Raw genomic sequence first — 57,671 nt, 5'->3', positions numbered from 1 at the left:
GGTGCGCAGCCGGCGAAGACCGGCGGGCTCTTCGGCCGGAGCAAGCCGGCTGCCGCACCGCCGCCGCCGGCGGCGCCGAAGGTTGCCGGTCCGAAGCCGGGTGCCAAGCCGGCCAACCCGAAGAAGGGTCGCCCCGCCAAGCGGCAGGGCTGAATCGTCCGGGCCGCCGCCGGGGAACCGGCGGCGGCCCGTTGCGCGCCGTGCAGCCGCCGCGAGGCCGGCGCCGGAGCGCGAAGCGCCACACGTGCGGTGGCGGACGGGCGAGACTGCCCTACAGACGTGCCCGTGGGCACCGGCGACGTCCGGCCGGCCGCGGGAAACCAGCGGACCCGAGGTCCAGCCGAGCGAGTACGGAGATGACACCGTGACCGACACCAGCATCCCCCGCGCCGAACAGCCCCTGGACGACGAGGAGCCGACCGCGGCGGCTCCGGCCGTGGACGAGCCGGAGGAGACCGACGCCGCAGCGGCACCGAGCAAGGCCGCCGCCGAGGGCGACCTGTTCCGGCAGAGCGAGATCGCGGCCGACTACGTGGAAGGGCTGCTCGACATCCTCGACTACGACGGCGACATCGACGAGTTGGTGTCGGGCGGCCGGCCGGTCGTCGAGGTCGTCGGCGGGCGCCTGCAGAACCTCGTCGGTCAGCGTGGTGCCACCCTCGAAGCCCTCCAGGAACTCGCCCGGCTCGCGGTGTTCCGGCAGACCGGTGCGCCGAGTCGTCTCCTGCTCGACGTCGGCGGATACCGCGCCAACCGGCGCAAGGAACTGGCGGCGGTCGCCCGCAACGCCGTTGAGAAGGTCAAGGAGCACGGCGAGTCGGTTCGGCTGGAGCCGATGTCCGCCTTCGAGCGCAAGTGCGTCCACGACGTCGTCAACGCGATCGACGGGGTGGAGAGCGAGTCCGAGGGTGTCGAGCCCAGCCGGCGCATCGTCGTTCGCCCCGTGGGCTGACGGGTGACTCAAGACGACGCCAGAGGCGTTGCCGCGTCCGGCCCGGGTGGTACGCCGCCCGGGCCGCCGCCTGTCGCGCCTCAGCCCACCGTGGCGGTGCTGGCGCCAGAACTGGCCGAAGCGGCTCGCCGACTCTTCGGTGAACGCCTCGACGTCGCGGCTGCCTACGCCGAGCTGCTCGCCACCGACGGCGTGGTACGCGGGCTGATCGGTCCCCGCGAGGCACCCCGGATCTGGGATCGCCATCTGCTGAACTGCGCGGCGGTGGCGGAGCTGATTCCGCCGGGTGCTTCTGTCCTAGACGTGGGTTCCGGTGCCGGGCTTCCCGGTGTGGTGCTCGCCATCGCCCGGTCCGACCTGGCGGTGACGCTGATCGAGCCGTTGGCTCGCCGCACCGCGTTCCTGGAGGAGGCGGTGGAGGAACTCGGGCTGACCGACTCCGTCCGGGTGTTCCGCGGTAGAGCCGAGGAGGCGGCCGTGGGATCGGATGCGGTGCCCGGTGACGTGGTCACCGCCCGGGCGGTGGCACCGCTGGACCGGCTGGTCGGCTGGTGCCTACCCCTGACCGGGGCCGGTGGCCGGCTACTCGCCCTGAAGGGTGCCTCGGCTGCGGAGGAGATCACCGAGCATGGCGAGGCGGTGCACCGCCTCGGTGGTGGCCAACCGGTACTGCACCGGTGTGGTGAAGGAGTCGTGGACCCGCCGACCACCGTGGTCGAAATCGTGCGGGAGCGGATCGTCGGTCCGTCACCCCGTAAGCCGCCGAAGAAATCGCGGTCGCGTCGGCGGTGAGCCCGGGCGGACGCCGGCTGTCGGGGTGCTCTGTTCGCGCGGTTGGTCTGTGCGGGTACATCCGCATTGGCCCGGCGCGCCGTACGGGATCGAACGGTGCTCCGCACCCGCCGCGATCGGCGGGTTACGAACCCGACGTGGACCCGCCGCGCCCGTGCGCCGTAGGCTGGCCGCGCGTCGATAGTGTGGAGCGGGCGGCGATGGATCTCCCTCCGGGGCCTGACCGCTCCCGCCGGGCGGTACCTCTGCGGAGAGCGCGCGAGTGGCCCGGTTGACGGGTGCGGGCCGACCATCCGAAGCGGGCAGGGATGACAGGTGCATGACGACGGTAGGTACGACGATCCGCGCGTGACCGGGTCAGCTGGTGACCCTGTTTCACGTGAAACCGAATATCCGAACTGGCGGCCCTCCGAGGTGCCGCAGAGCCCACCGGAGCCCGGTCGGAACGCGCCGACGTCGGGTGTCCCGTGGCCGGCGACCGGAGAGGGGCGTGACGGTACGGATGCGAGTTCCCGTCCGGCCAACGCGTCACCCGACGCGCGGGTGATTCCGATTCGCCGCAACCCGTCTGCCTCCGCTCGGTTCGAAGCTGCGGCAGCACACCCCCCGGCTTCCGGGATGGTGCCGGATCCTCGGCCGGCTCCCGACACGCCCGCACTCGCGGCCGAGTCCTACCCGTCAGCAGCAACCGAGGCCGCGTACGTTTCACGTGAAACCCCGACGCGCGATGAGGATGACCCACCGTTGGCTATGGAGGCGATGCGCGCCGTGCAGATCCTGAATCCCAGTGGCGAGGTGACCATGCCTCGGCCCGACCGGACCCGGGTCATGTGCGTCGCGAACCAGAAGGGCGGCGTGGGTAAGACCACGACCACGGTCAACCTGGCGGTGGCACTGGCCCTGCACGGCAACAGGGTGCTGGTGGTCGATCTCGACCCACAGGGCAACGCCTCGACCGGATTGAACGTGCCCCACCACACCGGCGTGCCGGATGTCTATGACTGCCTGATCAACAGCGTGCCGCTGGAGGAGGTGGCCCAGGCGGTCGAGGGCATCCCGAACCTCTGGTGTGTGCCAGCCACCATCGACCTGGCTGGTGCCGAGATCGAGCTGGTGTCGGTGGTGGCCCGCGAGTCGCGGCTGGACCGGGCCATCACCGCCTACCCGGGGCACTTCGACTACGTCTTCATCGACTGCCCACCCTCGCTCGGTCTGTTGACCGTCAACGCGCTGGTGGCCGCGCAGGAGGTGCTGATTCCCATTCAGTGCGAGTACTACGCGCTCGAAGGGCTCAACCAGCTCATCAACAACATCAATCTGGTGCGTCAGCACCTCAACCCGCGGCTTGAGGTCTCCACGATCCTGCTCACCATGTACGACCGTCGTACCCGACTCGCCGACGCGGTCGAGCAGGATGTCCGGAACCACTTCGGAGACAAGGTGCTCCAGGCGGTGATCCCGCGTAACGTGCGGGTTTCCGAGGCGCCCAGCTACGGCCAGTCGGTGATGACCTACGATCCCGGTTCGCGCGGCGCGACGAGCTACTTCGAGGCCGCCCAGGAAATCGCCGAGCGGGGCGTCAAGGAGCCGGTGAGCCGGAATGCGTAGTGCGGAAGAGGCGCTGGGAGGCGTGGCATGAAGAACCGTCCACGGGGCGGTCTGGGACGGGGCCTGGGGGCGCTCATCCCGACCGGGCCGGCACCGGATGCTGCCGCTGCAGTCGGCGCATTCACGACGGAAGCGAGCGGGTCGCCGACCGTTGCGGCACCGGCCGCGATGCCGGTTCCAGCGCTGACGATCGAACCCGAATCGGCCCTCAGCCCGGTGCCCGGGGCGCGCTTCGCGGAGATCCCGGTCGACTCGATCGTGCCCAACCCGAAGCAGCCTCGCCAGGTCTTCGACGAGGAGGCACTGGAGGAGCTGAAGACCTCCATCCAGGAGGTCGGCTTTCTCCAGCCGATCGTGGTCCGACAACTCGATGGCGAGAAGTTCGAACTCGTCATGGGTGAGCGACGGTGGCGGGCCGCGCAGGCAGTCGGTCGGGAGCACATCCCAGCGATCGTGCGGGACACTCGGGACGACGCGATGCTGCGCGACGCGCTGCTGGAGAACATCCACCGGGCGAACCTCAACCCGCTGGAAGAGGCAGCCGCCTACCAGCAGCTGCTGGAGGAGTTCGGGGCCACCCACGAGGAACTCGCCCGGCGCATCGGCCGCAGCCGGCCGCAGATCTCGAACACCATCCGGCTGATGAACCTGCCGGCACCGGTGCAGCGACGCGTTGCTGCCGGTGTGCTCTCCGCAGGACATGCGCGGGCACTGCTGAGCCTGGAGGATCCGGAGACGCAGGAGCAGTTGGCGTTGCGGATCGTCGCCGAGGGTCTCTCGGTACGCGCCACCGAGGAGATCGTGGCGCTCTCGCTCAATGACGGAGCGGGCAAGAAGGAGACGGCGAAGCGCCGGCCGAAGCCGCACGCGCCGGCGTTGAACGATCTCGCCGATCGGCTCGCCGACCGCTTCGACACCCGTGTGAAGGTGGACATCGGGCGGAGCAAGGGCAAGATCACGATCGAGTTCGCGACCGTCGACGACCTGGAGCGGATCGTCGGCATCATCGGAGTGGAGCGCGAAGAGTCGGCAGACTGACCCGAGCGGAACCGACAGGGCCGCCTCGCCGCACTGCGCGAGGCGGCCCTGTCGTCTGGGTAGCTCGCGGCATGTCGGCCTATCCGGCCATCGCTATGGCACGACATACCGCAACCCGGTGAACGTTTCTGACCCAGCGCCCTAGCGCAGATGCCGGGCGAAGAACCTGGTCGCGTCCTCGCCCGCGAACTGAGGGACGCCGGTGTGCCCGCCCATGTTGGCGTGCAGTGTTTTCTCCTTGGAGCCGAAGGCGTCGAACAGGTCCAGGGCCGCCTGCCGATCGTTCCCTTCGTCATCCCACTGCAGGAGGACATGCAGCGGAATGGTGACCCGTCGGGCCTGCTCGAACATGACACGCGGCACGAAGCTTCCGGCGAAGAAGCCGGCGGCCACGATGCGCGGCTCGACCACCGCAAGCCGGATGCCGACGGAGATCACTCCCCCCGAGTACCCGACCGGGCCGCCGATCTCGGGCAGCGACAGAAGGGCGTCCAGAGCGGCCTGCGATTCCGGGACCGCCTTGTCGACGAGCGGGAGGACGAGGGCGTTGATGATCTCGTCGCTGACCGGCTCGCCGGCCTCCGTGACCCGGCGCAGGTCGGCGCGGGCCTGCTCGGCGGCGGCCCAACGAGGCCGGTCACCGCTGCCGGGCAGCTCGATGGCGGCAGCCGCGAAGCCCTCCGCCGTGGCATGTCGGGCCCGCGCCGCCAGACGGGGGTGCATCGTGCGCAGTCCGAGCGGTGGGTGGCCGAGCAGGATCAGCGGGACTGGCGCCGATGCGGTTGCGGGCGTCCACAGGACGCCGGGGATCTCGCCGAGCGTGAACGTGCGCTCGAGGACGCCGCCATCGAGGCGCTGCTCAGTAATGAATCGCATGGTCGTGCCTTTCGGGAGTGCTCGTGAACGGCGCTCCCGGACGACCTATCGCCCGACCGTGACCCCAGAGGGGAGCACCCATCTCGAAACGTTCACGGGTACCACCTCCTCGGTCTCTCGCACGGCCGTCGGGAAACTAGCAGCGGGCCGCTTTGATCCGCCAACGGTTTTCCTGCAGCCAGGTCCCGGTGACGGTCGCCACGGAGAAGTTACGCAGGATCAGGGCGTGCGATGGAGCTCGCCGCTCACGCAACCCACGCGGCTGCGCAGGTGTGGTGTTTCACGTGAAACGGGACGCGACCGAAGTTCCCACCCGCTGGCGTCGGCGAGATCGGCGCTCGGTTTCACGTGAAACCGCCGACTCGCCGGTGGGGTTCGCAGCGTACGTCGGGCGCACTCGGAGTCGCGTCGGGCCACTGACGTTATCCACACCGGTTGTCCACAGGCTCGCGGTGTTTCACGTGAAACATTGGCCGAAAACCCTTGTTGAGCCGGGATCGTGGGCAGAATCGGCCAACCCGCCAGCCTGTGGATAACTCTGGGGAGAACTCCTCGGTGCTCCCCGCCCCGTCATTCGGGCCCACTCGGAGAGCCGAACCTGATTCGGGGAGGGACACTGGTCCCGGACTCGGTTAGGGTCAGCGTCGTGCAAGACACCCCTCCCTCAATCCCGGACTTCACCCAGTGGCCGTCCTTCCCCTTCGAGGGCGACATCCGAGTCAAGCCACTCGCCGATCCAGTTTCTGTCGAGCCGCCCCGCAAGGGCGAGGCTCACCGGGAATGCACCGCCTGCCTGGCACCCGACGAGGCATACATCTGGGTCGGTGAACGGTGGCGTGTGCGGGCCATGGACCGGCCAACCGGACTGCCCATGGTCCTCATCCTGGAGTCACGGTCGCACCTCGATCTCGGCGACCTACCGAACCTGCTCGCCGCCGAGTTGGGCGTGATGACGGTACGCCTCGAACGGGCCATCCGCTCCCTGGACGGGGTGGCCCGGGTGCACGTCAACCGTTGGGGCGACGGTTCCGCCCATCTCCACATGTGGTTCCTCGCCCGGCCGTACGGCCGGCTCCAACTCCGTGGGACCTTCCTGTCGCTCTGGGACTCGATCCTGCCGCCGATATCGGAGGAACAGTGGCGGGAGAACCTCGCGCTCGTTGCGGCCTGGCTGGCCGAGTTCGGTGGGCGACCGCTCGCCGAACCACCCCGCATCCAGTGGCAGGCACCGTCCAGCCTGGCTGCGCAGTCGGCTTCGCCGGCCGAGACGACGCCGACAGAAGGCGGGTCGCTCCTGGACGCCATCGGCGAGACGGCTGAGCCACCCGACGCGCCGGGCGTCGGGGTCAACCTGGAGTCGTCAGCCGCGCCGGCCCCAGCCGAAACGGTTGCCGAAGAGACCCCCTCGGGGGAGACCGTCTCAGGGGCCGTGAGTGGTCCGACAACGGAACAGGAGACCGACGCGGTGCCGCCGGGAGCGTCGGCTGCGGACGTGGCCGAGGATCGCCCTGAACCGGTGACGCAGCCGACTCACAGCACACCGGGTCCGCACATCGAGAGCGCCGGCCGCGGGTCACGGGCCGCGCCCACCGGAACCGCCGCTCCCACCCCGACCGCCGAACCCACCGATACGGCTGGACCCACCGGGCCCACCGAGTCCGACTGAACGCGCTGGATCGCTACGCCCACCGATCGCCCTGGTCGCGGATCGGTGGGCCGCCGTACGCCGGGGATTGTGGCGTTGGGTCCGTGGGGATCAGCGGGCCGCGGCGCGGGCGACCAGGTTGCCGATCATGCGTCCGAAGTCGAGACCGGCGGCCTGGACCGCGAGCGGCAACAGCGACGTCTCGGTCATGCCCGGCGAGACGTTGACCTCGAGTACGTGCGGCTGACCGTCCGAGTCGACTATCAGATCGACCCGGCTGAGGTCACGCAGGCCGAGGGCGGCATGGGCGGCCAGGGCAACCTGGGCCACCGATTCGGCGACTGTGGGCTCCAGACGCGCCGGGGTGTGCCAGGTGGTCCGGCCGGCGGTGTAGCGGGCCGCGTAGTCGTACACCCCGTTGCGGGGCACGATCTCCACGGCCGGGAGCGCCTGCGGCCCCTCTCCCAGGTCGACGACGGAAACCGCCACGTCCATGCCGGGCACGTACCGTTCGACGAGCGCTGTCGAGTCGTACGCGAAACAACCCACCATGGCAGCCGGCAGCGACGCCGCGTCCCGGACCACGGCGGCGCCCAGACCGGAACCGCCCTGGGCGGGCTTCACCATCAGCGGTAGCCCCAACCGGTCGACGATGCGATCCAGCACCGCCACCGCACCGAGTTCGCTGAACCGGTCGTGCGGCAGCGCGACCCAGTCCGGGGTGGCGATGCCGGCCTCACGCAGCACGGCCTTCGCCGACGGTTTGTCCCAGGCGAGGCGGGAAGCCCGAGCGTCACATCCGACGTACGGAACGCCGCACAGGTCCAGGACGCCCCGCAGCGACCCGTCCTCGCCGGTAGCGCCGTGCAGGGCGATCACCACGGCGTCGGGTGGGTCCACGGTCAGGGCCGGCAGCAAGGCGACATCAGCGTCACGTAGCTCGGCCTGCATCCCGACGGCGCGCAACGCGTCGAGTACCCGCCGGCCCGAACGCAGCGACACGTCACGTTCGTACGACAGCCCACCGGCGAGCACGAGCACATGAAGATCGGTGGTCTCGGATCCCGACACGGCGGATTCTTCGGCAGCGGTGACACCCATGCCGGGCATCATGCCAAGTCTGGTCCTGGCGTGTCGGAGCCGGCCCGGCCTCGCCGGGCATCGGACCCGCTGACCGCGCCGAACACCCGCCGCATGGCGATGTCCTGCTCCATCACACTGGCCAGCCGGCGGACGCCCTCCCGGATCCGCTCCGGCGGCGGGAAGGAGAAGTTGAGCCGGATGTGACCGTTGCCGGTGCCATCGGCATAGAAGCCGGTGCCGGGCACGTACGCCACCCGTGCGGCGATGGCCCGAGGCATCATCGCCTTCGAGTCCAACCCGTCGGGCAACGTGGCCCAGACAAACAGCCCGCCCCCGGGCACGGTCCAGCGGGTGCCGGCCGGCATCAGGTCCTCCAGTGCGGTGAGCATCGCGTCCCGACGCTCCCGGTAGACCTCCCGGTAAACCTTCAGCTGCTCACGCCAGGGCATGGTGCCGAGGTACGTGCTGACGGCAGCCTGCGCGTACGCGCTGGGGCAGAGAATCTGTGCCTCGCTGGCGATCACCAGCTTGTCGCGTACCGCGTGGGGGGCGAGGATCCAGCCGACCCGCAACCCCGGCGCGAACGTCTTGGAGAACGTGCTGAGGTAGAAAACGCCGTCCCGCCGCCGTGCGCGCAGCGGCGCGGGCGCCTCGCTCTCGAAGCCCAACTGGCCGTACGGATCGTCTTCGACCACCAGCAGACCGGCGCGCTCGCAGATGTCGAGAACCTGTTCACGCCGTTGCTCGGTCAGCGTCACGCCGGTCGGGTTCTGGAAGGTGGGGATGGTGTAGAGGAACTTGACCCGGCGTCCGGCACGGGCCTGCTCCGCGATGGCGAGCTCCAACGCCGCCGGGATCAGACCCTCGTCGTCCATCGGCACGTGCACGACCTGTGCCTGGGCGGCCTGGAACACCCCGAGTGCGCCGACATAGGTCGGCCCCTCGGCGAGCACCACGTCACCCGGGTCCAGGAAGAGGCGGGCCACCAGGTCCAGCGCCTGCTGCCCGCCCACGGTCACCACCACGTCCTCCGGCGAGGCACCGCAGGCGGCGTCGATGCCGGAGAGGGCCATCACCTCGCAGATCCGCTCCCGCAGCTCCAGGGTGCCCTGGCCGATGCCGTACTGCAGGGTGGTGCTGCCCTGCTCGGCACCGAGCCGGCCGAGCATCTCGCCGACGGCGTCCAGCGGCAGCGCGGCGATGTACGGCGCACCACCGGCGAGGGAGACGACCTCCGGTCGGCTGGCCACCGCGAACAGGGCCCGGATCTCCGACGCGGTCATTCCCCGCACTCGGCGGGCGTACCGGTCGGTGTAGTCGTCGAGTGTCGTGCCGGTCATCACATCACCCCGATGGCTGCTCGGACGGCTCCGGCCCCGGATACCCGGGACGACGGCGACCATGGCGGCACGGCGCGCCGAGTGTCGATCCTAGCCGCCGTTCAGCCCCCGACGCGCCCTCGATTGTCCGGGCGTCCACATGCCGGACCCTCGGCGGACGCCGCTGAGGTGGACGTTCACCCTTACTCTCCCCCTGTGGCCGATCGGCGGCGTACGATCGCTCGTCGGGGGCAGGAACACGGCGGTGCCGTCCGGGCCGCTTCGGCGGCGGTACCGTCGGGGTCCGTCCCACCTCCGAGCCTAGTGTGGGGAAGCGCCAATGTCGCGACGTCTGGTGAGCCTGACCCTGGACACCCTGGAGGACCTGCCCCGTCCCTGCCGGCAGTGTGTCTACTGGGAGCTTGATCCGGTTTCGGCCGACCGTGCCTGCGCCGCTGGTGACCCTGGGCTGGAGAAGGAAGCGTGGGTTTCGCAGACCCTGCTCGAATGGGGTTCCTGCGGCAAGCTGATCTACGTCGACGGCATGCCGGCCGGCTTCGTCATGTACGCCCCGCCGGCCTACGTCCCCCGTTCCATGGCCTTCCCGACCTCCCCGGTCTCCGCCGACGCGGCGCTGCTGATGACGGCGAACGTGGTGCCCGCGTTCTCCGGCGGCGGCCTCGGCCGGATGCTGGTGCAGGGGGTGGCCCGTGATCTGACCAAGCGCGGGATCAAGGCGATCGAGGCCTTCGGCGACGCGAAGTTCGGCGACTCCGCCGATCCGGGTGGTGCCTGCGTGGCCCCCGCCGACTTCTTCCTTTCAGTGGGCTTCAAGACGGTTCGCCCGCATCCCCGGTTCCCGCGGCTACGGCTGGAACTGCGGACGGCGTTGAGCTGGAAATCCGACGTCGAGTACGCGTTGGAGAAGCTGCTCGGCTCGATGAGCCCGGAGTCGCTGCTGCGCCCGGTCCGGCCGACACCCGCCACCCGTTCCACGGCCGGCTGACCGCGACCGGACGCTCAGTCCACCACGGTGCCAGCGGCGACCGCAGCCCGCAGTTCGCTGACGTCGATCGAGCCGGTCGGCACGTCGCGTTCGATCGGCAGGTACATCCGCTGCACCGCGGCCACCATCGCCTCGACCAGCTTGTCCCGGAACCGGGGGGCGATCAGCCGTTCCCGGTCCGTCGGCGAGGTGAGGTAGCCGACCTCGACGCGTACCGCCGGCATCCGGGTGATCCGGAGCAGGTCCCATGCCTTGGCGTGGGTGCGGCAGTCCCGCAGTCCGGTACGCGCGACGATTTCCCGCTGGACCAGCCCGGCCAGCCGTTCACCGGTTGCCGAGGTCACCCCGTTGTCGGTGCCGTAGTGGTACGTGGCGACGCCCTCGGCCAACGGGTTGGCATGTCCGTCGGTGTGCAGCGAGATGAACACGTCGGCACTGAGCGAATTGGCCAGGTGCGCCCGGTCGATGTCGGGCAGGCAGGTTTCCGGCGACGGCCCCCGGGTGAGCTGCACCCGCACGCCGGAGGCGGCGAAGCGCCCTTCCAACCGGCTGGCCAGGTCGTGCATCAGATCTGCCTCGGTCCAGCGCAGCGGGCCGTCCGCCACCACCACCCCCGGGTCGGTCCCGCCGTGGCCAGGGTCGATCACCACGGTCCGCCCGACCAGGGTCGGGCCGGACTGTCGGATGGCGTCGGACTCGCGCAACCACTGCGGCCGACCGCCGACCACCTTGCGACCCAGCCGGCGCAGGGCGCCCATGGTGTGCGGCCCGCAGGTGCCGTCGGGGACAAGTCCCACCTCACGCTGGAACTGCGCCACCGCCCGGGAGGTGCGGATGCCGTAGATGGCATCGGCTCGGCCGGTGTCGTATCCCATCTCCAGCAGCCGTTCCTGCAGCGACCGGACATCCTCTCCGGTCAGCGGGACCGGCACCGCGTGGTAGAGGGTGCGGGCGCCCAGCCGCCAGCGGGCGGCGTCGAGCGCCCGCCAGGTCTCGGCACCGACCCGGCCGTCGACGCTGAGGCCCCGCGACTGCTGGAACGCACGGACCGCCCGTTCGGTGGCCGAATCGAACTCGTCGCTGTGCGGGCCGGTCGCCTTGGACAGCAGGTCGAGGCCGGTCAGCACCGCCCGGATCTCGGTCACTGCGGGGCCCCGGTCACCGGGACGGATCGGACGCACGCACGACCCCCTCTGAACGGTGGTGGCTGCCGGGCCCCGCCGACGACGAGTGGGTGTCGCTGGCGGGGACCAGGTGCTCACCGGCGTCCGGCGGCCCCCGTTCGAGGTTATGCGCTGGGCGATCCGTAGGGGTGGAGGGCGACGAAAAAGGCGTCGACCCCGTCCCGGTGCGCCCGGGACGGGGTCGACGTGGACGTCGTCGTTGGGGTCAGAGCGCCGATTCGATCAGCTTGACCAGTTCGCCCTTGGGCTTGGCGCCGGCGATCGACTGCACCGGCTCACCGTTCTTGAACACGGTCAGGGTCGGCACCGACATCACACGGTAGGCCCGGGCGGTTTCCGGGTTCTCGTCGATGTTGAGCTTGACGATGCTGACCTGGTCGCCCATCTCGCCGGCGATCTCCTCCAGCAGCGGCGACACCTTGCGGCACGGACCGCACCACTCGGCCCAGAAATCCACCAGGACCGGCTTGTCGGACTTCAGCACGTCTGCGGCGAAGCTCGCGTCGGTGACCGACTTGGTTGCTCCCACTGTTGACCCCTCCTCCTCCGATGTTTCTGGTTCAGCCCTTGGGCAGCGTGGCGATGAAGCGTTCCGCGTCCAGGGCGGCCGCGCAGCCGGTTCCGGCCGCGGTGATCGCCTGCCGGTACGTGTGGTCGACCAGGTCACCGGCGGCGAAGACACCGGGGATGCTGGTCCGGGTGCTGGGGGACTGCACCTTCACGTACCCCTCGTCGTCCATCTCCACCTGCCCGCGGAACAGTTCGCTGCGCGGGTCGTGGCCGATCGCCACGAACACGCCGGTGACGTCGAGCACCTTGACCTCGCCGGTGTGGACGTTGCGTACCCGGACGCCGGACACCTTGCCGTCCGCACCGAGCACCTCCTCCACCACGGTGTTCCACTCGACCTTGATCTTGTCGTTGCTCAGCGCCCGCTCAGCCATGATCTTGCTTGCCCGGAACGAGTCCCGGCGGTGGAGGATCGTCACCGAGTCGGCGAAGCGGGTCAGGAAGCTGGCCTCCTCCATCGCCGAGTCACCACCGCCGACGACCACGATGTGCTGGTTGCGGAAGAAGAAGCCGTCACAGGTGGCGCAGGAAGAGACGCCGTGGCCGAGATACTCCTGCTCACCAGGCACGCCGAGCGGACGCCAGGCGGAACCCGTGGCGAGGATCACGGCCCGGGCCTGGTACGCGGTCTCGCCGACCCAGATGGTGCTCGCGGTGCCCGGCTGACCGGTCTCGCGCAACTCGACCCGCGTGACGTCGTCGGTCAGGAACTCGGCACCGAACCGCTCGGCCTGCTTACGCATGTTGTCCATCAGCTCGGGGCCGAGGATGCCATCCGCGAATCCGGGGAAGTTCTCCACTTCGGTGGTGGTCATCAGCGCGCCGCCGGACTGTACGCCCTCGATCACCAGAGGCTTGAGGTTGGCACGCGCCGCGTAGACCGCCGCTGTGTAACCGGCCGGCCCGGAGCCGATGATGACCAGGTTGCGGACCTCGTCCACTGCCGTCTCCCAATCGTGTTGACTGTCGCCACCGGCGTACGGGGCCGATGTCGATCCGAGTGCCGACGCGGCGGCTACTGATGTGCAGAACGTCATCGTACGAAGCGGGGATTCCCGAGCCGGTCACTCGGTGGGTGAGGTCACGTGGACAGCCAAACGTCCAGCGACCGTGGAATCACCCTACCCGCGTACGGTAACGGGCGTCCGAGCCGGATCCAGGTACACCACACTCCGGGCCGGAGACCCACGCCCAGTTCGTCCCGGACGCGTCGGTGAACTGGAGGACCAGCGCCGGTAGCCCTTGGAATCGGGCGTAGTCGATGACGTCGAAGACCAGTGGCCCTGCGCCGTGCTCGGCGCCGATCTCCGCGAGGCAGGCGCTCAACGCCGTCTGCTCGCTGAGCCGGGTCAGGTCACCGGGGGCGGGCAACCGCTCCTGGCTCTCCGCGCCGACCCCCGGATCGTCACTGCTGGAGAACTGCCTGATGCTCGGCGTCATGCGGGCCAGCGCCTCAGGTGTGTAGTCGGTGCCGCTGCGCTGAGGGGGGCCGATCACCCGGTACGGTGCGGTGGCCGCCGCGGAGGCACGTCCGGGTGCCGCTTTGGTGCTGGCCGGCCCAACGGAGTCCGGCGAGTACGCGGGCGGTGCCGCAGGACTGACGACCCGATCGTTCAGGGCGGTGTCGGTGGTGACCTCGCCACCTTGACGCGGCTGGAACAGCTGGAGCGCGCCCAACCCGACCACGGCGGCGGCGGCAAGCGCGACCGGCCCGGCCACCCGGGCCCAGCGCCGACGTCGCCGACCGGGCCGCGACGGGGCGGTTCGATCCTGTCCCGGTCGGAGCGGCCCGCCGGGTCGCCGCGGCCCGCCCAGCGGCTGGGCCGGTACGAGCGCCACCTTCCCGCCAGTCTCCTCCGAGCCGGCGTCGCCACCGGGGTCGTCCACGCCCGAATCACCGTCGGGCGTCACACCCCCGGTGTCCCCCGCTGCCGTGGCCGGCGCGACCTCGACGGTCGAGGTGGCGAGAGGAGGTGCGCCGGCGAGGGCGGCGCTGATCCGCTCAGTGATCTCCGGCGGGAGCTCGGGCGTCGGCTCACCCCACCCGGCCAGCTCGGCCCGGACACTGTCGAGGGCCGGGGCCAGCAGAGCGTGGGCGTGAGCCCAGGCCGGGTCCTGCGCGACCAGGCGGGTGATCTCAGCATGCTCGGCGGTGCCGTCCAGCGCGCCGCCGAGGTAGTCGGCGAGCAGGTCGTGGTCGACCTCGCTGAACTCCCCGGTGCTCACGCTTCCTCCTGCTGGTTGGCGGCCGGCCGGGACCGCCCCGACCCCGATCGGACGCCCGATGGCACTGTCGGGTTCCCGCCGGTGACCTCCGGCACGTTCGGTCTGGAAACGCCCGTCGGCCCGCTTCCGGGCCTCAGGTGGCCGAGCAGGACTGCGAGCCGGGCCCGACCCCGGGCGCAGCGACTCTTCACCGTTCCCTCGGCGACCCCGAGGATTCGGGCGACCTCGGCGACCGGGTAGCCCTGCACGTCCACCAGAACGAGTGCGGCCCGTTGCTCCAGCGGTAACGCGGCCAGGGCGTCCCGGATCACCATCGCGGTGTCGTGGTCGCGTACCGGTGCGGCCGGCTCCACGCCGCCGGTGGCGGGACCGTCCTCCGAGCCTTGGAGCCCGTCGGGCAACGGCACCGTCGGATGCGCCTGTCGGCGACGGATCCGGTCGAGGCAGGCGTTGACCACGATCCGGTGCAGCCAGGTGGTGACCGCCGAGTCACCCCGGAACCGGTCGGCCGCGCGATGGGCGGACAGCAACGCGTCCTGGAGGGCGTCTGCAGCCTCCTCACGGTCGCCGAGCGTACGCAGGGCGACCGCCCAGAGCCGGTCGCGGTGACGGCGGAACAGCTCGGCGAAGGCGTCCCGATCGCCGGCCACATGGGCGCGCAGCAGATCGAGGTCGCTGACCGTGTCGTCCACGGAGGCGGCGCTCATGTGGTTGCGGCCGGCGTCGCGTACCCCCATCACCCGGCCCGGTGGCTGCCGCCGTGCTGGTATCTCATGATCCCTGGACCGTGATCTCCTGGACACCGACCTTGAAGCCGTTGTTGTTCGGCGGCAGCTCCGTGATCCAGAACAGCAGGTACCGGTACTTCTGGTCGGCGTCGAAGCCGTTGAAGGTCATCGTGGTGCCGTCGTGCGTCTCGAAGGGCTGCCCGATCTTGTTCTTCAGGTACGCCGTGAGCACCTGCTCATCGCCCGAAGTGGACGACGGGGCGTCGATCGTGCCGGTGAGCAGCTCCGCCGAGGCACCCCGGTCGGAGAGGCTCACCTGCACCGACTTGACGGTCCGCTCGGCACCGAGGTCGATCCAGACGCCCATGCCTCGCTTGAAGTTGCCGAAGTTGCTGCTCGGGTAGGTCTCTGTTGACCAGCCGTTGTCCTGGTCGCCGTCGAAGACCTTCTCAGCGTCGCGGACCTCGCTGCGGTTGCGGCTGTCGGGGTCAATGATGCGAGCATTGCTGATCTTGAGGTTCCGGACCGCGGGTGCCGCCGGCTCCTCGCTCACCGGCGCACTCGATGTCGGCGCTGCGACCGGGCTGGTCTGCGGGTCCTCGTTGTCGTCGCCGAGGGTGCTGATCCCGATGAGAAGCCCGATCAGGGCCACCGCCAGCAGCCCGGCGATGCCCAGGGCGACCTTGCGCCCGCCGGCCACGGCCAACGGTGACGGCTCCTCGCCGGTCTCACCGGTGAACCGCAGCGGGCCGCTGTTGTCGAGGTAGTCGTCGTCGGGAACGTCGAGCCGGGCCAGCTCCGCTGTCAGGACGTCCGACGGGGGCGGGGCGATCTCGGCGTCGAGTAGATCCATGGTCAGGTCGTCCAGGTAGGCCGGAACACCGGCCCGGACCTGACGTGGTGCCGCAACGGCCCCGTTGGCGTCGCGTACCGCATCCGGAATGGCGGCTCGACCGTGCCCGGCGGTCGCGCCGCGCAGTGGCACCTCGGCGTGTGGCCAGTAGCCGGTCATCGCGAAGTAGAGGATGCCCCCGACCGCCCGGACGTCGCTCTCCTGGCTGTCGTCACCGTCGGTGCGGGCGTCCGCGAGCACCACCCGACCGTCGTCACTGATCATCACCGTGCCGGGGTGCACGTTGCCGTGCACCATGCCGGTGGCGTGCACGGCGGCCAGGGCACTGGCGACGGAGTTACCGACCGCGGTCGCGCGAGCGGCGTCCAACGGCCCGCCCGAGACGAGATCCCGCAGGGACTGACCGTCGACCCACTCGCGCACCACGTAGGCCCGCTCGGCCTCGTCGATGGCGTCGTACACGCCGACCAGGTTGGGGTGGACGACCCGGCTGGCGGCGACCGCGGCCTGAAGCATCTCCGTGGCGGAGTCGCCGCCCGGGTAGCGCATGACGACCGCGACAGGCCGGCGCAACACGACGTCGACCCCACGCCAGACCAGACGCCCCGCGCTGTCGTTGTTGATGTGCTCGACCAGTTCGTAACGTTCGGCGAGGATCTCACCGGCCGTCGGAGCACCGAAGGTCATGACCGGCGGAGTGGTCTCGTCCGCGTCCTGACCCTCGCCGACCTGGGTCACCCGTCCTCCCTCGGTGATCGTGTCGATCGATGGACCCGCGCTGCTGGGCATCTGCTTCCCGCTCCGCCTTCGTCTGGTACCGGCCGGCCGGTCGCAGCACGGTGCCGCGCGCCGGTGTCTGCCGTACCCGTCGAGTGCGACCTTACCCGGGATGCCCCGATCCCCGACATGTCATCTTCCCGCCGTACGGTGACGGTGGGGTCAGCAGTCGGTCGGCGCGTCCCGTTACCACCGTTGTCGGCCCCGTTGCTGGTACATGTACCAGTCAATCTAGAGGTTGACCACAATCGGTGCCGGCCGGGGCGGGACCGGTCTCATCAGCGGATTCGGCAGCGCCAGATTCCCCGTCAAACAGCCGGGCATGCTCGGCCGTCCGGCTGGTTATCCACAGGCTGATCCGCTAGTTGAGCGGCGGCGCGCGGAGTTATCCACAGGCGCATCCCCAGCCTGGTGATCCGCGGTGACTCTGGGTGCACGTCGACCGGGTCGGGTCAGCGTCCGAGTCGACGGCGGACCATACCGACCACCTCGGTGATCTCGGAGATCCGCAGCACGGTCGCCAGGCCGAGGTAGGTACCCCCGATCACCGCGCCACCGACCACCAGCTGCACCATCGCCTCCAGCCGCGTCGGCGTGTCGTCACCGGGCAGCACGGCCACCACCAACAGGCCGGCCAGGGCGGCGCCCAGCGCCGCCACGAGGACCCGGCCGAGGGTACGCAGGATCGCGCCCAACCCGATGCGGCCGACTCGGGGACGCAGCAGCCAGGCCGAACCGATCGCCGCCGCCAGATACGAGATCGCGTTACCGATCATCATCCCCGCCCCGACGAAACTCGCCGAGAAGATGGCGAACAGGGCGATCTGCACCCCGATCCGGAGCGCCACGACCGGGATGTTGATCAGTGCCGGGGTCCGGGTGTCCGGCAAGGCGTAGAAGGCGAAGGTGAACAACTGGCTGATCGCGAAGGGCACCAGCGCGAGCGCGGCGGCGAGCAGCACCAGGGAAGTAGCGGTGGCGTTGTCCTCGGTGAACGCGCCCCACCGGAACAGCGTGAATGCGATCGGGGTGGCCAGCACGGCGTAGCAGACCGCGATCGGGGCCAGTACGGCGGAAACCGTCCGGGTACCCCGGGACAGGTCGGCGGCGAGGTCGGCGTACCGGCCGTCGGCGGCGGCGGCGCTCATCCGAGGCATCAGCGCGGTGATGATCGACACCGCGATGATGCCGTGTGCGGTCATCAACAGCAGGAAGACGTTGTTGTAGATCAGCGGACCGGCGGCGTTCTCCTTGCCCGCGCGGTTCAGCAGGTTGAACAACACGATGAGGCCGAGCTGGCTGACCGCGACGTAGCAGATCATCCAGGCGCCGAGCCGCCCCAGCTCGGCCAGACCGAGCTTGCGGAAGTCGAAGCGGAGCTTCCACCGGAACCCGACCTTGCGCAGCGCCGGCAACAGGCCGGCGACCTGGACGGCCACGCCGACCAGGGTGCCGCCGCCGATGAGCAGGACCCGGCCGGTCGTCATCTCATCGGGCTCGACGATGTCGGCGCCGAAGATGGCGATGTAGAGGCCGGCGGTACCGATGACGACCAGGTTGTTCAGGATCGGTGCCCACATCGGCGCGGCGAAGTGGCCCCGGGTGTTGAGCACCGCGCTGATCAGCGCGCTCAGGCCGGAGAAGAAAATCATCGGCAGCATGAGCCGGGCCAGGGCGGTGACCAGTCCGGAGTAACCGGCTGCGGACTCGTTCGCGCCGTACAGCCAGGTCAGCGGCGCGGCAAGAGCGACCGCGAGCACGGCGGCGGCACCCAGCGCGAGCAGCGCCAGGGTCAGCAACCGTTGCGCGTACGCCTGACCGCCGTCGGCGTCCGCCTTGCGCCGACGCACCAGCACCGGGATCAGCACGCTGGTGAGGATGCCGCCGAGCAGGAACTCGTAGACCATCCCCGGCAGGATCTGAGCGGTGGTGTAGGCGTCGCCCACCAGCGCACCGCCGAGAGCGGCGCCGATGACCAGGTTGCGCAGAAAGCCGGTACCCCGACTGACCAGGCTGCCCAGGGCCATGATGGCGCTGTTCGCGGCGGCGCTGCCCTCCGCCACCTGCTCCTGCGGGGGTGCGACCGACTCCATCGCGGGCTGGTTGAGCGGCTCCGCAGAGATGAACGTGGCTCCGTCGTCCGACCGGCCGCCGGGCGCGCCGCCCTGCTGGGCGTTCGCGCTGCGGTAGAGCCCGCCGCTCATCTGTGCCTCCAAGGGGGTACGCCGGAGCCGGCACCGGCCCACACGCCACAGACCTTAGTCAACTCCCGCCCGTTACCCGCGCCCGGCGGAGGAGATGCGGGCCAGGACCGATAGGCTGCGGATCCGATGTCCGAAGCCGCCGCATCCCACGCCACCGACCGCCGCGATCTCACCGCCGCTCAGCGCAACGCCGTCGCCGAACTGCTCCGGGTCTCCCCGGTGGCCGACGAGCTGGGCCGCCGGTTCGCCGCCGCTGGTCACGAACTGCATCTCGTGGGCGGTTCCGTCCGCGACGCGCTGCTCGGCCGGCTCGGTGAAGATCTCGACTTCTGCACCGACGCACACCCCGACCAGACGCTGGACATCGTGCGGGGCTGGGCCGAGGCGATCTGGGAGACCGGCCGCGAGTTCGGCACCATCGGCTGCCAACGCGGCGGCCTGCGCCTGGAGATCACCACGTTCCGCGCCGAGTCGTACGACCAGGTGAGTCGTAACCCGGTGGTCGCCTACGGGACCAGCCTCACCGAGGACCTGCGACGGCGGGACTTCACCGTCAACGCGATGGCGGTCAGCCTCCCCGAGCACCGGTTCACCGACCCGTACGGTGGCCTGGCCGACCTGGCCGCGAAGATCGTGCGCACCCCCGGCACACCAGCCGAGTCGTTCGGCGACGACCCACTGCGGATGCTGCGGGCCGCCCGCTTCGCCGCGCAACTGCGCTTCGCGGTCCACCCGGACGTGCGGGCGGCGATGACCAGGATGGCGACCGACCTGGACCGGATCACCGCCGAACGGATCCGTGACGAGTTCACCAAGCTGCTCTGCGGCGCCGATCCGATCACCGGCCTGCGGCTGCTGGTCGACACCGGCCTGGCCGAGCGTTTCCTGCCGGAGCTGACCGGGCTCAAGCTGGAGATCGACGAGCACGCCCAGCACAAGGACGTCTACGAGCACACTCTCACGGTGATCCGCAACGCCGTCTCGTACGAGGAGGACGGACCGGACTTCATCCTCCGGATGGCCGCGCTGATGCACGACGTGGGCAAGCCGGGGACGAAGGCGATCGGCCCGGACGGCCGGGTCAGCTTCCACCACCACGAGGTGGTCGGCGCCCGACTGACCAAGGCGCGGATGAAGGCGCTGCGCTACCCCAAGGACGTCACCGCGAAGGTCACCGCGTTGGTCGCGCTGCACCTGCGTTTCTACGGGTACGGCCGGGGTGAGTGGACCGACTCGGCGGTGCGTCGGTACGTCACCGACGCCGGTGACCTGCTGCCCCGGCTGCACAAGCTGACCCGATCGGACTGCACCACCCGAAACCGGCGGAAGGCGGCCCAGCTCGCGGCGGACTACGACGCGCTGGAGGAGCGGATCGCCCGGATCGCCGCCGAGGAGGACCTCGCCCGGGTCCGACCCGACCTCGACGGAAACGCCATCATGGAGCTGCTGGGTGTGCCACCCGGTCCGGTGGTGGGACGGGCCTGGAAGCACCTGAAGGATCTGCGGCTGGAGCGTGGACCGTTGGACCGCGACACCGCCGAGGTGGAGTTGCTGCGCTGGGCCCGCGACGAGGGCATTCTCAGCTGACCGCAGCCCTCGTCCACCCTGGATCGCACGCCTTGATCGTCGATACGACGAGACGCCGACGTTTCGACCGAAAAGCTGACGCGCGCTCGCCGGCATCCATTCATGATGTTGGAACGTCCGTCAGCGCCGCTGCCGTCAGGCCGGAGCCGGACCATCCAATGTTTGTCCGACCGTCCATGGAACACGGTCGACGACCCGACGGGGGTTACCCATAGTGAAACGCCGTGGCGTTCTGCGCCGCTCGGCGGTGGCGGGGCTCGCCCTCGCCACCGCCTCGTCCATCATCGGCGTCGTCTCCGGCGGTGCCGCGACGGCAGCCCCGTCCGACCAGGCTCGGCCCGAGGTGCTCGGCACCACCGGAGCCGGAGTCGTGCCGGACCGTTACATCGTCGTGCTCAAGGACCGCGGGGCCACCTACAGTTCGGTCCGGGCGGCTGCGTCGGCGTTGACCCGCGCCAACGGCGGCACCGTCCGGCTGGTGTTCGGCAACGCCCTCACCGGCTACTCGGCCACCATGAACAAGCGTCAGGCGGAGAAGCTGGCCGCCAACCCCGCCGTCGCCTACGTCGAGCAGGTCCGGCGGCTGTCGGCCAACGCGACCCAGAGCAGCCCGCCCTCGTGGGGCCTCGACCGCCTCGACCAGGCCTCGGCGAAGCTGAACAAGACCTACAAGTACCCGAACACCGGCAGCAAGGTCACCGCGTACATCCTGGACACCGGCATCAACGTCAAGCACCAGGACTTCGGCGGACGCGCCACCATGGGGTACGACGCGATCGACCCGCCGCCGGCAGAGCCCACCGAGCCGGATCCGGGAGCGGCGGTCAAGGCCAACGCGAACGGGGACTGCAACGGTCACGGCACGCACGTCGCCGGCACCGTCGGCGGCGCCAAGTACGGCGTGGCCAAGGCCGTCAAGCTGGTCGGCGTACGGGTGCTCGACTGCGAGGGCTACGGCACCACCGAGCAGGTCCTCGCCGGCATCAACTGGGTGACCACGAACGCCAAGAAGCCGGCCGTTGCCAACGTGAGCCTCGGCGACGTGACGGCCATCCCGTCGATCGACGAGGCGGTCAAGCGCTCCATCAACTCCGGCATCACCTACGCGATCGCCGCCGGTAACGCGTGGATGGACGCCTGCAAGGCGTCGCCGGCGCGGGTACCGGACGCCATCACCGTGGGCGCTACCGACCGGGTCGACATGCGTGCCTGGTTCTCGAACTACGGCAAGTGCGTCGACGTGTTCGCCCCCGGGGTCAGCATCGTGTCGGCCCGCCACGACAACAACACCGGCAGCGTCGGATACAGCGGCACCTCGATGGCGGCTCCCCACGTGGCGGGCGCGGCGGCCCTGCTGCTGCACACCAACCCCACCTGGAAGCCGAAGCAGGTGCGCGACCGGATCGTCACCACCGGCATCGCCGGCGTGGTGTACGACACCAAGGGCTCGATGGACCGGCTGCTGACGGTGGGTTCGGTGACCCCGGTCCGCAACGCGTACGGCCTGAAGGCCCTCTCGAACGGCAAGTACGTCACCGCTGCCAGCACCAAGAAGGCTCTGGTGAACAACGGCAAGAGCATGGGAACTGCGCAGCGGTTCGACATCGTCAACGCCGGTGGTGGCCTGGTCGCGCTGCGCTCGAAGCAGACCGGCCGCTATGTGGTGGCACCGAGCAAGGGCACCAAGCCGCTGATCGCCAGCCACAAGACGATCGTCACCCCGGCCAAGTTCACCATCGTGAACCACACCGACGGCAAGATCAGTCTCAAGGCCAAGACCAACGGGAAGTACGTGACGGCGTCGAAGACCGGTACCTCGGTGCTCCGGGCGAACCGGACCAGTATCGGCACCAACGAGAAGTTCACCCTTGAAGCACCGGCGCCGGTGATCAGCATCAGGTCCAAGGCCAACAACAAGTACGTGGTGGCTGCCAGCACCACCAAGCCACTGGTGGCCAGCAGCAAGACCGTCACCAAGTCGGCGAAGTTCCAGATCGTCAACCAGGGCGACGGCTTCTTCGGCCTCAAGGCGTTGTCCAACGGCCGGTACGTGACCGCGGCGAGCAAGGGCACCAAGCCGCTGGTCGCCAGCAGCAAGACGGTCGGACTCTGGCAGACCTTCGACTTCGTCGACTACAACGGCGACGGGACGGTCTTCTTCCGGGCCAGCGACAACCAGGCGGTCTCCGCCGGGGCGTCCGGCACCAGCAAGCTCATCTCGAACAAGAACATCAAGTGGACCGCCTTCGAACTGGGGCTGGGCAAGGGCGAGAAGTTCACCGTCTCCGCCGCCTGATTCGTACGCGATCCGACCCGGCGCCCGCCGGAGCACCCGACAGCTCGGGACGCTCCGGCGGGCTTCGGCCTTCCCGGGCACCGCACGCCACCCTGAGTTCGAGCTGCTGTCGGGTGGACAATGGTGAGATGCGTTGGACGGTGCTCGACTCCCCGATCGGGGAGTTCTCCGTGGCCACCGACCGGGGCAGCGTCTGTGGGACGCGCTTCGGCGCGGTCGGTGACGCCGCCACCGAACCGGCCGACGAGACCTCCCGGCGCGTGGTGGCGGAACTGCGGGCGTACTTCGCCGGGGAGTTGACCGGCTTCGGCGTACCGGTGAGCGTGCCACGCGGCTCCGACTTCGAGCGGGCGGTGTGGCGGGAGATGACCCGCATTCCGTACGGCGAGACACTGACCTATGGCGAGGTCGCCCGGCGGGTCGGTGATCCCGGAGCGGCCCGAGCGGTCGGGGTGGCCTGCAACCGCAACCCGATCCCGGTGATCGTGCCGTGTCACCGCATCATCGGGGCCGGTGGGAAGCTGGTCGGCTTCGGTGGCGGCCTGGACCGGAAAATCAAACTCCTGGAGTTGGAGGCCCGGGTGGCCCTGCAGCGCGCCTGGTCCTGATCAGTCCAAAGCGACGGTGAGGGCCGGGCCCGCAACGGACCCAGCCCTCACCGGTGCTGGTGGTCAGCGGCTCAGCGCTCGACCTCGCCGGCGATGAACGCCTCGACGGCGGCGTGCGCGTCGTGGTCGGCGTACTGCACGGGCGGGGACTTCATGAAGTACGACGACGCGGACAGGATCGGGCCACCGATCTTCCGGTCCAGGGCGATCTTGGCGGCCCGGACGGCGTCGATGATGACACCGGCCGAGTTCGGCGAGTCCCACACCTCAAGCTTCAGCTCGGCGTTGAGCGGGGTGTCACCGAACGAGCGGCCCTCCAGGCGGATGTAGGCCCACTTGCGGTCGTCGAGCCACGGCACGTGGTCGGACGGGCCGATGTGCACGTCGCTCTTGGCCATCTCGTGCGGCACCTGGGAGGTCACCGACTGGGTCTTCGAGATCTTCTTCGAGACCAGGCGGTTGCGCTCCAACATGTTCATGAAGTCCATGTTGCCGCCGAAGTTGAGCTGGTACGTACGCAGCAGCTCGACGCCCCGGTCCTCGAAGAGCTTCGCCAGGGCACGGTGCACGATGGTGGCACCGACCTGGCTCTTGATGTCGTCGCCGACGATCGGCAGGCCCGCGTCGGTGAACTTCTGCGCCCACTCGGGGTCGGAGGCGATGAAGACCGGCAGGGCGTTGACGAACCCGCAGCCGGCGTCGATCGCAGCCTGGGCGTAGAACTTGTCGGCCTGCTCCGAGCCCACCGGCAGGTACGAGACGACCACGTCGACCTGCGCGTCGCGCAGCGCCTTGGCCACGTCGACCGGCGTGGCGTCCGACTCCTCGACGATCTCGCGGTAGTACTGGCCGAGGCCGTCGAAGGTCGGGCCGCGCTGCACGGTGACGCCGGTCGGCGGCACGTCGCAGAGCTTGATGGTGTTGTTCTCGCTGGCGACGATCGCCTCCGCGAGGTCCATGCCCACCTTCTTGGCGTCGACATCGAACGCCGCGACGAACTGCACGTCAGAGACGTGGTAGTCGCCGAAGGTGACGTGCATGAGACCCGGGACGCGGTCGTTGGGGTCGGCATTCCGGTAGTACTCGACGCCCTGTACCAGGGACGAGGCGCAGTTACCCACACCGACGATGGCGACGCGGACGGAGCCCATCGCGTGTGCCTCCTTCTTTCTCTGTCACGGCCGCTCTGTCCTGGTCTCGCCAGGCGGAGGCGGGCTGTTGTCTTCTCGTGGGCCGCCGGCCGTCCCGTCGTTCGGGACCGTCGGGGCACGGCCGGAGCGCTCGTTGGCGATGAGCTCCTCCAGCCAGCGGACCTCACGCTCACAGGCCTCCAGGCCGTGGCGCTGCAGCTCCAGGGTGTACGCGTCGAGGCGCTCGGCCGCCCGGCCCAGCATGTCGCGAAGCCCTTCGCGACGTTCCTCGATCGTGCGGCGGCGACCTTCCAGGATGCGAAGTCGGGTCGCCCGGTCGGTTCGGGAAAAGAACGCGAAGTGCACACCGAAGCCGGTGTCGCCGTACGTCTCCGGCCCGGTCTGTGCGATGAGCTGGGCGAAGCGTTCTTTTCCTTCCGCGGTGATTTCGTAGACCACCCGACCTCGTCGGCTGGTCAGCGCGGGAACCTCCTCGGCGGTGGCGGGTGTCTCGTCGGCCTCGGTGATCCAGCCCGCCGCCTGCAGCCGGCGCAGCGTCGGATAGAGCGAGCCGTAACTGATGGCAGCGCGGATCGCACCGAGCTTGGCCAGGAGCTCCTTGCGTAGCTCATAGCCGTGCATCGGGGCCTCCTGCAACAGGCCGAGGATGGCGAGTTCGAGCATCGGCCACCCTCCCTTACCCTGTGCGTGGAGCACTAACCGCCACGATGTATCGGACCGATACATCGCACCGTAGCGGCTCGTGCCGGCCTGGGCAAACCCCCGCTCTGATGTCCTTCGGTCACCGATTGTCACGGTGGTCGCCTCGTCAGAGCAGACGGCGTACCCTTTCCCGCATGCGTACGCAGCGCCAGGTCGTCGACTACTCGCTCCGAAAGCGAGCGGCGCTGCGTGAGCTCCTCGCCGGCCGCGTCGGCACCTATGACCTGTGCGACGCATCGCCCTACCTGAAGAACGCGGCTCGATTCCACGGCGAGTCCACCGATGAGCGGTGTCCGATCTGCCGCAGCGAAAACCTGACCCTCGTCCACTACATTTACGGAGACGAACTCAAGCAGTCAGCCGGGCAAGCCCGTAATGTGGCGGAGCTGACCATGCTGGCGATGACGCTGCGTGAGTTCCAGGTCTTTGTGGTGGAGGTGTGCCTCGGCTGTGACTGGAACCATCTCATCGAGCAGTACCTGCTCGGGCGGGATGGTCTGACCGGCGTCGCCGACGGCGACCCGGCGCATGGTGAGGCGAGCGGCATGACCGCCGATGGAACGGGTGTCCGGCGAAGGCGAGAGGCACAACGGTGATTCGAGCTCGATCGGCCGGCCCCGGTCGCGTGCCACGCGGCTGGGGCTACCGACGGCTTGTAGGTCTGAATGGTCCGATTGATACGGATCTGACACCGCGACCCCGGCACCCCCGTGCCGGGTTGACAGGTGTCACAACTCACGGCAAACCGGTGGCGGCGCGACCGTGCCCCACCGCGACGGCAGGGTGTGAGGAATGAACTCGTACGGCGATCCCAGCTCCTCGCGTGGTCGGGCCCGGATTCCGGGTCAGGACGACCCGGGGCAGGCGGACGACGCGTACCGCCGCCCGGGTGGTGAACCGCGCGGAGTCAACTGGTCCACCGGCCCGGAGGCATCGGGCCCGTCGGCCCGTGCCTCGGTTGGTGGACGTGCCTCGGTCGGTGGCTCGGCGAGCGTTCCGCCACGTGGCGGAACAACCGGTGCGGCCCCGGTCGGTCGGGCCGGCCCTGGCCGTGCCTCGGTGCCGGTCTCGCCGGCCGGTCCCGGTCGTGCCTCGGTGCCGGTCTCACCCGCCCCGGGCCGCGCCGGCCGTGCTTCGGTGCCGGTCTCGCCGGCCGGCCCCGGCCGTGCCTCGGTCGGTGCTGCCGCCGTCGGTGCGGCGTCGGCCGGTCGCGCGAGCGTCGGATCGGCGTCCGTGGGTGGTGTCGGCGGTCGCGGTGCGGTGGCCCGAGCGAGCGTCGGAGGTCCAGGCGGACCGGGCGGTCCCGGTGGACCGGGTGGACCAGCCGGGCCCGGTCGAGGTGGCCGTGACCCGGGTGCGGCGGCCCGCGCCCGCAAGCGTAAGCGGATGAACATGCTGATCGCCGGCTTCGCGGTGTTCATCATGCTGGCCGGCATCGGCGTCGTCGGGTTCACCTACTACTCGACGAACGTGGTGCTGCCCAAGGAGATCCCGCTGCCGCTCTCCACCACCGTCTACGCCAAGGACGGCAAGACACTGGTGGCCAAGCTCGGCAACGAGAACCGCACCTTCGTCACCATCGACAGCATCCCCGAGCACGTGCAGAACGCCGTCGCCGCTGCAGAGGACCGCAACTTCTACCGGCACTCGGGTGTCGACTACAAGGGCATCGCCCGTGCCGCCTGGAACAACCTCTCCGGCGGCGACAAGCAGGGCGCCTCGACCATCACCCAGCAGTACGCGCGCAACGCCTACGAGAACCTCCAAGACGACAGCTACGCGCGGAAGGTGAAGGAGGCGATCCTCGCCTCCAAGCTCAACGACAACTTCACCAAGAAGCAGATCATGGAGAACTACCTCAACGTGATCTACTTCGGTCGCGGTGCCTACGGCATCGAGGCGGCCGCCCAGACGTACTTCAACACCAACACCAAGAAGCTCACCCCGGCCCAGGGCGCGGTGCTCGCCGCCCTGATCAAGCAGCCCGTCGCCAGCGCCACCCACAAGGGCTTCGATCCGGAGGTCAACGAGCCCGACGCGAAGGCCCGGTGGGAGTACGTCATCAACGGGATGGTCGAGGAGGGCTGGCTGAACGCCCCGGGCAAGCCGGAGCGGCCGACCGAGTACCCGAAGGTGCAGAAGTCGAAGAAGAACAACGGCTTCGGCGTCGCCACCCCGCGCGGCAACGTGATCAACTACGTCCGCAAGGAGATGGAGGAGTGGGGCCTCTGCTCCAACTCCGGTGCCGAGGGCAAGCCGAGCTGCGTCGACGAGCTGCGTGAGGGTGGCTACCGGATCACCACCACCATCGACCCGAAGATGCAGAAGGCGCTGGAGGAGGCGGCCCCGCCGGACCGCAAGGGATCGGTGCTCAAGGGGCATCCGAAGAACCTGATGGCGGCGGTGGTCTCCATCGAGCCGAAGACCGGTCGGGTGCTCGCCTACTACGGCGGTGACAGTGGCGCGGACTTCGACTACGCCGGCCTCAACACGGATCAGAACGGCAACCTCGTCGGTGGCCATCCGCCGGGCTCGTCGTTCAAGGTCTACACCCTGGCCGCGGCGATCGACGCGGAGATCTCGGTCAAGTCGCACTGGGACGCCACCCCGTTCAAGCCGGAGGGCTACGCGGATCCGATCCAGAACGCTGGCCGGGATGTCAAGCGAACCTGTAACAAGTGGTGCACCCTGCAGGAGTCGACGGTGCAGTCGTACAACGTGCCGTTCTTCTACGTGACCGAGGACATCGGTTCCGACAAGGTCCTCGACATGGCCCGCCGCGCCGGCATCCGCACCATATGGGACGACAACCACAAGGTCTACGACCTGACGAAGGAGAAGCCCAAGGATCTCGCACCGAGCAAGTTCGACCGGGTGATCGGCTTCGGCCAGTACCCGATCACGGTGCTGGACCACGCCAACGGCCTGGCCACCCTCGCCAACAAGGGCAAGTACAACAAGGCGCACTTCGTCCGGATGGTGGAGAAGCAGAACAAGGCCACTGGAAAGTGGGACAAGGTGCGCGGTGCCGGCGAGAAGCTCAAGCCCCAGCAGGTGATCCGGCCGGAGGTCGCCGACGAGGTGACCGCGGTGCTCAAGGAGATCCCCGGCCGAAACAACGCGACGCTGGTCGGCAACCGACAGGCCGCAGGTAAGACCGGCACCTGGCAGCACGGCAAAACTGACAAGAACGCTCACGCCTGGATGGTCGGCTACGACGAGAACGTGGCCACCGCCGTCTGGATCGGCAGCCGCGACCCGAAGAAGCCGGCGATCGTGGACCGCAACGGCAGCAACGTCGGCGGTGGCAACATCCCCGCCGCACTGTGGAAGCGGTACATGGACGACGCCTTGAAGGGCTACGACCCGTCCAACCTGCCCAATGTCACGGGGATCGGTGATCAGGACGCCGGCAACGGCGAGGAGCCGCCCCCGCCACCGCCCCCGCCCGGCAGCGATCAGCAGAACTGCAACCCGGTCGACCTCCTCTGCCAGCTCAATGGCGGGAACAACGGCGGCAACAACGGCGGCGGGAACGACGGTCCTGGCGGTGGCAACAACGGCGGCAACAATCCGTTCACCCCACCCGATCGTGATCAAGGGCAGGGTGGTGAAGGCGGCGGCCTGACGCCACAAAGAAGCACGAACCGGGACTAGATCCCGCTGACACCGCGGGCGGCCGGAGACTCTCTCCGACCGCCCGCAGTGCTGTACGCCGCGATGCTTGCGGAGTCGCTGTGCTCCGGGTTCGGTCCGGCGAGAACCCCGAGGATCGAAGGGTCTGTCGGTAGGGCCGAGTTTCGGCTTCTGCCCGCCCCACGGATACGGCAGGATGCACGTTCATGAGCACGAAGTCGACGCCAGGCATCGATGGATCAGGTGCCCCCGATCACCCGTCCCGCTCCGACGGCTTCGTCCGAGGGCTGTCCGGGCTGATCGGCGGCCCGCTCGGTGACCACGCGGTCGCCCGCGACCGTCCGGTCGGTGCGGAGCATCGATTCTGGACGGCGGTGCGGATCGTCCTGGTGCTGACCTGCCTCACGCTGACTCTGCACTGGGTGCAGAAGTCACCCTGCCAGGATGGTGCGTGGGCGGACAACGAGCAGTACACCCGCTTCTGCTACACCGATGTCCTCGCGCTCTACTACGCCGAGCGGCTTCACGAGGGAGCGGTGCCCTACCGGGATCATCCGGTGGAGTACCCGGTGCTGACCGGGTACTTCATGGGGGCGCTGGGGTTGCCGGTCCACTCGGCCGGCGTCGATAACCCGGACATGAACCAGGGCCAGTGGTTCTACAACCTGAACGCCCTCGTGCTCGGGGCGCTGGCGGTGGTGACCGTGGCGGTGATCCTGGCGTTGCGCCGTCGACGCCCGTGGGACGCCGCGCTTTTCGCGCTCGCCCCCGCGCTACTGCTCACCGCCACCGTCAACTGGGACTTCCTGGCCATCGGGCTCGCCGCGCTCGGTCTGCTGGCCTGGGCGCGTTCCGGACCGGGCCCCAAGGGCACGATGATGGTGGTGCTCTCCGGAGTGCTGCTCGGGCTCGGCGGCGCGGCGAAGATGTGGCCGTTGTTCATCCTCGGACCGATCCTGGTGCTCGCGATACGGGCCAACCGCCTCCGAGCCGCGCTGCTCTCCATCGCCACAGCCGCGGTGACCGTGGTGCTGGTGAACCTGCCGGTGGCGATCCCGTACCGGGACAACTGGAACCGGTTCTTCGAGCTGAACACCACCCGTCCCATCGACTGGGGCACCTTCTGGTACATCGGTCGCTACCTGGACGGGAAGTTCGGTGATCCCGCCAGCATCGGGCCATTCCAGTGGCTCGACGCCAACATCCCCACCCTCAACAACCTGTCGTACGCCCTGTTCGGGCTGGCCTGCCTCGGCATCGGCGCGCTGGCGCTGCTGGCGCCCCGGCGTCCCCGGCTCGCCCAACTCGCCTTCCTCGTGGTCGCCGCCTTCCTGATCTTCAGCAAGGTCTGGTCGCAGCAGTTCGTGCTTTGGCTGCTGCCCCTGGTGGTGCTCGCCCGACCCAAGTGGGGTGCGTTCCTCGTCTGGCAGCTGGCCGAGGTTTGCTACTTCATCGCCTTCTACGGCCAACTGCTCGGCGCGTCGACCGGCACGCCGGTCTTCCCGGAGGGCGTCTTCGTGCTGGCCGCGAGCCTACGCCTGGCCGCCGTGGTGGCCCTGGTCGTCCTGGTCGTACGCGAGATCATGAACCCGGAGCAGGACGCGGTACGCCGCACCTACGCCGACGACCCGGACGGCGGCCTGCTCGACGGCACCCCCGACGCACCCTGGCTGGACCGATGGCGAAGCCGCCGCCAGACCACCGATCCCACCCCCACCCCCGTACCCACCACCACCTGACCGATTGGCGCTGCCGAAGCAGCAGACCTACAGACGCGCAAGTCCAAGACGAGCCCGGTGGCGCTGGGTTTGCGGGGGAGCACGCCCGGCGCAGGGATCAAGCCTGACCGCCCGGAGCCGGGTGTGCTCCCCCGCAAACCCCAACCCCAGCCACCGAACGCCTCAGAGACGAAACACCACGACCGAGTCGATCTCCTCACGGGTGATGCCCAGCCCGTCGACAGGTGCGTCGACGCTGACCTCCCACGGGGTGCCGTCGATCTTGTTGCGCAGCACCAGGACGTTCTGCACGCCGAGCGTGCGCAGGTAGTCGACGCTGGTCTGATCGGGGAACGTCATGGCGACGCGGCGTACGTCTCGCAGCTGACGCGGGGTGAAACCGCTGCCGCCGTTGACGATGTCCTGGAACCGGGTGGTCGACCAGAGCATCACCGGCTGGTCATGGTTCTGACCGCTGGGCAGGACGAGCAGCGGGCCGTCGACCGAACGCATCGCCGCCGGCTGCCTCGGCACCACCGGGTGCGGTGTGGTGTTGGTGCCCTCGGCGATGACCAGCGCCAGCGGTATCAGGGTCGCCAGGCGCAGCCACGGGCTCGGCCAGGAGGGAATCCGCTCGGCGGAGATCTCCCGGACCCGCTCGGCGAACGCGCTGACCGCCCCCGCCGCCAGCAGCCCGAGCAGCAACGTGGCCCACAACATCAACCGGCCGGGCGTCCGGATGCCGTTCCATCCGGGCAGGTGGTCGAAGAGGGGTACGTAGGTGAAGCGGCCGTCGAACAGTTCGGTGCCCATCGACAGGGCCATCGCGACCAGCACTCCGGCGAGCAGCAGGAGCCGTTGGCGGACCCTCCAGATGGAGAAGAACAACCCGCCGACGGCCAGCGCGTACAGCACGAAGCCGGGCAGCAACGTCATCTCCGGATGCCACGGCAGGAGCGATCGAGCACCTTCGTGCAGCTCGCCCCAGAGGCGGGACTCGGCCGGAGCGGTGAGGAAACCGGTCGCGGGTGGCGAGAAAACGGCGATGTCGTCGATCGTCCGTTCCGCGTTCGGGTGCAGTTGCGTGACGGTGAAGTACGGGATGGCCATCAGGACACCCACTCCGGCGAAGATCAGCCCGCCGATCAGGTCCGCGACGAACAACCGCTGGCCGAAGGGGCGCTTGAGCCGCCAGAAGATCCGTTTCGCGTACCAGATGGCGGCCGCGACCAGCACGGTGACGGCGAGCACGTACGCGAACGGCAGGCCGATGCCGAAGCCGAGGCTCAACTGCCAGGCGGCCACCAGCCAACCGGCGTACACCCAGCCCTCGTGCCGACGCTCGGGTCGGTAGCCGTGCCGGAGCGACCAGCCGTGCCCCCGCGCCAGCATGGCCAGCGCCAGCGGAATGCCGCCGTTGGAGACCACGTGCAAATGACCGGCCTGGGAGAGCAGCCACGGCGCGTAGGTGTAGGCGACACCGGCCACCGCGGAACCGATCCGGCTCGCGCCGAGCTGCCGGGCCAGCACGTACGCGCCGAAGGTGGCGAGGGCGTGCGCCAGCACGAACATGATGTTGTAGCGCACGAGGGCGGCCTCGGGGCCGTTGCCGATCATGCCGGCCGGCGCGTACCCGAGCAGGGTGTCGGAGAAGGCGAAGCTCCACCGTTCGGGGAAGAACGCGTTGGAGTGCCACAGCTGGGCCGGGTCCGTCAGCAGGATGTGCCCGGACCAGGCCATCTGCCACGCCTGGAGGCTAGGGTCCCAGTAGTCCTGCGGCAGCGTGTGTGCCGGGTAGCGCAACGTCGGCCAGGTCAGCAGCACGGCCAACGCCAGTGACCCGACGGCGGCCAGCGTCCACTCGTGGATCAGTAACCGGCCGAACCACCGGCCCAGCCGCCCGTACCAGGTGGGGACCGGCTCGGGTGCGGGCCCGAAGGCGGACCAACGATCCGGCTTGCCTTCCTCCGCCGGGGTGCCGGCCGGTTTGCCGTTGTTGTCCTTGCCGGTCGTGTCGCCGCCAGCCTTACCGGTCGCCTTGTCGTCCTTACCGGAGGTCTCGTCACCAGCGGCCTTGTCGGTGTCCGAGGGCTTGGCTGCGTCGCCGGCCTTGTCCTTGTCCGCGGCCTTGTCATCCCCCGGGGCGTCCTTGCTCGCGGCCTTGTCATCCCCCGGGGCGTCCTTGTTCGCGGCGTCGGCCGTGGCCGCCCGGCCGCCGGGGGCATCGTCGTTCGGCCGACCGTCGCGCGAGGTCGGCCTGGAACCACCGGCGGCGGACTGGTCCGTGGTCATCGTGCCCCGGTCTCCCCGTCGAGTTGCCCGCGCAGGAAGGCGATGTCGTTGCCCTGTCCCTCGACGCCACCGGGCGTCTCGACGATGACCGGTGCGCCCGCCGCGCGGATCACCGCGACCACGAGGTCAGGATCGATGGTCCCGCCCGACAGGTTGTCGTGCCGGTCCCGACCGGACCCGAAGCCGTCCTTGGAGTTGTTGGCGTGCACCAGGTCGATCCGCCCGGTGATCGCCTTCACCCGATCGACCAGGCCGAGCAGTTCCTCTCCGCCAGCATGAGCGTGACAGGTGTCCAGGCAGAAACCGACCTCCTGGCCACCGACGGCGTCCCAGAGTCGGGCGAGCGCATCCAGCCGTCGGGCGCAGGCGTTCTCGCCACCGGCGGTGTTCTCGATCAGCACCGGAAGGCCGAAGCCGCCTGACTCGGCCGCGTACGACAGTGCCTTGCGCCAGTTGTCGAACCCGGCTGCCAGGTCGTCACCGGCGTTGACGTGCCCGCCGTGTACCACCAGGCCCTTAGCGCCGATGGCCGTGGCCGCTTTCGCGTGCGCCAGCAGCAGCTTGCGGCTGGGAATCCGGATGCGGTTGTTGCCTGTCGCGACGTTGATGACGTACGGCGCGTGCACGTAGATGTCGACATCGGCGCTACTCAACGCCTCGGCGTCGGCACGGGGCTGCGGCGCCTTCCATCCTTGGGGGTCGGAGAGAAAGAACTGCACGGCGTCTGCCGCTCGGGCGGTCGCCTCCGCCAGCGGGTCGGTCGGATCGACGTGGGCTCCGATACGCATGCAGGCGAGCCTACGTCCCGCCCCCGACCGTCGGGGCGACGCCCGCTCTCCGGCCGCGTCACCGGCACCGACGGGAGTCGTTGAGGTCAATGGATCCTCCGGTCAAGGTGACTCGGCCGGAGTCAGGCAAGGAATTTGTCGGTAATTCCAGGATTTGCCCCCGTAAGCGCCAACTTCCACGATAACGTCAGGTAACAACGTGATAAAGCTCCGCGGGGCGTCTCCGGTCCAACCTCATCGGTGTGGTCGTTCCTCCCCAGGTCCCACCCAAGGAATGCGGACCAGACGCCCCGCGGCCCCGTGACCGGGGGTGCGACCGACAGCGACGTCGGTCGGACCCCCGGTTCGCTGTGCTCGTCACCTCGGTGATGGTGATCGTCCGGGCCGGGTATCCTGGTCCGGTTGTCCGTCCCCGGCCGGGTTCCCCCGGTACCGGAACGGCCACGACGCACGACCTCCTGCCACGGAAGGACCGTGGCCGCTTAGCCCACAGGAGGTGAGCACGTCTTGCGTCATTACGAGATCATGGTGATCCTCGACCCCAGCCTCGAGGAGCGCACCGTCGCCCCGTCGCTCGACACGTACCTGAATGTGATCAGGACTGCGGGTGGCTCGGTGGAGAAGACCGATGTGTGGGGCCGCCGGCGCCTCGCCTACGAGATCAACAAGAAGGCCGAGGGCATCTACGCCGTCATCGACCTCCAGGCGACGCCGGAGGCGGTGGCCGAGCTGGACCGCCAGCTGCGGCTCAACGAGTCCGTGCTGCGTACGAAGGTCATCCGGCCGGAGATGCGCTAGCAAACCCACCCGGCCCCACCCGGATCAGCCTCACTGTCACTGTCAGAGGGTTCTGCGAACCTGTATGGCGGAACGGATGAGCGCGCGAGGAGTTGGTCATGGCAGGAGACACCACCATCACGGTCATCGGCAACCTGACCGATGACCCCGAGTTGCGGTTCACCCCCTCCGGTGCCGCGGTCGCCAAGTTCCGGGTCGCCTCGACGCCCCGGTTCATGGACAAGGCATCCGGCGAGTGGAAGGACGGCGAGCCGCTGTTCCTTTCGTGCACCGTCTGGCGGCAGGCTGCGGAGCACGTGGCGGAGTCGCTTCAGCGCGGTGCTCGCGTGATCGTCTCGGGTCGGCTGCGTCAGCGGTCCTACGAGACCCGCGAGGGTGAGAAGCGCACCGTCATCGAGCTGGAGGTCGACGAGATCGGCCCGTCACTGCGCTACGCCACGGCGAAGGTGCAGAAGATGTCCCGGTCCGGCGGCGGTGGCGGCGGCTTCGGTAGTGGTGGCGGTGGCGGCCAGGGCGGCGGAGGCAACTTCGACGACCCCTGGGCCTCAGCCGCGCCAGCCCCCTCTCGTTCGGGTGGCGGCAACTTCGACGAGGAGCCTCCGTTCTAATGGCGCCGAGCGCCCGTGATCGTAAACCAGGAGCAAGAGCAATGGCGAAGGCTGCGGCACTGCGCAAGCCGAAGAAGAAGGTGAACCCGCTCGACAAGGACGGGATCACCTACATCGATTACAAGGACACCGCGCTGCTGCGCAAGTTCATCTCCGACCGCGGCAAGATCCGCGCTCGGCGGGTGACCGGCGTGACCTCGCAGCAGCAGCGGCAGATCGCTCGTGCGGTCAAGAACGCCCGTGAGATGGCGCTCCTGCCGTACACCGCGACGGCCCGCTGAGAAAGGCACCGATATGAAGATCATCCTGACTCAGGAGGTGTCCGGGCTCGGTGCCCCGGGCGACATCGTGGAGGTCAAGGACGGCTACGGCCGTAACTACCTGCTCCCGCAGGGCTTCGCGATCGCCTGGACCAAGGGCGCGGAGAAGCAGGTCACCCTCATCAAGCGGGCCCGCTCGGCCCGCGAGATCCGGGACCTGGATCACGCCAACGAGGTGAAGGCCCAGCTCGAGGCCCTCAAGGTCAACCTGAAGGCCCGTGCCGGTGACGGCGGCCGGCTCTTCGGCTCGGTCACCCCGGCCGAGATCGTCGACGCCGTCAAGGCGGCCGGCGGTCCGGTTCTCGACCGGCGGCGGCTTGAGGTCCGCGGCCACATCAAGTCGATCGGATCGCACCCCGTGCGGATCAAGCTGCACCCCGAGGTGACCGCCTCGTTCAACCTCAACGTCGTGCAGGGCTGAGTCCCAACCGACGAACGACACAGGCTCGCACCGGTCACGGTGCGGGCCTGTGTCGTGCCGTTGTACGGGTTCCCGGTCAGCCGATCGGCTGACCGGTCACCGCACTGATCATCACAGTCGAGAGACCGCCACCCACCACAGCGGCGGCGAGCGCCACCGTGGTCGGACGCCAGGTCGTACCGACCCGGCGCAGGAGCATCGCGATCGCCAGGCTGCTGGCCAGGGCCAGCCCGAAGCGTGGCAGGCCGCCCGCCAGCGCACCGAACGCACGGGCCCGCGGCGATTCGCAGCCACCGCCACTGATGTCGGTCACGCAGCCCACCGGTGGCGTTCCGTCCAGGGTCAGCAACCAGACGAAGACCACGACCGCCGGTAGGACGTAGCAGGCCGCGGTGTAGAGCAGCGGCAGCCAGGATCCACCCGGATCGGGGTCGAGCAGGTCGTCTTCCAGCCGACGGTTCCAACTGGCGTTACCCACCGACTCGATGCGCCGTCGCACCGCCGCGATACCGACCGGCCGGGCCTGCGGGACCGCCGGGGCACGACGCCGTGGTGCCGGGCGGGGACGAGGTGCCGTGTAACCCACCACCGGCGACCGGGGCGCCGACGCCGATGCATCCACCCAACGAGGATCGTCACCGGCCAACCGGGTACCCGGCCAGAAGGTCTCCTGTGGTGGCTCCGGCCCAGGTCGAGCGCTCAACGACCACTGCTGCGCACCGGGTGCGCCACCCGACCGGGGCGGCTCCGTACGATCCCAACGGTCCGGCTCGGAGTAGTCGTCCCACCGGTTGTGGTCCCGCTGCCGCTCCCGTCGGTCCACCTCGGGATCACGGTCCCACTGGCCGGTGCTGTCCGGCTCCAGCCACTGGTCCGTCGCGGACGACTGAAGCCACTGGCTCGTACTGTCGGCGTCCCACGGATCGGTCGGGCCGGACTCGATCCGACGGTCCAGCCCGGCGGGCTGCTGCCAGGCGTGCAGACCGGAGGCGTCCCATGGATCCACCGCAGGGCGTCGCGGTTCGGGCTCTGTCGTCCGCTCCCACGGTTCCGCCGCCCGCTCCCACGGATCCACCGCCGGACCGGGTGCCGGCTCCACCGCCCGCCGCCGACGTCGAGGGGCCGGGTCGGCGGCCGGCTCGGAGTCGGGCGACTGCTGCTCGTCCTCCTCCAGACCGGACCAGGTCACCTGGCGTCGCCGAGACTGCGCCCGGCGTGGTCTGCTCTGCGGCGTCACACCGGAGACCGGATCGTCCTCCTCGGCCCGGCGGCTGCCGACGTACCCGTCCTCCTGCGGACGGTCGAAGGTCCACTCGCGGGTGTGGTCGGACTGGGGTGCCGCAGCGGGTGACGGGGCGATGGCACGGGGTGAGGTGTCACGCCATTCCGCGTCGTCGGATCGTCGGCTTCGGCCAGCCCTCGCCGCTCGCCGCCCGCTGTCGCCGTAACGCGGCCGGTCGTCCTCGTCGTCCTCATCCGGCGCGGCGTGCCGGCCGCCACCGTCGACGCTGCTGACACCCGATTCCAACGCCCAACGTGGCAGGTAGGGCTCGGCGGGCTCGTCCTGGCCGCGCTCGATCGCCCGTCGACGACTCGGAGTGCGGTAACGCTCGACCGCCGAGTCGTAACGCCCGGCCCGTGAATCCTCGACGGGCTCGGCCCACGAAGCGGTCGGTCGCCGCTCGCGCGGACCGTCCTCCCCGCGTGCCCAGTCCCGGTAACTCACGGCCGGAGCGTGACCCTTCTCAACCGAAAGTGCAATCCGCTGTCCAGGTGTAGCCGTAGGCCACCGATCTTACGGGAGGTTCAGGACAAAGCCCTACCCGGAAATTTCCTCCACAGGCTGGGGATAACGTTGCCGCAGGTCAGAGCCCATACCGGAAAGAATTCCCCATCCGTTATCCACACCCTGTGCACACGCTGCGCACACGGTTGTCCACCTGCGTCCACAGGTTGTCCCGAGGCTCGTCCACCGCCACGGTTGAGCGGCTGACCTCGGAGTCCGTATGGTTGCCACCGACCTGCTGACCCGATGGCCCCCGATCGAAGTAGCCGGTCGACGTTGTCGCACCCGGGCGGTAAGCCTGGAACCGATCCGACGCAGTGGAGGGGGCCCGGTGTCGGTCACCGATGACAGACGGACGGAGCCGTTCCAGGGCGGCGGGCAGCAGTCCGGCGACGTGCCACGCGACGGTCAGTTCGACAAGACTCCGCCGCAGGACGTGGCGGCGGAGCAGTGCGTGCTGGGCGGCATGCTCCTCTCCAAGGACGCCATCGCCGACGTTGTCGAGATCCTCAAGACCAACGACTTCTACCGGCCGATCCACGCCACCATCTTCGACACCATTCTGGAGATCTACGGCAGAGGAGAGCCGGCCGACGCCATCACCGTCGCGGCGGCACTGGCCGACTCCGGCGACCTGGCCCGGGTGGGTGGCGCTCCCTATCTGCACACGCTGATCGCGAGTGTGCCGACCGCCGCGAACGCCGCCTACTACGCCCGCATCGTCAGCGAACGCGCGGTGCTCCGCCGCCTGGTCGAGGCCGGTACGCGGATCGTCCAACTCGGCTACGGCACCGCCAGCGGCGGCAGTCGGGACGTGGACGACGTCGTCGACCTGGCTCAGCAGGCCGTCTACGACGTGACCGAGCGTCGGGTCAGCGAGGACTTCGCCGTCCTGGCCGACATGCTGCAACCGACGCTCGACGAGATCGAGGCGGTCGGTGCGCAGGGTGGCGTGATGACCGGAGTGCCGACCGGGTTCACCGACCTGGACCGCCTGCTCAACGGGCTGCACGCCGGACAGTTGATCATCGTGGCGGGGCGACCTGGCCTCGGAAAGTCTACTGCCAGTATGGACTTCGCGAGAAACGCGGCTATCCGGGCAAATCAAGCGGCGGCGATCTTCTCGCTGGAAATGAGTAAGGTCGAGATCGTCATGCGGCTGCTCTCGGCCGAGGCCCGGGTGCCCCTGCACGTGCTGCGGAGCGGGCAACTGTCCGATGACGACTGGACGAAGCTGGCCCGATGCATGGGTGAGATCAGCGAGGCGCCGCTGTTCGTCGACGACACGCCGAGCATGAACCTGATGGAGATCCGTGCGAAGGCTCGTCGGCTCAAGCAGCGGCACGACCTCAAGCTGATCGTGGTGGACTATCTCCAGCTGATGACCTCACCGAAGCGTACCGAGAGCCGGCAGCAGGAGGTCGCGGACCTGTCCCGGGGCCTCAAGCTGCTGGCCAAGGAGGTCGAGTGCCCGGTGATCGCGGTCAGCCAGCTGAACCGTGGCCCCGAGCAGCGCACCGACAAGCGTCCACAATTGTCTGATTTGCGTGAGTCTGGGTCGATTGAGCAGGATGCGGACGTTGTCATACTTTTGCATCGTGACGACTACTACGACAAGGAGTCGCCGCGTGCCGGAGAGGCGGATTTCATTGTTGCGAAGCACAGGAATGGTCCGACCGACACGGTAACCGTCGCCGCCCAGCTGCACCTGTCACGCTTCGTCGACATGGCGATCGTCTGACCGGCGTAACCGAGCCTGACGGGCTCAGCCGAGCACTGGGAAGCGGTCGGCGAGTGCACCGAGATCGAATCGTTCCGGGTCGGTCAGCGGCAGCCGCCCGGCGGCCTTGAGCAGGTAATCGTGGTCGCTCCAGCCGGACGACCTGGCGGCACCGCCGAGCAGAGCGTCCACGGTGGCCGTCGCCACGCGGGTCGCGGCCGTGCCAGGCAAGGGCGCGTCCGGTAGGTCCAGCAGCAGGTCGAGGTGGTGGATCACGGCTTCGGTGGTGAGGGTGTCCAGCAGGTCGGCCACCCGCAGCACCTGCCCCTGAGTGGTGACGAAACCGGCCGGATCCGCGTTGCCGGCGGCGCGTACGGCGGCCGGAGCGGTGTCGGTCCAGAGCTGGACCACTCGGGACGGGCTGTCGAACGCGGCGGCGTGACGACGCCCCGACCATGCCTGCTCAGCGCTTCCGGCACCGCCGGGAAACGAGTGCCAGTAACTCACCGAGTCGACGGTGGCCGGTGGCTCGGCGGGGCTGGCCAGCGCGACGAGTGCCCGCTGAGCGTCGCAGAGGACGTGGAAGAGCAGATCCGTGACCAGCCATCCCCGACACCTGGTCGGCCGCTGCAGGTCGGCGTCGTTCAGGCTCGTCACGACGGTGGTGATGCCGTCGTACGCGTTGGCAAGTGCGATGTGCGCAGCCCGCGCCCCCATGCCGGCAGCATCCCACAGTTGAGCCGGGCCGGCCGATCGGACGGCCCGGTCATCCAGAGGTCGTGCAGCTCAGCCGAACATGTCGTCGAGGAAGCTCTTGCGCTTCTTCCGGCGGTAGTGCCCGTGGTAGCCGTAGTGCTGCTGGCTGTGGCCGTAGACCGGTGCCGGGGCCGGGTAGCCGTGCGGCGGGGGCGGCGGCGGGGGCACGGCGCCGTAGCCCGGCTGGTGTGGCGCAGGTGCAGGCGGCGGGGGTGGCGGTTGGTAACCACCCGGCTGGGCGTGCTGGGCCGGCTGCGGGGTGGGCGGGGGCGGGGCCTGCTGGGCGCTCCAGTTGGCCTCCGCCTCGAACAGCTTCTCCAGCTCGCCACGGTCGAGGAAGATCCCCCGGCACTCGCCACACTGGTCGATGACGACGCCACTGCGCTCGTACTGGCGCATTTCTCCGTGACACTTGGGACAGGTCAGGCTCATCACCCGACGGTACCTGGTCGACTCACGCGGTAGCGGTCAGCGCCTCCACCACCTCGTCGTCGGAAACCTCGTGGAAGTCGTCGTAGTACGCCCCGACAGCGGTGAAGGCGGGCGGGCGCTGGGCACAGATCACCTGGTCGGCTTCGTCAGCGAGCATCTCGTACGCTTCCTGCGCGCCGACCGGTACGGCGGCCACCACCCGACGGGCACCGAGCTGGCGGGCCACCTGCACGGCGGCTCGGGCGGTGGCTCCGGTGGCCAGCCCGTCGTCGACGATGACGGCGGTGCAACCGGTCAGGTCCAACGGTGGTCGACCGGCTCGGTAGAGCTGTTCGCGCCGTTCAAGTTCCGCCTGTTCCCGGCGCTGCACGTCTGCGATGTCATCGGGGCCGAGTTGCCCGGCCACCATGTCGTTGAGCACGCGTACGCCAGCCGGACCGAGCGCGCCGAACGCGACCTCGGGGGCCCACGGTATGCCGAGCTTGCGGACCACCAGGGCGTCCAGCGGTGCGCCGAGGCGTTCGGCGACGACCCTGGCCACCGGCACGCCGCCGCGCACCAGGCCCAACACGACGACGTCCGGTTCGCCGATCAGGGCGGTCAGTCGGTCGGCGAGCACCCGGCCCGCCTCGCTGCGGTCGCGGTAGGTGGTCATGTCCTCAGGTCTACGCCCTGCGGGCCGTCTTCGCCTGCCGGTTGCCGGATCCGGGAAACGTCGAGCGCGGGTGCCCAGAGGAGAAACGCCACCGGGTAGAGCAGATAACCGAACCGGGTGGTGGGCATCAGCAGGATCGCCACGAGCAGCCCGTACCCGCAGATGAGCGCCGCCGTGCGGGCGGTGCGGGGCGGGTGGCGGACGAGCCGGACGGCGATCGCCACGGCGGCGGCGACCAGCAGCGCCGCTGCCACGGCCCGGCCCGCCGGCAGGGTGCTCGCGATCAACTGACCGGGGAACGGGGACTGTGCCGGGCTGGCGACCAGGCCGTGCCCGAGGGGAAACCGCAGCACGTTCTCCACCAGGGCATCCCGATCCACCAGCAGGGTGGGCAGCAGCGCTGCGGCGGGCAGGCCGATCGCACCGGCGGCGGCCCGCAGGCCGGCCCGCCGGCAGAGACCCCAGATGACCAGGACGGCGGCGACCGGCCAGGCGAAGAGTTTGAGCGCACCGGCAAGCCCGACGGCGACGCCGGCCCAGCCGGGTCGTGCCGTGGCGGCGAGCGCGAGGGCGAGCAGGCAGAGCGCGAGTACGGGCAGGTCGTCGCCGCCGGTGGCGAGGGTCAACGCGCAGATCGGCAGGACGGTGGCGGCCTGGATCCCACGGAGCAGGGCGGCGTCGTCTCCGAGCGCTGCGGCCGTACCGACCGGCCGGCGCAGGATGCGGACGGCGAGGATGAGCGCCAGCGCGGTGCCGACGGCGAACCAGACCCGGGCGTCGCCCCACCACGCCTCGGTGGCCGCGCGGGGCAGCCCGAACAGGGCCATTCCGGGCTGGTACGGCGTGTAGCCGAGCAGTTGTTCACCGGGCGGCAGCGCGGCGATGGCGTCCGGTCCCAGGTAGGGCGTGCCGGTCTCGGTCAGTCGCCGCCCGGACTCCTCGACGACGATCACCTCCTCCTGAGCCCGGTCGGTGCGCCCCGCCGCCCGCTGCATGCTCTGCCGGACGATGGGCAGCAGGGCGACGGCGGCCCAGGTGAGGACGGTGACCAACCAGCGTGCAGGCAGCCCGACCAGCGCCGAGCCGGGCAAGTGTCGCCGCAGCAGGAGTTGACCGAGCGTCACGAACGCCGCGCCGAGGTAGCCGAGTGCGGCGATGCCGCCCCAGGCGCGATGCGGCAGGAGGGTGGAGGTGGCCGCGGTGACTGCGGCAAAGGCGGCGGAGACGGTGTAGAGGCCGAGGTCGAGAGCGAAACCTCCGGCGGCGGTGTCCATTCGGTGCCACCACCCCGGACGGTGGCGGATCGGGGTGGTGGTAGTCACCCGGGCAAGTGTGTCAGGCCGGCTGGTGGCGGCCCCGGCCGCCCTGTCGGCGTCCCTGCGGTAGCCGGACCACCGCGCCAGCGTCGTGCAGGGGGACCGCCAGGCAGCCGGTCCGGCCTCCGGTGCCGCGCTGGAGGGCGGCGAGCAGCGTTCCGGCGGGCAGCGGGCGGGCGAAGAGATGACCCTGGCCGGCAGTGCAGCCCAGTTCCCATAGCGCGTGTCGCTGCGCCTCCCGTTCCACTCCCTCGGCCACCACCGCCAGGTCGAGACTGCGACCGAGATCAAGCGTGGAGCGGATGATCGCGGCGGCTTCGGTGGCGGATTCCATGGCGGTGACGAAGCTCCGGTCGATCTTCAGTTGGTGCACCGGGATCCGGGAGAGCAGGGAGAGCGAGGAGTAGCCGGTGCCGAAGTCGTCCAGGGCGAGTCGGACACCCGCGTCGCGCAGCCGGGTGAGCACCTGATCGACGACGTCGAGCTGACTGAGGGTGAGGGTCTCGGTCAGTTCCAGGATCAACCGGTCGGGTGGCAGGTCATGGGTGCCCAGGCGGGCCAGCACCGAACCGGAGAACCGGGCGTCGAGCAGGCTGCGCGGCGAGACATTGACCGCCACGGGTACGTCGAAGCCGGCGTCACGCCAGGTGCCAGCGGCGATCAGGGCCTGATCGAGGATGGCGTCGGCGAAGGCTGGGAGCAGTCCCGAGCGTTCGACCGTCTCCAGGAAACGCAGTGGGTCGATCATGCCGTGGGTGGGGTGACGCCATCGGGCCAGCGCTTCGGCGGCAATGACCTCTCCGGTGCCGAGGTCGACGATCGGCTGGAAGTTGACGGTGAACTCGTGGTCGGCGACGGCCCGGGGCAGGTCGCCGCCGAGGGTGAGGCGACCCAGGTCGGCGGTGTCCCGGGCGGAGGCGTAGGTGGCGACCCGCTGCCCGGCCCGCTTGGCCTGGTACATGGCGACGTCCGCGCGGCGCAGCAGCTCGACCATGCCACCGGTGGTGGGGGCGACGGCGATGCCGCCGCTGGCCTCCACGTTGATCCGCATGCCGTCGATGTCGAACGGCTCGTGCAGCGCCGCCAGCAGCGTTTCGGCCCGATGGGCGGCCACCGCCGGAGCGGGCAGAGCCCGCAGGAGTACGGCGAACTCGTCGCCACCGAGTCGGGCGACCAGGTCCTCGGCGTTGGCGGCTGCGCGCAGCCGTTTGGCGACCGCCGCCAGCATCCGGTCACCGGCGGTGTGACCGAGGGTGTCGTTGATCTCCTTGAAGTGGTTCAGGTCGACGAGCACCAGGGCGGTCACCCCGTCGGCGTGTCGTTGCTGCAGGTGCTCGTTGCCCGCGTCGAGCAGGTGGCGTCGGTTCGGCAGACCGGTCAGCGCGTCGTGCGTCGCGTCGTGCGCGTGGGCCCGGGCCACCCGGGCGAGTTCGGCGTACGCCTGGGCGTTGCGGATGGCGGTGCAGAGCGCCGACGCGAAGGTGTAGAGCGTGTAGTGCTCGCGCTCGGAGAGTTTCACCGGCCCCCGGAAGCGCAGCCGCAGCATGCCCACGTCGACGGTCTTGTCGTGTCCTTCCAGACGGGCGGGGACCACCGCGCCCTGGACGGTCGCGGGCTCGTCGGCCGGCCCGTCATAGGTGACTCCTTCGATGCCGCCGCGTACCACCCGGTCGGCGTCGCGCAGCTCGACCTCCACTTCGTCGGCGGAGAAGAGTTCGGACGCCCGGGTGACAGCGGTGGTGAGGACCTCGTCCAACTCGACCACGTTGAGCGCGTCGGTGGTCTGCGCGAGCCGCTGCCACACCTGCTGCTCGGTGCGTTGCCGAATCCTGCCGGAGTAAGCCAGATGCAGGCTGAGCACGAGCGGCGGAACGGCGAGCAGGAAACGAGTGTCGATCTCGAGCAGCAGGAGGGTGCAGAGGGCAACGGCGAAACGTACGCAAAAGCCACCGACGCGGAGATCGAGATTGTTTCGGAACTGCTGGGTGATCCTGGTTCCGGTGGCGAGGGCGATGATTGGGATGGCGAGAAGATCATCCACGAGCGCGGCGGCTAGGTAGGCGAGTGCCAGCGTCAGCGACATGCGGAGCAGGTCGTCAGCTGGCCGTGACCAGCCCAGGAGGGTCAGCGTCGCTCCGGCGGCCCCTGCGACGAGGATGTTCTTACCAACGCTGAAAGCCAACTTGATGGCTGGCAGCCGAAACGTGGCGATCACGACGCCAAGGCCGGTACACAGCACCACCCAGGAGGTCGGAGCGACTGCCACTCCGATCACGATGGCCATCTCGTTCCAGTTGATCTGGTGGGTGGTTGACCGGATGCGTATCCGGGCCTTGACCGACATACCCACTGCGATCATGAAGACGACCGTCGCGATGGTTGCGAAGTCGTCGAGAGTCCTCGGTGTGGTGGAGGTCAGAACGAGGCTTGTCGATGCGACGATGGCGATCCCCGCAGACACGACGACGAGACCGACGAGCAGCCGTAGCCGCCGATCGGTCTCAGTGTCGCCTTGCCCGGAAGATGTCATGACACCTCAGGTCGCGCCTTACCTTTGAGTCACCCTACCTTGATAAGGCCGGACAGGAGGTTGTCAGAAGCTCAGGCCCACTCGCTGCCTTTCATGCCCTACTCCTCACTCGATAGAAAGCGGGATACCGACTGGCGGTTCAACCGCGCGTGTCTGATGGAGAGGAGTTTAATTCGAGAACATGGCGATTAGCGGGATTAAATGTCGCTATGATCTCTATCAGCCAATACCGTCCTGATTCGTCACGTTCTGTCTATGATGTCCATGCAGAGCGTTCGATCGGGAGTTACGTATAGGCTGTTCTCGGTGAGTTTCGCGCAAAGAAGATCCTGCTACCCGCCAGTGTGATGGGTCAACGGCCACCACGTACCGGCGATCCGCACACAGTCAAGGTTGGTGCGCCCGCTGCTTCGAGTTGGGTCGGCGATCTATCTGCGCGCCGGCAAGTCGCTGCGTGTTGGGTGTGATCATATGAATAGTCCCGTTGTGGCCCGAGGAGCCCGCAGCACATTGAAGATTAGGGTGCTCGGCGGTCTTCAAGTGTTCTCTATGGCGTCACCTGTCATTCTCGGAACGCCCAAACAGCAAATACTCTTAGCGGCGCTCGCGGCTCGGCCCGGCCGCGTGGTCGCGATAGAGCAACTCATTGACGAGATCTGGCCGGACGACCCACCGCGCTCCGCAGTGCCGAACGTCCGGACATACGCGGCAAATTTGCGGCGCACGTTCGACAGGATCGAACCGGACCGGCGGGTGCTCGTACGGCAGGGTAGCGGGTATCGCCTGGACGTGCGGCGGGATGAGGTGGACCTGTTCAGCTTCCTCGATCGAGTTGAGGAAGCACGCCTGACCCGGTCCGGCGGCCAGCCCAATCAAGCGCGCTCGCTACTGGCGCAGGCCATCTCGCTATGGGGTGGGCCACCGTTCGCTGGTCTACCGGTAGGGCCGGCTCTAGCCGCACACGCGGCGGCAGCTGAGGAGCGATACCTGTTGGCGGTCGAGTTCCTCGCCGACGTCGACATCAAAGCAGGTCAGCCCGACGCGGTGATTCCCCTACTGCGCAGGGTAGTCGCTCACCACCCGATGCGGGAGCAGGCTGTCCTGTTGCTGATGCGCGCCATGGGCCAACGCGGCGACCATGCCGGTGGGATCTCGGTCTATCGGGCTGCTTCTCGTGTCATTCGTGATGAACTCGGTGTCGAGCCAAGCGTTGAGCTGAGGCACCTGTATCAGAAGTTGACTGGTTCCGATGCTGCGGGAGCCGACAGGCTCGCCCGGCGGAAGACGGACCTGAGGGACGACGCCGGCCTTGCTTCAACTGCACTCCGGGCGGCGGACCGAAGTCAGTGGGACTGGCTGCCTCGGCCGGTGCCTGACTTCGTAGGGCGGGACGACGTCGTCCAGCGGATGGTCGACAAGACCAGGGCCGCTGACGGCTCGGCACCAGTGGTTCACGTGATCGACGGGATGGCCGGGAGCGGCAAGACGACACTCGCGGTGCACGTCGCCCGTTGCCTGAGGGGGTCGTATCCCGATGGTCAGTTCTTCATCGATCTCCGGGGACACGCGGATGCCGGCCTGGTGGAACCGGCCACCGCGCTTGTGGAACTCCTTCGCCAGACGGGAGTTCCGGCCGCCCGAATCCCGCTCGAGCTGGAGGAGCGCCGAGGGCTGTGGCGGAGAGAACTGTCCACTCGTCGGGCAATCGTCGTCCTGGACAACGCGGCGGACAGCGCTCAGGTGACTCCGTTACTGCCAGTTACCGCCTCCTCGGTGGTGTTGATCACCTCCCGGCGACGAATGCTCGATCTCGATGTGGGCCCGCCAGAGTCGCTGTCCGTGCTGTCACCGGAAGAGGGTGTCCGGCTGCTCGCTGTCAGTGCCGGTCTGGAGCGGGTACAGGCAGAACCTGAATCGGCCGCCGAGATAGCCCGACGCTGTGGTTACCTGCCACTGGCGATCCGGTTGGTCGGTTCACGCTTGGCCAACCGACACACCTGGCGACTGGCCGACCTGTCAGCCCGCTTGGCCGTCACAGAGTTGGCGCTTGCCAATATCGGTACGGGCGACCGAAGCGTCGCTTCGGCGTTTGACGCCTCGTATGAACCGCTGAACGAGGCGAGCAAGCGAGTATTCCGGCTACTGGGCCTTCACGCCGGTTACTACGGCTTGACCATGGTAGCCGCGATGACTGGATTGTCTTGCGCGAAAGCCGTCCACATCCTCGATGATTTGGTCGACCGGCACCTGGTTGAAGAGTCGGAGAACGGTCGCTACCGGATGCATGACCTGGTCCGGCAATATTCCCGTGATAAATGTTTGCAGACAGATTCGGAAGATGCGAGAGCGGTCGCGCTCGCCAGTCTCCTCGACCAGGTCATGCACCTGTCGATCATAGCCATGAAGCCATTGAACAGCCTCGTCGACATTTACGACGACCTTGGCGACGTGCTGCCAGAGCGACCCGATCTCCTACCCGGACCTGAGACGGTGGACATCGACTGGGTGGAGCGGGAGCGGGGCAATCTCAACCTCTTCATCGAACTGGCTGCGAAGTGCGGATTTCATGATTACACCTGGAAAATGGCTCGCGTCCTGTGGCGCTTCTATTATGTGCGTGGCTACTTCGAGGATATTCATCGTACGCACGCATTGGGGCTGTCCGCCGCAGAGCAATCGGGAAACAGCCGCGCTGTGGGCATCATGAACAACTACCTCGCTTCGGCATTGATCAAGACCGGATCGCAGCACCGGGCGGTTCAGTGTTTGAAAGTTGCCTTGGCGGAGGCCGAGGCGGGGGGTCGGCACGCAGACATCACCAGGATTGTCGGAAACCTAAGCGTGGTCTACTGCATGGCGGGTGACTTTCAGGAGTCCGCGGATCTTGCTACGTCAGCACTGACTAACCTTCCGCTGCGGCTGATAAGTCGGGTTCGGATACACCTGCCGAACGCCGGTATCGCCCTCACCTGGTTGGGTCGCTACAAGGAGGCCCTGCGGGTGCACCGCCTACATTTGCTTTGGGCCCGGGTTGAAGGGGACCGTTACCAGATCGCCAATGCGTTGAGCCACATCGCCGCCGCGCGGGTGCGCTTGGGAGAGCACGGTCCGGCGCTGCGGTTGCTGCGATCCGCCATGATCCTTTATTCCGAGACTGGTCACCGCTACGGCGAGGCCGATGCGCGCAACGTCATGGGCATGGCGTATCGCGGTATGGGTCTGCTCTCGGACGCCCGCCGGCAGCACGAATTGGCGCTGGAACTCACGGCCCACTCAGCCGAACGGCAGGCGGAATGTAACGCGTTGAATGAGTTCGGCCTCACGCTGGCGGCCGGCGGCGACACGGACGGCGCCGTGCAGGCTCACCAACGGGCGCTTCACCTGGCGGTCCGAATCGACAACCGCTACGAGCAGGCCAGGGCGCTGGCTGGGCTCGCCGAGCACCTGTTACGCGAGAACCCGGCCGACGCTCGGCGACACCTGGAGCGAGCCATGGCGCTCATGGAGTCGACCGGCGCACCGGAGCGGTTCGAGATCCAGAGCCGACTCGTCGCACTCAGGCAGAGCACATCGATCCGTTGATGACGGACCCGGCCGTTCTCGTCCTTATCGATTTCTTATCGCCGAGGTCGTTAGCCTCCCGGATGTTCGCCGACGGGGGGAGATTCGACAGCTGCCGGATCTCGTCGCGACTCCTGCCGCGGGGTCTACCCCAGCAACCCGAGGCAGGCTGGTGAGGAAGGAGCGGCGTCCCCGCGCCGCTCCTTCCGAGCGCCGGATTGTCGCAGCGCGGGGATAGGCTCACGACGTGACCGAACCCGCCCAGCTCACCCACGTCGACACCACCGGCGCGGCCCGCATGGTCGATGTCTCCGCCAAACAGGTCACCGGTCGTGCGGCGATGGCCGCCGGTCGGCTGCGGACCACTCGCGAGGTGATCGACCTGCTCCGCGGGGATGGCCTGCCCAAGGGCGATGCCCTGGCTGTCGGGCGACTGGCCGGAATCATGGGTGCCAAGCGGACTCCCGACCTGATTCCGCTGTGTCACCCGATCGCCCTGCACGGCGTCACCGTCGATTTGGCACTGACCGCCGACACTGTCGAGATCACCGCCACCGCCCGCACCGCCGACCGCACCGGGGTGGAGATGGAGGCCCTGACCGCTGTCGCCGTCGCCGGGTTGGCCCTGGTCGACATGGTCAAGGCGGTTGATCCGGCGGCCAGCGTCGACGCGGTCCGGGTGCTACGCAAGGAGGGCGGCAAGACCGGTCTCTGGGAGCGCCCTGAGGACCGGCCGTGATTCGCGCCCGGGTGGTGGTGGCCTCAACCCGGGCCGCCGCCGGTGTCTACGCCGACACCAGCGGCCCGCTCCTGGTCGCCGGCCTGCGCGAGTTGGGCTGCACGGTCGACGAACCAGTGGTCGTGCCGGACGGCGACCCGGTCGGCCAGGCGATCTCGATGGCGGTGGCGGACGGCGTCGACGTGGTCCTGACCAGTGGTGGCACCGGGATCACCCCGACCGATCGCACTCCCGATGTGACTCGACCTCTGCTCGACTACGAGATTCCCGGCATCGCCGAGGCGATCCGCGCACACAGCCGCGACAAGGTACCCACCGCCGCGCTGTCGCGTGGAACGGCCGGCGTCGCCGGCCGCACGCTGGTAGTCAACCTGCCCGGCTCGACCGGCGGGGCGCGGGACGGCCTCGCCGTGCTGGGGCCGATCCTCGCCCACACCGTCGACCAGTTGCGCGGCGGCGACCATCCGCCGGCCGGTTAGGCTCGGCCAGTGAGAACGGAAACCACCTCCACCGACGAGGTCTCCGCGCCACCACCGGCCGACTGGGCGCAGGCGCGCAACCAGGTGCACGCGGCTGGCCTTGCTGCCGCGCTGCCCCCCGTCGAGCGTCCACTCGCCCAGACCGATGGGCACACCCTCGCCGACCCGCTCACGCCCCGGACCGACCTGCCGGCGTTTCCGACGTCGAGCGTGGACGGCTGGGCGGTGCGTGGCGCCGGCCCTTGGCGAGTCGTCGGGCGGGTCCTCGCGGGTGGTACGGCAGCCCCGTTGACCGAGGACGGTACGACGGTCGAGATCGCCACCGGGGCGATGGTGCCGGCGGGTGCCTCGGCGGTGCTTCGGGTGGAGGAGTCGAGGCGTACCCCTGAGGGGTTGGTCGACGGCGAGCCCCGCGCCACGCCGGAGTGGCGACTGCCCGGCGAGGAGGCCACCGCTGGTGAGGAACTGCTGCCGGTCGGGACACTTGTCGACCCTGCGGTGATCGGTCTGGCCGCCTCCTGCGGTCACGACAACCTGCGGGTACGCCGGCAGCCGCGCGCCGCGTTGCTGATTTTCGGCGACGAACTGCTCACGGCGGGTCCGCCCGGCGCCGGGCGGGTGCGCGACGCGCTGGGCCCTGCGGTTCCCGGTTGGTTGCGCCGTTACGGCTGCCGGATCGATCCGGACGACGTCGTCGGCCCCGTCGCTGACACGCTGCCCGCCCACGTGGCCGCGCTGCGTGCCGCCCTGGACGAGGCCGATCTGGTCTGCACCACGGGTGGCACCATGCACGGCCCGGTCGACCATCTGCACCCGGCGCTCGCAGCGTTGGACGCCGACTACGTGGTCAACACGGTCGCGGTGCGTCCCGGCTTTCCGATGCTGCTGGCCCGGACGGTCGGCCCCGACGGGCAGGTCCGGTTCGTGGCCGGGCTGCCCGGCAATCCGCAGTCCGCCATCATCGCGTTGGTGTCGCTGGTTGCCCCGCTGCTCGCCGGGCTTGCCGGTCGGCCACTGCCAGTGCTTCCGCACGCCGTCCTCGCCGAGCCGGTTGCCGGTCGTGGCGACCACACTCACCTGGCGCTGGTCCGACTCGACCGGGTCGCCGGGACGGCCCACCCGGTTCGGCACGTCGGCTCGGCCATGCTGCGTGGGCTCGCCAACGCGGACGGCTTCGCGGTGATCAGTCCCGGTACCACCGGTTCGGTCGGTGACCGGGTCCCGATCGTGCCGTTGCCGCTGCTACCTGGGGAGCGAGCATGGTGACCGTCATCAGCAACGTCACCGACCAGCCACTGGATCTGGCTGCCCACGAAGCGGCGGTCGCCGACCGTCGGGCCGGCGCGGTGGTCTCGTTCGCCGGAGTGGTGCGCGATCACGACCACGGACGGTCGGTGGTCAGCCTGGAGTACGAAGGCCACCCGAACGCCGAGAAGGTGCTTCAGGAGGTCGCCGCCGAGATCGCCGCCGATCCCGACGTGTACGCCGTGGCGGTGTCACACCGGGTCGGTCCACTGGCCATCGGCGACGTGGCCCTGGCGGCGGCGGTCAGCACCGCCCACCGGGCCGCCGCGTTCGCTGCCTGCGCCCGCCTGGTGGACGAGGCGAAGGCCCGGTTGCCGATCTGGAAGCGGCAGGTCTTCGCCGACGGCACCGAGGAGTGGGTCAACTGCCCCTGACCGTCTACCGCCGTCCGTGCAGCATCGCGGCGCGTGCCGCCCGGTCGGTGTGGAAGGCGGGCTCCGCGCCGGGCCGCCAGGGCAGTGCGGCCACCAGCACGATCAGCGCCAGCGCCAGGGAGTTCTCCATCAACGCGCCGAACAGGCCGTCCTGGTAGTGGGAGACCTCCGGCAGCTGGTGTTCGTACGGCCAGATCGGGGAGATGAGAAAGAGCAGGTAGAGGCCGATGGCGGCGATGCCGTGGCGGAACCCGGTCAGGGTCGGGTACCAGATCGGCGAGCGGAGTGTGGACACTCCGGGCGGCCCGCCGTACGCCCCTGACGTGGCGCGCCCCACCGGCCCCCGGCTGGCGTCATGCCTGCGGATCGCGGCGTCACCGAGGACGATGATCGCCGGGATGACCCAGACGAGGTGGTGCGTCCAGGAGATCGGGCTGATCACGTTGGCGGTCAGGCCCACCAGCGTGAATGCGGTCAGCTCGTCGCCGTCGGCGTGGGCGTTGGACGCCCGGGACAGGCCGAGCGCCAGCACCAGCACCGAGAAGGCGAGCCAGAGCAGGCCCGGGGTCTCGATCGAGTCGTAGAGCCGGGCCAGCAGGCCGGCCAGAGACTGGTTGGGTGTCATGTCGGCGGCACCCACCCGCTCGGTCTGCCACAGCACGCTGCCGAAGTAGTCGCGGGACTCCGCCCCGACGATGCCGAAGCTGCCGATCGTCACTGCGACAGCGGTGCCGATGGCGGTAGCGGCCACCCGCCACTGTCGAGTGATCATCAGGTAGAAGATGAACAGGGCTGGGGTCAACTTGACGGCGGTGGCCAGGCCGATGCCCACACCGGCCCAGGCACCACCGTAGACGAACCGCAGCAGCGGACCGTCCTCCTCGGCCTGGTGGGTGCCGCGACGTGACCGCCAGCGCAGGGCGATCAGGTCGGCCAGGATCAGCGCGAACAGCAGCAGGTTGACCTGGCCGTAGCCGAGCGTTTCCCGGGTGGGCTCGATGGCGACGGCGAGCGGCGTGGCGATGGCCACCGTGTACCACAGTGGCCAGCCCAACCGGTCCACGATCGGGCGCAGCAGCGCGGCCAGCACCACGGCCAGCGCGGCGATGCTGACCACGGCATTGACCATGCCTGCCAGGGTCACCGGTAGGTGCGCCATGGGGAGCATGGCCAGCCCGGCGAACGGCGGGTAGGTGAAGCCGAGGGTTGTGTCGGGCGCGACGAACTCGTACAGCTCATGACCGCTCGCCCACCAGACCACCGCGCCGTGGTAGATCTTCATGTCGAAGAAGTTGTACGGACGCCCGAAAGTGCCGATGGCAAGCCATGCGGCGTAGGCGACAGCGGCGACGATGCCGGTCCGTACGACTGTCCTACGATCGATCCCACGCGTTACGCGACGGACTGTGGCGAGGCGATCCAGCCCTTTACCGACGATCGTCGGCATGGCGTGGCCACCCCCGTACCAAGGTCGTCCTACCCGTCCAGGTCCGGTACGGAGCCTAGAACGGCGCCTCACGTCAGTGCCTCCCGCGTTATGCGACCGTGTCCGATCCCACACATTCTTTTGACATTTCCACCGCGTTAACGCCTACCGGGCGGTTCAGGTGATTCGCGGCCTTGGTGGGGGTGGAGGACGGGCGAAACGCAGCTCAGCCGGGGAGTCGCCGAGCGGTGGCGGCAGACCGTACGGCGATCCGGGCCTCCCGGCGGGCGGTCCGGACGGCACGGCGTACCGACCGTCGGGAGTGGCCGATCCGGTGACCGGCTCGCCAGCGCAGCCCGGGCTTACCCTCCGTGTCGGCGGCGGCGAGCAGCAACCCACCGAAGAGACCGAGGTTCTTCAGGAAGTGGATCTGGTTGTTGTGCTTCGTGGCCGGGTCGTCGTTGCGCCAGAAGGGGTGTCCGGCGAGGGTGACCGGAATCAGCGTGCCGGCCAGCACCAGGGCCGCTGGCCGGCTGAACCGCCCGGTGGCCAGCATCAGCCCGGCACCTACCTGCACGGCCCCGTTGGCCTGGATCAGGGTCTCAGTTTCCGTGGGGATCCGCGGATGCGCCCGCTCCAGCCACGGCGTCACCCGATCGGTGACGGGCTTCGCGGCGGGCACCAGGCGGCCGGGGTTGGCGAAGTTGCGGGCGCCGCTGATCACGAAGATGCCGCTCAGCATGGCGCGGGCGAGGGATCGTACGGGCGTCATGAATACAGTCATACCCTGTCTCCGGCGCTGCTACGCCCCGCAACGGGGTATGTCGATCGATCGGGTGGTCGCGTCAGGCCGCGCCGGGTTCGAAGACCGTCTCGGATGGACGTGCCTTCCGGGGTACCCTACGCCGCGTGACGACCCTGCGGTTGCGACCCGAGGACCCGGCCGACACCGGCGCGATCCGCCGGGTGCTGGCCGCAGCCTTCGCCCGGCCCGACGTGGCCGTCCCGCCGGAGGTACGCCTCGTCGACGAGCTGCGTGGCAGCGACGCGTGGTTGCCGGAGCTGGCGATGGTGGCCGAGTACGGCGGTGAGATCGTCGGTTGCGCCCTGCTCACCCGGGTGCGGGTCAAGTCGGTCACGGCCACCACACCGGCGTTGGCGATGGGCCCGGTGGCGGTGGCACCGCACCGGCAGCGGATCGGGCTCGGCACGTCCGTGGTGCAGGCCGCTCTGGAGGCGGCGACCGAACTCGGCGAGCGGCTGGTGGTGGTGCTCGGCGCCCCGGCCTACTACCGACGCTTCGGTTTCAGTCGGGCGGACCAGTTGGGCCTGACCAGCCCGTGGTCCGGCCTCGGTGAGCCGTGGCAGGCACTGGTGCTGCCACCGGCGACCAGCGGCGAGCCACCACCGCCGCAGGGCGAGGTGGTCTTTCCGCCGCCCTGGTCGCGGGTCTGACCTGGCCGGCACGCGCCGGACGGTACGGGTGTGCCGCGTGCGGACGGCTCACCGGGCACCCCTCGCCGGGGTGCGTCGTGCGGCGTACGGGACCGGTGGGACGTGCACCGGGCGGAGCCTCGCCGGCATCACGAACAACTGTCGCTTCGCGATCGCGTCCCCGTGCCGGTCGAGCTGGTAGCAGTCGATCCACGTCCAGCCGTGCGGCGGGTGTCGATCGATCAGCTCGCGGATCACCCGCCGACACCCTTGCGGCACAGGTCGGCGTCGACCCGAAGACCGCCGCCCGGTGGGCAAGCCATGGACGCATTCCGCGTCCGCAGACCCGTCGGCGGGTCGCCGAGGTGCTCGGTCGCGAGGTGACCGAGCTGTGGCCGGACGTCCTCAAGCGGCGCGAGCCGGCGTGGTTCCGGCGCTGGGTGGACATCGAGCGCGAGGCGGTGGCGCTGCGCGCTTTCCAGCTGGCGTGGGTGCCGGGCCTGCTCCAGACGGAGGCGTACGCACGGGCGACGCTGGCCGGGGAGACGCTGACCAATGACGACGTCGGGCGGCTGGTGGAGGCGCGCCTCCAGCGGCAGGCCATCCTGCGGCGGGAGAACCCGCCGATGCTGGTCGTGGTGCTGGACGAGCTGGTGCTGCGCCGGTCCGCCTACGGGGACCGGGCGCTGATGCGTGAGCAGTGCGAGCACCTGGCGGCGTGCGGCGCGCAGCCCACCACGGCGATCCATGTCGTGCCCGCGTCGGTCGGGATGTATCCCGGTCTGGGCGGGCCCTTCACCCTCGCCGAGCTGGACGACGGCAGCGTGCTCGGTCACGTCGACAGCCAGGCAGAATCACAGATCATCGATCAGGCTGCGGAAATTGCTACCCTGGGTCGCAGGTGGGAACGCATCCGTGGTGAGGCGCTGTCACGGACGCAGTCCCTGGACCTCATCAGGGAAGCGGCAGCAGCATGGACATGACCGGCGCGCAGTGGCGCAAGAGCAGCAAGAGCGGCAACAACGGCGGTGACTGCGTCGAGGTCGCCGACAACCTCCCCGGTGCCATTCTCGTCCGGGACACCAAGGACCGTGACGGCGGCACGCTCAGCTTCCAGCCGGCGGCGTGGCGCGGCTTCGTCGAGCTGGCGAAGGCAGCCCGCCCGACCGCCTGACGCACCTCACAGGAAAGCCCTCGGCCACCGGCCGAGGGCTTCTCGCAGTCCAAGAGCGACTGCACACGATCCCTGCCGCCGGCCGGGCCGTGCCGGCAGTCGGGTCTGTGGCAGCGCAGCTGTCCGACACGCCGGGGCCGGAGTTGCTGTGGTGCCACAAGCGCCCCGAGCGTTGACGATCTCGTTCAGGCGGGTTGGGTGCGCAGGTAGCGGCCGAAGTGCGGGACGGTGAAGGCGACCGTGCCGCGTTCCCCGGAGTAGATCAGACCCTTCTTGATCAACGCATCCCGGGCTGGGGAGAGGCTGGCGGGCTTACGGCCGAGCGCTCGGGCGATCTCAGCGGTCGGTACAGCCGCATCCATGTCGTCCCGACCGCCGCCGTCAGTCTCCCCTTCGACCAGCGAGAGCGTCGCCATCGCCCGCATATACTCCCGCTCGGCGGGAGTGGCCCGCTCGAAGCGGGAGCCGAAGAAGCCGACAGCCAACTCCGCCTCGGCCTCCGGCGCGGCCACGCGTACGTCGGCCGGGGTGATCGGTGACCGGGGAGCGTGGTCCCAGGTGGCCTTCCCGTACGCCTGCACGAAGTACGGATAACCGCCGGACTTTTCGTAGAGCAGGTCGAGGGCTTTCGCCTCGTACTCGACATCCTCCCGCTCGGCCGGCGCGCAGAGTGCGTGGTCGGCGGCGATCCGGTCGAGACGGTCGATGCGCTGGTAGCGGAACAGTCGTTCGGAGTACGACTTGGCCGCGCTCAGCACCGCTGGGAGGTGCGGCAGGCCGGCACCGACCACGATCAGCGGCGCGCCGAGCTGCGAGAGTTCGTGGCAGGCGGCGCAGAGCGCGGAGACGTCCTCCGGCCCGAGATCCTGCATCTCGTCGATGAAGATGGCGACGCCCGTGCCGACGTCGCTGGCCACCGAGGCGGCGTCGGTGAGCAACTCGACCAGGTCGATCTCGATGTCACCGGAGTCGGCCCGGCCGCTGGCCGCCGGCACGTCGATCCCGGGTTGCCAACGGTCGCGCAGTTTCGGCGCGGACCTGCCCTGACCGGTCGGAGCGCCACGTTGGGCGAAGGCCTTGAGCACCCCGAGGAAGGCGTCGATCCGCTCCGGTGCCCGGTGCCTCGGTGCCAACTCCCGGACGGCCATGTGCAGGGCGGCGGCGATCGGTCGGCGCAACGACTGATCCGGTCGGGCCTCGATCTTGCCGCTGCCCCAGAGCCGGTTGATCGCCTGGGAGCGCAGCGTGTTCAGCAGGACGGTCTTGCCGACGCCGCGCAGCCCGGTGAGCATCAGGCTGCGTTCCGGTCGGCCCCGCGCGATGCGTTCCAGCACGATGTCGAAGACGTCCAGCTCCCGCCCCCGCCCGGCGAGTTCGGGCGGACGCTGGCCGGCGCCTGGGGCGTACGGGTTGCGGACCGGATCCACGCATCGCAGAGTATCGGGCTGTCTAGAGAAGAGGCTAGATATGGATAGACGGTGGCATCGGCGTGTTGCCCTCGACCAAAAACTAGTGCTGTCTAGCTTGGACGCTAGACAGCACTAGTTTTGGGAATCGGTCGTCAGTCGCGTTGCTTGAGGCAGAGCACGAAGTCGAGGGAGTCCAGCTCACTGTCGTAGAAGTACCAGTTGGTGTAGCCGTCCACCGCAGCACACTTCTTCTCGGCGTCCCGCTCGCCGCTGGTCTTGCCGTCGAAGCGTCGCAGCACCTCGTACGACCTCGGTGCACAGTCGCTCAGTACCAGCTTGGGCTTGCCGCCAGCTGTTGCGTCATTGCGTACACACTGCCCCGCCTGCACGAAGCGAGGGTCGGCGGAGGACACGGAGGTCGGCTCGTCGGGCGGAGTCTCCTCGTCCTCTCCGTCCGGCGCGGGCACCACCTCCTCGGTCGGTGCGGCCACCGGGGTGGGTGTCTCGTCGTCCTGCCCGACCAGATAGAACGCGGTCGCACCGCCAAGCACCAGCACCAGCACGGCCGCCACGACGACGAGCATCCGGCCGCGCCGGCGCTCCGGCGGGGGTGTGGGTGTGCCGGCGTACCCGGTCTCTGCATCGTCCTCGCGGACGGACTGCGTCCAGGCGTCCGGTGCCTGCGGGGCCGGTCCCGGTCCGGTCGCGTGGTACCTACCGCCGCCGGGGTCGTAGGACTCGCCGTAGCGCCGGCCAGTTTCGTAGCCCTGACCGGACCCGTAGCCCTGA

The 57,671-nt window shown here is 69.3% G+C and carries 50 protein-coding genes and 1 pseudogene (1 of these 51 running past the window's edge); 26 read left to right on the top strand and 25 right to left on the bottom strand.

Annotated features, from left to right (window positions below):
- From yidC to Vlu01_RS13770, 5 genes are all read left to right on the top strand, one after another.
- Positions 1-153 carry the 3' end of a membrane protein insertase YidC gene (gene yidC / locus Vlu01_RS13790; RefSeq protein WP_203998723.1) on the top strand. 837 nt of this gene lie to the left of the window's left edge, so only the last 153 of its 990 coding nucleotides appear in the window; its start codon lies beyond the left edge, outside the window; it ends in the stop codon at positions 151-153.
- A gap of 211 nt (positions 154-364) precedes the next feature.
- Positions 365-952, top strand: a complete 588-nt coding sequence (locus Vlu01_RS13785; RefSeq protein ID WP_203998720.1) for a Jag family protein — start codon at positions 365-367, stop codon at positions 950-952.
- A 3-nt stretch (positions 953-955) separates the two neighbouring features.
- Entirely contained in the window at positions 956-1,744 is a 789-nt protein-coding gene (gene rsmG / locus Vlu01_RS13780) for a 16S rRNA (guanine(527)-N(7))-methyltransferase RsmG (protein WP_203998717.1), read from the top strand.
- A gap of 315 nt (positions 1,745-2,059) precedes the next feature.
- Positions 2,060-3,352 carry a ParA family protein gene (locus Vlu01_RS27790; protein WP_275409331.1) on the top strand — a complete coding sequence of 431 codons (1,293 nt, stop codon included), beginning with the start codon at positions 2,060-2,062 and terminating at the stop codon, positions 3,350-3,352.
- A 27-nt stretch (positions 3,353-3,379) separates the two neighbouring features.
- Positions 3,380-4,390, top strand: a complete 1,011-nt coding sequence (locus tag Vlu01_RS13770) for a ParB/RepB/Spo0J family partition protein (RefSeq protein ID WP_203998714.1) — start codon at positions 3,380-3,382, stop codon at positions 4,388-4,390.
- A 141-nt stretch (positions 4,391-4,531) separates the two neighbouring features.
- Here the strand turns inward: Vlu01_RS13770 and Vlu01_RS13765 are convergent, their stop codons facing one another.
- Entirely contained in the window at positions 4,532-5,266 is a 735-nt protein-coding gene (locus Vlu01_RS13765; RefSeq protein WP_203998712.1) for an alpha/beta hydrolase, read from the bottom strand.
- Between the two features lie 667 nt (positions 5,267-5,933).
- On the opposite strand from Vlu01_RS13765, the gene Vlu01_RS27560 reads away from it, so the two are divergent.
- Positions 5,934-6,932 carry a hypothetical protein gene (locus tag Vlu01_RS27560; protein WP_239095899.1) on the top strand — a complete coding sequence of 333 codons (999 nt, stop codon included), beginning with the start codon at positions 5,934-5,936 and terminating at the stop codon, positions 6,930-6,932.
- Between the two features lie 90 nt (positions 6,933-7,022).
- Here the strand turns inward: Vlu01_RS27560 and Vlu01_RS13755 are convergent, their stop codons facing one another.
- Positions 7,023-8,012 carry a D-alanine--D-alanine ligase family protein gene (locus Vlu01_RS13755; protein WP_203998710.1) on the bottom strand — a complete coding sequence of 330 codons (990 nt, stop codon included), beginning with the start codon at positions 8,010-8,012 and terminating at the stop codon, positions 7,023-7,025.
- An 8-nt stretch (positions 8,013-8,020) separates the two neighbouring features.
- On the bottom strand, positions 8,021-9,334 hold the full coding sequence (locus tag Vlu01_RS13750; protein WP_203998708.1) for an aminotransferase-like domain-containing protein: 1,314 nt from the start codon (positions 9,332-9,334) through the stop codon (positions 8,021-8,023).
- 319 nt (positions 9,335-9,653) lie between these two features.
- Here Vlu01_RS13750 and Vlu01_RS13745 point away from each other — a divergent pair, with 319 nt between their 5' ends.
- A complete protein-coding gene (locus tag Vlu01_RS13745; RefSeq protein WP_099848413.1) occupies positions 9,654-10,319 on the top strand; it encodes a GNAT family N-acetyltransferase in 666 nt (221 codons plus the stop codon).
- 14 nt (positions 10,320-10,333) lie between these two features.
- On the opposite strand, the gene Vlu01_RS13740 is transcribed toward Vlu01_RS13745, so the two are convergent.
- The 7 genes from Vlu01_RS13740 to murJ form a co-directional block, all read right to left on the bottom strand.
- The gene (locus Vlu01_RS13740) at positions 10,334-11,500 is read right to left on the bottom strand and encodes an N-acetylmuramoyl-L-alanine amidase (protein ID WP_203998706.1); all 1,167 of its coding nucleotides are present in this window, start codon (positions 11,498-11,500) and stop codon (positions 10,334-10,336) included.
- Positions 11,501-11,708: 208 nt separating this feature from the next.
- Entirely contained in the window at positions 11,709-12,032 is a 324-nt protein-coding gene (gene trxA / locus Vlu01_RS13735; protein ID WP_092381342.1) for a thioredoxin, read from the bottom strand.
- Between the two features lie 31 nt (positions 12,033-12,063).
- Positions 12,064-13,014: a thioredoxin-disulfide reductase gene (trxB, locus tag Vlu01_RS13730; RefSeq protein ID WP_203998704.1), complete on the bottom strand. Its 951-nt coding sequence runs from the start codon at positions 13,012-13,014 to the stop codon at positions 12,064-12,066.
- A gap of 175 nt (positions 13,015-13,189) precedes the next feature.
- Positions 13,190-14,299 carry an RsmA family anti-sigma factor gene (locus Vlu01_RS13725; protein WP_203998702.1) on the bottom strand — a complete coding sequence of 370 codons (1,110 nt, stop codon included), beginning with the start codon at positions 14,297-14,299 and terminating at the stop codon, positions 13,190-13,192.
- On the bottom strand, positions 14,296-15,036 hold the full coding sequence (gene sigM / locus Vlu01_RS13720) for an RNA polymerase sigma factor SigM (RefSeq protein ID WP_203998699.1): 741 nt from the start codon (positions 15,034-15,036) through the stop codon (positions 14,296-14,298). Before sigM ends, Vlu01_RS13725 begins: the two co-directional genes overlap by 4 nt.
- 34 nt (positions 15,037-15,070) lie before the next feature.
- Positions 15,071-16,669 carry a protein kinase family protein gene (locus tag Vlu01_RS13715; RefSeq protein WP_203998696.1) on the bottom strand — a complete coding sequence of 533 codons (1,599 nt, stop codon included), beginning with the start codon at positions 16,667-16,669 and terminating at the stop codon, positions 15,071-15,073.
- Positions 16,670-17,109: 440 nt separating this feature from the next.
- On the bottom strand, positions 17,110-18,861 hold the full coding sequence (gene murJ / locus Vlu01_RS13710) for a murein biosynthesis integral membrane protein MurJ (RefSeq protein ID WP_203998693.1): 1,752 nt from the start codon (positions 18,859-18,861) through the stop codon (positions 17,110-17,112).
- 126 nt (positions 18,862-18,987) lie between these two features.
- On the opposite strand from murJ, the gene Vlu01_RS13705 reads away from it, so the two are divergent.
- From Vlu01_RS13705 to Vlu01_RS13695, 3 genes are all read left to right on the top strand, one after another.
- Entirely contained in the window at positions 18,988-20,448 is a 1,461-nt protein-coding gene (locus tag Vlu01_RS13705) for a CCA tRNA nucleotidyltransferase (RefSeq protein WP_203998690.1), read from the top strand.
- A 214-nt stretch (positions 20,449-20,662) separates the two neighbouring features.
- Positions 20,663-22,744: a S8 family serine peptidase gene (locus Vlu01_RS13700; RefSeq protein ID WP_203998688.1), complete on the top strand. Its 2,082-nt coding sequence runs from the start codon at positions 20,663-20,665 to the stop codon at positions 22,742-22,744.
- A 128-nt stretch (positions 22,745-22,872) separates the two neighbouring features.
- The gene (locus tag Vlu01_RS13695; protein ID WP_203998685.1) at positions 22,873-23,352 is read left to right on the top strand and encodes a methylated-DNA--[protein]-cysteine S-methyltransferase; all 480 of its coding nucleotides are present in this window, start codon (positions 22,873-22,875) and stop codon (positions 23,350-23,352) included.
- A gap of 71 nt (positions 23,353-23,423) precedes the next feature.
- Here Vlu01_RS13695 and Vlu01_RS13690 read toward each other — a convergent pair whose 3' ends face one another.
- Both Vlu01_RS13690 and Vlu01_RS13685 read right to left on the bottom strand, forming a co-directional pair.
- A complete protein-coding gene (locus Vlu01_RS13690; RefSeq protein WP_203998683.1) occupies positions 23,424-24,503 on the bottom strand; it encodes an inositol-3-phosphate synthase in 1,080 nt (359 codons plus the stop codon).
- Between the two features lie 24 nt (positions 24,504-24,527).
- The gene (locus Vlu01_RS13685; protein ID WP_203998681.1) at positions 24,528-25,166 is read right to left on the bottom strand and encodes a PadR family transcriptional regulator; all 639 of its coding nucleotides are present in this window, start codon (positions 25,164-25,166) and stop codon (positions 24,528-24,530) included.
- Positions 25,167-25,339: 173 nt separating this feature from the next.
- Here Vlu01_RS13685 and Vlu01_RS13680 point away from each other — a divergent pair, with 173 nt between their 5' ends.
- The 3 genes from Vlu01_RS13680 (at position 25,340) to Vlu01_RS13670 (ending at position 30,580) form a co-directional block, all read left to right on the top strand.
- A complete protein-coding gene (locus Vlu01_RS13680; RefSeq protein WP_203998677.1) occupies positions 25,340-25,801 on the top strand; it encodes a DUF5318 domain-containing protein in 462 nt (153 codons plus the stop codon).
- A gap of 196 nt (positions 25,802-25,997) precedes the next feature.
- Positions 25,998-28,862 (top strand): transglycosylase domain-containing protein, encoded by a 2,865-nt coding sequence (locus Vlu01_RS13675; protein WP_203998675.1) that lies wholly within the window; start codon positions 25,998-26,000, stop codon positions 28,860-28,862.
- Between the two features lie 185 nt (positions 28,863-29,047).
- Positions 29,048-30,580 carry a glycosyltransferase family 87 protein gene (locus Vlu01_RS13670; protein WP_203998673.1) on the top strand — a complete coding sequence of 511 codons (1,533 nt, stop codon included), beginning with the start codon at positions 29,048-29,050 and terminating at the stop codon, positions 30,578-30,580.
- A gap of 162 nt (positions 30,581-30,742) precedes the next feature.
- Here the strand turns inward: Vlu01_RS13670 and Vlu01_RS13665 are convergent, their stop codons facing one another.
- Together Vlu01_RS13665 and Vlu01_RS13660 are read right to left on the bottom strand one after the other, a co-directional pair.
- Positions 30,743-32,851, bottom strand: coding sequence for a DUF2339 domain-containing protein (locus Vlu01_RS13665; RefSeq protein WP_203998671.1), 2,109 nt, complete (start codon positions 32,849-32,851; stop codon positions 30,743-30,745).
- Positions 32,848-33,639, bottom strand: a complete 792-nt coding sequence (locus Vlu01_RS13660) for a deoxyribonuclease IV (RefSeq protein ID WP_203998669.1) — start codon at positions 33,637-33,639, stop codon at positions 32,848-32,850. Before Vlu01_RS13660 ends, Vlu01_RS13665 begins: the two co-directional genes overlap by 4 nt.
- A gap of 507 nt (positions 33,640-34,146) precedes the next feature.
- Here Vlu01_RS13660 and rpsF point away from each other — a divergent pair.
- The 4 genes from rpsF (at position 34,147) to rplI (ending at position 35,786) form a co-directional block, all read left to right on the top strand.
- Complete coding sequence (gene rpsF, locus Vlu01_RS13655; RefSeq protein ID WP_089004747.1) at positions 34,147-34,437, top strand: 30S ribosomal protein S6; 291 nt, start codon at positions 34,147-34,149, stop codon at positions 34,435-34,437.
- A gap of 98 nt (positions 34,438-34,535) precedes the next feature.
- Entirely contained in the window at positions 34,536-35,045 is a 510-nt protein-coding gene (locus Vlu01_RS13650) for a single-stranded DNA-binding protein (protein ID WP_093409371.1), read from the top strand.
- A 41-nt stretch (positions 35,046-35,086) separates the two neighbouring features.
- Positions 35,087-35,326, top strand: a complete 240-nt coding sequence (gene rpsR, locus Vlu01_RS13645) for a 30S ribosomal protein S18 (RefSeq protein ID WP_007073789.1) — start codon at positions 35,087-35,089, stop codon at positions 35,324-35,326.
- Positions 35,327-35,339: 13 nt separating this feature from the next.
- Positions 35,340-35,786, top strand: coding sequence for a 50S ribosomal protein L9 (rplI, locus tag Vlu01_RS13640; protein ID WP_203998667.1), 447 nt, complete (start codon positions 35,340-35,342; stop codon positions 35,784-35,786).
- A gap of 76 nt (positions 35,787-35,862) precedes the next feature.
- On the opposite strand, the gene Vlu01_RS13635 is transcribed toward rplI, so the two are convergent.
- Positions 35,863-37,512: a chromosomal replication initiator protein DnaA gene (locus Vlu01_RS13635; RefSeq protein ID WP_203998665.1), complete on the bottom strand. Its 1,650-nt coding sequence runs from the start codon at positions 37,510-37,512 to the stop codon at positions 35,863-35,865.
- A 391-nt stretch (positions 37,513-37,903) separates the two neighbouring features.
- Here Vlu01_RS13635 and dnaB point away from each other — a divergent pair, with 391 nt between their 5' ends.
- Complete coding sequence (dnaB, locus tag Vlu01_RS13630; RefSeq protein WP_203998662.1) at positions 37,904-39,313, top strand: replicative DNA helicase; 1,410 nt, start codon at positions 37,904-37,906, stop codon at positions 39,311-39,313.
- 24 nt (positions 39,314-39,337) lie between these two features.
- Here the strand turns inward: dnaB and Vlu01_RS13625 are convergent, their stop codons facing one another.
- From Vlu01_RS13625 to Vlu01_RS13605, 5 genes are all read right to left on the bottom strand, one after another.
- Positions 39,338-40,009 carry a maleylpyruvate isomerase N-terminal domain-containing protein gene (locus Vlu01_RS13625; RefSeq protein ID WP_203998659.1) on the bottom strand — a complete coding sequence of 224 codons (672 nt, stop codon included), beginning with the start codon at positions 40,007-40,009 and terminating at the stop codon, positions 39,338-39,340.
- 69 nt (positions 40,010-40,078) lie between these two features.
- Positions 40,079-40,483, bottom strand: a complete 405-nt coding sequence (locus tag Vlu01_RS13620) for a TFIIB-type zinc ribbon-containing protein (protein WP_203998656.1) — start codon at positions 40,481-40,483, stop codon at positions 40,079-40,081.
- 19 nt (positions 40,484-40,502) lie between these two features.
- Positions 40,503-41,135: a phosphoribosyltransferase gene (locus tag Vlu01_RS13615; protein ID WP_203998653.1), complete on the bottom strand. Its 633-nt coding sequence runs from the start codon at positions 41,133-41,135 to the stop codon at positions 40,503-40,505.
- Positions 41,132-42,457 (bottom strand): glycosyltransferase 87 family protein, encoded by a 1,326-nt coding sequence (locus tag Vlu01_RS13610; protein WP_373307379.1) that lies wholly within the window; start codon positions 42,455-42,457, stop codon positions 41,132-41,134. The genes Vlu01_RS13615 and Vlu01_RS13610 overlap by 4 nt, the downstream gene beginning before the upstream one ends.
- Positions 42,458-42,470: 13 nt before the next feature.
- On the bottom strand, positions 42,471-44,981 hold the full coding sequence (locus tag Vlu01_RS13605) for a putative bifunctional diguanylate cyclase/phosphodiesterase (protein ID WP_203998650.1): 2,511 nt from the start codon (positions 44,979-44,981) through the stop codon (positions 42,471-42,473).
- A gap of 549 nt (positions 44,982-45,530) precedes the next feature.
- On the opposite strand from Vlu01_RS13605, the gene Vlu01_RS13600 reads away from it, so the two are divergent.
- From Vlu01_RS13600 to Vlu01_RS13580, 5 genes are all read left to right on the top strand, one after another.
- Positions 45,531-48,563 carry an AfsR/SARP family transcriptional regulator gene (locus Vlu01_RS13600; RefSeq protein WP_203998647.1) on the top strand — a complete coding sequence of 1,011 codons (3,033 nt, stop codon included), beginning with the start codon at positions 45,531-45,533 and terminating at the stop codon, positions 48,561-48,563.
- 226 nt (positions 48,564-48,789) lie between these two features.
- Entirely contained in the window at positions 48,790-49,281 is a 492-nt protein-coding gene (gene moaC, locus Vlu01_RS13595; protein ID WP_203998644.1) for a cyclic pyranopterin monophosphate synthase MoaC, read from the top strand.
- The gene (locus Vlu01_RS13590) at positions 49,278-49,760 is read left to right on the top strand and encodes a MogA/MoaB family molybdenum cofactor biosynthesis protein (RefSeq protein ID WP_203998641.1); all 483 of its coding nucleotides are present in this window, start codon (positions 49,278-49,280) and stop codon (positions 49,758-49,760) included. The genes moaC and Vlu01_RS13590 overlap by 4 nt, the downstream gene beginning before the upstream one ends.
- A gap of 9 nt (positions 49,761-49,769) precedes the next feature.
- Positions 49,770-51,026 (top strand): molybdopterin molybdotransferase MoeA, encoded by a 1,257-nt coding sequence (locus tag Vlu01_RS13585; RefSeq protein ID WP_203998639.1) that lies wholly within the window; start codon positions 49,770-49,772, stop codon positions 51,024-51,026.
- Positions 51,020-51,439 (top strand): molybdenum cofactor biosynthesis protein MoaE, encoded by a 420-nt coding sequence (locus Vlu01_RS13580; protein ID WP_203998637.1) that lies wholly within the window; start codon positions 51,020-51,022, stop codon positions 51,437-51,439. The genes Vlu01_RS13585 and Vlu01_RS13580 overlap by 7 nt, the downstream gene beginning before the upstream one ends.
- A gap of 4 nt (positions 51,440-51,443) precedes the next feature.
- Here the strand turns inward: Vlu01_RS13580 and Vlu01_RS13575 are convergent, their stop codons facing one another.
- Positions 51,444-52,886: a glycosyltransferase 87 family protein gene (locus Vlu01_RS13575; protein ID WP_203998635.1), complete on the bottom strand. Its 1,443-nt coding sequence runs from the start codon at positions 52,884-52,886 to the stop codon at positions 51,444-51,446.
- Positions 52,887-53,091: 205 nt separating this feature from the next.
- Positions 53,092-53,637 (bottom strand): DoxX family protein, encoded by a 546-nt coding sequence (locus Vlu01_RS13570; protein WP_203998633.1) that lies wholly within the window; start codon positions 53,635-53,637, stop codon positions 53,092-53,094.
- Between the two features lie 137 nt (positions 53,638-53,774).
- On the opposite strand from Vlu01_RS13570, the gene Vlu01_RS13565 reads away from it, so the two are divergent.
- Positions 53,775-54,320 carry a GNAT family N-acetyltransferase gene (locus Vlu01_RS13565; protein WP_203998631.1) on the top strand — a complete coding sequence of 182 codons (546 nt, stop codon included), beginning with the start codon at positions 53,775-53,777 and terminating at the stop codon, positions 54,318-54,320.
- A gap of 48 nt (positions 54,321-54,368) precedes the next feature.
- Here Vlu01_RS13565 and Vlu01_RS13560 read toward each other — a convergent pair whose 3' ends face one another.
- Positions 54,369-54,557: a hypothetical protein gene (locus Vlu01_RS13560; RefSeq protein ID WP_203999472.1), complete on the bottom strand. Its 189-nt coding sequence runs from the start codon at positions 54,555-54,557 to the stop codon at positions 54,369-54,371.
- Between Vlu01_RS13560 and Vlu01_RS13555 the strand changes: the two are divergent.
- Together Vlu01_RS13555 and Vlu01_RS13550 are read left to right on the top strand one after the other, a co-directional pair.
- Positions 54,551-55,282 (top strand): annotated as a pseudogene (locus tag Vlu01_RS13555) (DUF5753 domain-containing protein); the annotation flags it as partial. The gene Vlu01_RS13560 and the pseudogene Vlu01_RS13555 sit on opposite strands and share 7 nt — an antisense overlap.
- The gene (locus Vlu01_RS13550) at positions 55,279-55,473 is read left to right on the top strand and encodes a DUF397 domain-containing protein (protein WP_203999355.1); all 195 of its coding nucleotides are present in this window, start codon (positions 55,279-55,281) and stop codon (positions 55,471-55,473) included. The pseudogene Vlu01_RS13555 and the gene Vlu01_RS13550, both read left to right, overlap by 4 nt.
- 185 nt (positions 55,474-55,658) lie before the next feature.
- Here Vlu01_RS13550 and Vlu01_RS13545 read toward each other — a convergent pair whose 3' ends face one another.
- Together Vlu01_RS13545 and Vlu01_RS13540 are read right to left on the bottom strand one after the other, a co-directional pair.
- Positions 55,659-56,900: an ATP-binding protein gene (locus Vlu01_RS13545; protein WP_203998629.1), complete on the bottom strand. Its 1,242-nt coding sequence runs from the start codon at positions 56,898-56,900 to the stop codon at positions 55,659-55,661.
- A 134-nt stretch (positions 56,901-57,034) separates the two neighbouring features.
- A partial coding sequence (locus Vlu01_RS13540) for an LppU/SCO3897 family protein (protein ID WP_239095881.1) occupies positions 57,035-57,671 on the bottom strand: 637 nt, incomplete at its 5' end.

Source organism: Micromonospora lutea (assembly GCF_016863535.1).
Classification (GTDB): domain Bacteria; phylum Actinomycetota; class Actinomycetes; order Mycobacteriales; family Micromonosporaceae; genus Micromonospora; species Micromonospora lutea.
Note: the sequence above shows the minus strand (reverse complement) of the source record. Positions and strands in the feature narration are given on the sequence as shown.

Coding starts and splice junctions, on each gene's coding strand:
- Vlu01_RS13675 (WP_203998675.1), top strand. CDS start 25,998: ATGAACTCGTACGGCGATCCCAGCTCCTCGCGTGGTCGGGCCCGGATT.
- Vlu01_RS13695 (WP_203998685.1), top strand. CDS start 22,873: ATGCGTTGGACGGTGCTCGACTCCCCGATCGGGGAGTTCTCCGTGGCC.
- Vlu01_RS13660 (WP_203998669.1), bottom strand. CDS start 33,639: ATGCGTATCGGAGCCCACGTCGATCCGACCGACCCGCTGGCGGAGGCG.
- Vlu01_RS13765 (WP_203998712.1), bottom strand. CDS start 5,266: ATGCGATTCATTACTGAGCAGCGCCTCGATGGCGGCGTCCTCGAGCGC.
- Vlu01_RS13690 (WP_203998683.1), bottom strand. CDS start 24,503: ATGGGCTCCGTCCGCGTCGCCATCGTCGGTGTGGGTAACTGCGCCTCG.
- Vlu01_RS13605 (WP_203998650.1), bottom strand. CDS start 44,981: ATGACATCTTCCGGGCAAGGCGACACTGAGACCGATCGGCGGCTACGG.
- Vlu01_RS13770 (WP_203998714.1), top strand. CDS start 3,380: ATGAAGAACCGTCCACGGGGCGGTCTGGGACGGGGCCTGGGGGCGCTC.
- Vlu01_RS13705 (WP_203998690.1), top strand. CDS start 18,988: ATGTCCGAAGCCGCCGCATCCCACGCCACCGACCGCCGCGATCTCACC.
- Vlu01_RS13625 (WP_203998659.1), bottom strand. CDS start 40,009: ATGGGGGCGCGGGCTGCGCACATCGCACTTGCCAACGCGTACGACGGC.
- Vlu01_RS13580 (WP_203998637.1), top strand. CDS start 51,020: ATGGTGACCGTCATCAGCAACGTCACCGACCAGCCACTGGATCTGGCT.
- rpsR (WP_007073789.1), top strand. CDS start 35,087: ATGGCGAAGGCTGCGGCACTGCGCAAGCCGAAGAAGAAGGTGAACCCG.
- rplI (WP_203998667.1), top strand. CDS start 35,340: ATGAAGATCATCCTGACTCAGGAGGTGTCCGGGCTCGGTGCCCCGGGC.
- murJ (WP_203998693.1), bottom strand. CDS start 18,861: ATGAGCGGCGGGCTCTACCGCAGCGCGAACGCCCAGCAGGGCGGCGCG.
- Vlu01_RS13745 (WP_099848413.1), top strand. CDS start 9,654: ATGTCGCGACGTCTGGTGAGCCTGACCCTGGACACCCTGGAGGACCTG.
- Vlu01_RS13750 (WP_203998708.1), bottom strand. CDS start 9,334: ATGACCGGCACGACACTCGACGACTACACCGACCGGTACGCCCGCCGA.
- Vlu01_RS13615 (WP_203998653.1), bottom strand. CDS start 41,135: ATGACCACCTACCGCGACCGCAGCGAGGCGGGCCGGGTGCTCGCCGAC.
- Vlu01_RS13715 (WP_203998696.1), bottom strand. CDS start 16,669: ATGCCCAGCAGCGCGGGTCCATCGATCGACACGATCACCGAGGGAGGA.
- Vlu01_RS13665 (WP_203998671.1), bottom strand. CDS start 32,851: ATGACCACGGACCAGTCCGCCGCCGGTGGTTCCAGGCCGACCTCGCGC.
- Vlu01_RS13650 (WP_093409371.1), top strand. CDS start 34,536: ATGGCAGGAGACACCACCATCACGGTCATCGGCAACCTGACCGATGAC.
- Vlu01_RS13680 (WP_203998677.1), top strand. CDS start 25,340: ATGCGTACGCAGCGCCAGGTCGTCGACTACTCGCTCCGAAAGCGAGCG.
- Vlu01_RS13600 (WP_203998647.1), top strand. CDS start 45,531: ATGGCGTCACCTGTCATTCTCGGAACGCCCAAACAGCAAATACTCTTA.
- Vlu01_RS13755 (WP_203998710.1), bottom strand. CDS start 8,012: ATGGGTGTCACCGCTGCCGAAGAATCCGCCGTGTCGGGATCCGAGACC.
- Vlu01_RS13685 (WP_203998681.1), bottom strand. CDS start 25,166: ATGCTCGAACTCGCCATCCTCGGCCTGTTGCAGGAGGCCCCGATGCAC.
- Vlu01_RS13550 (WP_203999355.1), top strand. CDS start 55,279: ATGACCGGCGCGCAGTGGCGCAAGAGCAGCAAGAGCGGCAACAACGGC.
- Vlu01_RS13570 (WP_203998633.1), bottom strand. CDS start 53,637: ATGACGCCCGTACGATCCCTCGCCCGCGCCATGCTGAGCGGCATCTTC.
- Vlu01_RS13575 (WP_203998635.1), bottom strand. CDS start 52,886: ATGCCGACGATCGTCGGTAAAGGGCTGGATCGCCTCGCCACAGTCCGT.
- sigM (WP_203998699.1), bottom strand. CDS start 15,036: ATGGGGGTACGCGACGCCGGCCGCAACCACATGAGCGCCGCCTCCGTG.
- Vlu01_RS13670 (WP_203998673.1), top strand. CDS start 29,048: ATGAGCACGAAGTCGACGCCAGGCATCGATGGATCAGGTGCCCCCGAT.